This window comes from Kutzneria sp. CA-103260, assembly GCF_018263855.1.
GTDB lineage: Bacteria > Actinomycetota > Actinomycetes > Mycobacteriales > Pseudonocardiaceae > Kutzneria.
This window is the reverse complement of record NZ_CP073318.1, coordinates 1,780,984-1,838,654: the sequence shown is the minus strand read 5'-3', so window position 1 is coordinate 1,838,654 and position 57,671 is coordinate 1,780,984. Positions and strand designations below refer to the sequence as shown.

The window sequence follows — 57,671 nt, the reverse complement described above, 5'->3', positions numbered from 1 at the left end:
CTCCAGATCCTCGGCGGTCAGCTTCGGGTGCGGGCGGAAGTCGGTGATGAAACCCGAACGGGACTGGTAGGTCTTGTCCGGCGCCTTCGGGTCCGGGTCGTAGAAGCTGTGCAGCGGCCACCGGTTCGGCGGCACGTCCACGAACAGCTCCGCCCCCTCGTTCAGCAACGTCCAGAACTCGTCCGGGTTGGACGCCCCCGGCACCGCGATGCCCATGCCGACCACGACCACCGGGTCGGCCCTGTTCTCGGTGGTCGCGGGCTCTCCGGCCGGCGGCGGCGCCGGCTCGGGGTCGGGCGACATCGCCCGGTGCAGCAGCGAAAGCCCGCCGTCGGCCAGCACGACCTGGCCGGTGATCCACCGGGACCGCGGCGACGCCAGCAGCAGCACCACGTCCGCGAGGTCGGCCGGGTCGGCGAGCCGGCCCATCGGGGTCGCGTCGAGGGTGTTGGCGCGGACCGAGTCGAAGCCGGGGAACATCCGCCCCACCGGGTTGTCGATGAGCCCGGCCGACGCGGCGTTGACCCGGGTGCCCTCGGCGGCGAACTCGGCGGCCAGGTATCGGGTCAGTGCCTCCAGCGCCGCCTTGGACACGCCGACCTGCAGGTAGTTGGCGGGGGCATGGCTCGCGCCCATCGAGGAGACGTTCACGACACAGCCCGCGTCCGAGCGGGCCAGCAGCGGCCGGGCGGCGCGGGCGCACCACAGCGCGCCCTTGACGTTGGTGGTGAACGCCTGGTCGAGATGTTCCTCGGTGAGGTCGTCGAAGGCGGCGAACGTGCCGGCGGCGGCGTTGTTGACCAGGATGTCCAGCCGGCCGTGGTCCCGCTCGATCTGGTCCATCATGCGCCGGACCTGGTCGGGCTTGGCCACCGAGGCTCGCAGCACCTCGACCCGGTGGCCGTGGCCGGTCAGCTCGGCGGCGAGCCGCTTGGCGGCGTCGTAGGAGTGGAAGCAGTTGATCAGCACGGTGGCGCCGGCCTCGGCCAGGCCGCGCACGAGGTGCGTGCCGACGCTGCCGGCTCCCCCGGTGACCAGGGCGATCCGGCCGTGCAGTTCGGCGCTCATCGCGCGGCCGGCAGCGACTCGCGGACGAACTGCACGACCCGGCCGAACGTCCGGTACTCGCCGACCCGCATGCCCTCGGGGCGCGGACCGAGCTCGAAGAGCTCCCCCACCCGGGTCATCAGCTCGGTCTGCTTCACCGAGTCGACGCCCAGGTCTGCCTCCAACTCGGCGTCCGCCTCGAAGACCTCCTCGGGGTATTCCAGGGCGGTCGCGTACAAGGCGCGGATCCGGCCCTCGATGTCGCCGTAGTCCGGCGTCGGAGTGACGGCCACGAGCGGTTGCGGGACAACGGGTTCGGCGGTGATCGGCGCGGGGCCCACCCAGGCGGGAGCGGGTGCCTGCGACACCACCGGCACGACCGGTTGCGACGCGACGGGCGAAGCCGGCTGCGGCGCCACCGGCACGATGGGCGCGGCCGCCGAAACAGCGGGAGCAGCCATCGGGACCGTTGAAGTGGCGGGGGCGGAGGGGGCCGCCAGGTCCGTCCGGGCGACGCCACCCAGGAAGATCGCGGCGTCCTCCAGCGGGGAACCCTTGCCGCGCAACGGGGTGAACACCGTCGAACCAGGGTGGGCGGATCGCACCAGGTGGGTGAGCGTGCCGCCGGCACCCATCTCGACCCAGATGCGGGCGCCGGCGTCGTGGGCGCGCTTGATCGAACCGGCGAACGTCACCGGCGTGACCAGATGCGAGGCCAGCAGGTCGGCGAGGTCGTCGCGCTCGCGGTAGTACCGGCCGAGGATCGGGGAGAACACCGGAATACCCATGGCCTGCGCGCGGTGCCCGGCGATGCGTTCGGCGAACGCCCGACGGGCCGGCTCGAGCAGCGCATTGTGGAACGGATGCGGCGACCGCAGCCGGGTGGCGTTGATGCCGATCGCGGCGCTGATCTGCTCGATGCGGCGCAACGCGTCGTCGGTGCCGGAAAGCACCGTCTGGCTCGGCCCATTGTCCACCGCGACTGTGACATCGGCGGCGGCGAGCAGGTTCGTGATCTGCGTGGCCCGGTCGCGATCGCACGCCAGGGCCACCATCGCGCCGCCGCTGGTGTCGAATTCGCGGAGCGCGGCGATCCGGTGCAACACGATTCGCGTGCCCTCGGCCACGGTCAGGGCACCGGAGCAGACCAGCGCGGCGATCTCGCCGAGGCTGTGTCCCATGAGGACCTGCACGATCGCGCCACGGCTGCGCAGTGCCTCGAACACCGCGACCGACGTCGCGAACGTGGCGACCTGCAGCATGTCGGGATCGGCGGCGAACAGCTCGTGCTCGCCGCGGTCGCTGGCCAGGAAGTCGGCCAGCCGCCGGCCCAGCGTCTCGGCCGCGATCTCGTCGACGGTGTCGGTCACCGCCCGCGCCGCCTCGTCGCCGCGCAGACCGGCGAGGCATCCCGACTTGTAACCGCCTTGTCCCGGAAACAGCCCGACAACCGGCTCCATGGGCAATGCCATTTGACGGTCCCCTCAGTTGTTGTGGGTCGCGAGCCGATTCTGCTGTCCCGGCGAATGCGCTACGGGCGGCTCGTTGTGATCGACCAGCTCAGGCTAGGGGGTCGGCACGTGTGATTCTTCCTAGTCCTGAAACCGAGGGTCCGTTCGGTGGAAACCATTCGACCGGCCATGTTCCTGTCACCAGGCCATCGCCTTTTCTGCTACGGAAGCAGTGGTGGCGGGCACTGCTCCGCCGGAGTTCCGGCACGCGCAGCAGCGGGGGCGGCCACCGCACAGTGGCCGCCCCCGCTGTCCGAGGTCAGGCGTTCTGGTTCAGCTGGGTGGCCTTCACGGCCTTCGCCACCTGGGCGCAGTCGTCGGCGGTGGTGCCGGCGACCTTGGTCCGGACGTTGCTGGCGCACGCGGTGTTCAGCGCGTTGCCCAGGTCCTTGAACGTCGCGGTGGACCGCAGCAGGTTCTCCACCTTCCACCACAGGGCGATCGACTTGTCCTCACCGATGCCGCGCACGGTCTGCCCGTTGAAGGTGTCGCCGTCGGTGATCAGGTAGTCGGTCTTGCCGACGACCCCGGCGTCGATGTGCTCGTCGCCGTCCGGGCCGGCCCAGTACTGGCCGTTGACCCGGTCTGGGCTCGGCCCCTCGCCGGAGTTGGCCGGGTTGCGCATGTCCCGCACCTGGCCGAGGGAGGAGCCCGCGCCCAGCAGCCAGCGGTTGGCGCCGGCGGCGTTCGGGTCGTTGGCCTTGATGGCGATGAACTTGCCGAACACGTCGGACATGCCCTCGTTGATCGCCTGCGCGTAGCCGCCGGCCAGCGCGGAGGTGTGCTGGGTGACGCCGTGGGTCAGCTCGTGCCCGGTGATGTCCATGGTGGTGACGCCCTCACCGAAGGCCATCTGCTCGCCGTCCCAGAAGGCGTTGGCCCACGGGCACTGCTGCCGCCGGACGCCGTCCCGCCCGGTGCTGATCTCGCACATGCGCACGGTGCCGCGCAGGGCCTTGCCCTTGCCGTCCCCGTAGTTCGCGCCGATGCTGGCGGTCAGGTCGTAGCCGGCGTACTTGCTGTAGAACGACTGCGCCGCACCGAAGTAGTCGTAGACCTTGTTGACGTCGGTGGTCGCGACGGCGGCCTGGCCCTCGCCCCGGGTCACCCCGAACGCGTGGCCCGCGCCGCAGCGGATGTCGGCCTCGGTGGCGGTGTCCAGGTCCACGACCTTGCGGTTGGCGTCGCACACCACGCGGTTGGCCGCCTGCCGGGTCTCGCCCCAGACGGTCAGGACCTGGTTGGTGTCGGCGCCGACGACCACCGTCCACTTGTCCTCGGGGTCGGCCCCGTGCACCGGCACGAAGTACGCCGGCACGGCGGTGGCCGGCGCGCCGTCGGTGCCCAGGCTCGCGTCGTACCAGTAGTTCTGGGCCGCGTCGGCCCGCAAGGCCTTGGCAGCGCTGTTCTTCGCGGCCACCGCTGCCACCGCTGACTCCCCGGCCTTGGCCCGCGCGGCGGCGTCCTGAGCGGGGAACGCGCCGGCGCTGCGCTGGGTGGTCTTGCCGACCGCGGCGAGCAGTGCGCCGGAGCCGTCCAGGTCCTGCACGACCTGCGCGCCGAACACCGGCACGCCGTTGATCTTCTGCTGGAGCCTGGCCACGCTGCCGCCGGGCACCGGCCGGACGTCGGAGAGCACCAGCTCGCCGACCGACAGCCCGAACTGCTTGGCCAGCCGCGTGACGTTCGCCTGGGCGGCGGTGGCCGCGCTGGCGCCGTGCGGGGCGGCGACCGGGGCGGCCGGCTCGACGGCGATGACCCGGCCGGCACCGTCCGTGCTGAGCTGGTCGGTCGCCGCCGACGTCGTGGTGGCGTCGGCGAGCCCGCCCGCGATCAGCGAGGACGCGGCCAACGCGGCCGCCAGGGCGGCTGTTCTGGAGAGCATGTCGGTGGAACCTTCCGCAGGGAGGTCAACTGGCGTGACCCGTGCGGAAATCGTGAGCGATCAGCGGAAACCGTTTTAGGGCAGAAAGTAGGCCGCGCACCCGCCGAACGGCGGGTTGTCACGGTAGTCCGATGTGCCGGAAAGGCCCCTTCGGTGACCACCGGGGCCGTGCTGTCGGCCGACCTGGCGCCGGCCGCCTTCGACGCCGGGATCTTCAACTTCCAGCTCCCCATGTGAACACGATGTGACGCAGACCGTCGCCAGCGGGCCGCTGCCGGTACGCGGTGTTCACACGGGCGACCCGGTCACGACACGGTGCGACGGTGCACTGATCAGGACCCGCGGCGGCGCGGGGCGCGTCTAGGGTTCCGCCGCGTTGCGGGTCTGGTCCGAGAGACGCAGGCGGTCCGCATCGGAGTCGGGACCGTTCCACGGCGGGAGAAAAGCCCGGGAGGCCAATGGCCCCGGACTGCGCGCGTGGGCGGGGCCCGCACGATCCGGAGGCTGTCGTGAGCATGACATCCATCGACGCGGAGCCCGGCTCCGCCACGGACGCGGGGGACCTGTCCACCTTCGGCTACGGCCAGCAGCTGCGCCGCAAGATCGGCGGCTACGGCTCGTTCGCCGCCGGTTTCTCGTTCGTCTCCATCCTGACCACCGTGTTCCAGCTGTTCTTCTTCGGCTTCGGCTTCGGCGGCCCGGCTTTCTTCTGGACCTGGCCGATCGTGCTGGGTGGCCAGCTGCTGGTCGCGTTGTGCTTCGCGGAGCTGGCCGCCCGGTACCCGATCTCCGGCGCGATCTACCAGTGGGCGACCAGGCTGGGCGGCCGGATCTGGGGCTGGACGGCCGGGTGGCTGATGCTGGTCGCCCAGGTCGTGACGCTGGCGGGCGCGGCCATCGCGCTGCAAGTGGTGCTGCCGCCGGTCTGGTCCGGCTTCCAGCTGGTGCCCGGCGACAGCTCGCTGACCAGCCTGACCGGCGCCGCCAACGCCGTCGTGCTGGGAATGCTGCTGTTATGTGTCACGACGGCGGTGACGGCGACCGGCGTGCGCCTGATGTCCGTGGTGAACAGCGTCGGGGTGGCGTGCGAACTGGTCGGCGTGACGCTGCTGTGTGTGGCGCTGTTCAGCCACGCCGAACGAGGGCCGGGTGTCGTGCTGCAAGCCCAAGGCACCGCCGGACACAGCTACCTGTGGTCGTTCGCGGTGTCGGGCCTGATGGCCGCGTACGTGCTCGTCGGCTTCGACAGCGCGGGCGAGCTGTCCGAGGAGACCCGCGATCCGCGCCGCACCACTCCCCGCACCATCCTCCGGGCGGTGCTGGTGTCCGGTCTCGGCGGTGCACTGATGCTGCTGGCCACGTTGATGGCGGCGGGCAGCGTGACCGACGGCAGCCTCGGCGACCCGGCCCGCGGCCTGCCGTTCGTGCTGACCGACCGGCTCGGTGACACGCTGGGACGGGTGTTCCTGGTCGACGTCGCCATCGCGGTGTCGGTATGCACGCTGGCCATCCAGACCGCCGCCACTCGAATGGTGTTCTCGATGGCGCGGGACGGCGTGCTGCCCTGTTCCGTCGGACTGGCGAGCGTCAACCGCCGCACCGGCACGCCGGTGCGGGCATCGGTCCTGGTCGGGGTGCTGGCGGCGGCGCTGCTGCTGGTGAACGTCGGCAACCCGGCGCTGTTCACCACGCTGGCCAGCGTCTGCATCATGCTGCTGTACTTGGCGTACCTCATGGTGACGCTGCCGTTGCTGGTCCGGCGGCTGCGCGGCGGTCTGCCGCCCCGAGCGGGCGAGTTCAGCCTGGGCCGCTGGGGTGTTGTGGTCAACGTCCTCGCGGTCGCCTGGGGCGCACTGATGGCGGTCAACCTTGGCTGGCCACGGCCGGAGGTGTTCGACCCGGCCGGCGGGCACCTCTATCTCCAGTGGTTCGCACCGCTGTTCTTGCTCGGCTCGCTCGCGGTCGGTGCGCTCGCATACGCGACGCGGACCCGCCGGCCCGCCGTTGCTCTGCTGGCCCTGGACGGTGCCGAATGAGCGAAGTGCTTGTCTCCCATGAGATCCCGGCCGGCGCCGCATGGTCGGTGCTGGTGCGCGCGGGCCGGGAGCTGCGGCTCACCGCACTCGGCCCAGGTGCCAACTGCTCGACGCTGCTGTACGCCGCCCAGCACCCGGTCGACCGGCTGAACGTTCCCGACACGCTGAAAGCGCAGATGTCGGCCGTCATCCGGCCGCCGATGGTGCTGATGTCCGACCGTGGCCTCGCGCTGTGCTCGGTCACCGGGTCCTCACTCCCCTGGCACGACGCGCTGTGCGGCCATTCCACCGACGCGCAGGTGGCCCGCTTCGGGCCATCCAGCTATCAGTGGGACGGCAACGCGTGGCGGCAATCGGCCCGCGCCGGGCTGCTCTCCGAGTTGCGCAAGCATGGCCGGGACACCGCGGACCTGCACGGGTGCGTGAACTTCTTCGCCAAGGCGGCCACGTCCGAGAACATGGCTGGCACGGTGACGTTCCAACCGGACCACGCGACCACCGGTGACTGGGTGGCACTGCGGGCGGAGATCGACGTGCTGGCGGTCATGTCCACGGCACCGCACCCGCTGGACCTGCACTGGAACCCGCAGCCCGTGCGGGCCGAGATCCGGGCCATCGAACCGGCTGGGCCGGATGACCCGTCGCGGATGTTCCGCGCGGAAAGCGAACGGGCCCTGCTGCTGGCCAAGGAGGTCCTGGCGTGACTGCGACCCAACTCGAATTCGACCCCACGACGGCCGTGCTGGACACCGTCGTCGACGCCGGAGACGGGTTCCTGGGCCGGATCCCGGCCGGCGGCACGTTCCGTATCGTCGACCTGCACGGCAATCAGGCCGTGGACACGCTCTTCTACGACGCGAACGACCTGGACAACCGGTACAGCGCCTTCGACACCGTGCGTGAGCAGGGCGCGGTCTATCTGACCACCGGTTCACGCCTGCTGTCGGTGCGGCTGGACGTGTTGGCCACGATCACCGACGACACCTGCGGCCGGCACGACACGCTCGGCGGCGCGTGCGCGCAGGAGTCCAATGTGGTCCGTTACGGCGAGCACACCCGCCACCAGCACGCCTGCCGCGAGACGTTCCTGCGCTACGGTGCGGCGGCGGGCATCGACGCCCGGCGACTCGGCCACAACATCAACTTCTTCATGAACGTCCCGGTGACCGCGGACGGCGGTCTCACCTTCGCCGACGGCGTGTCCGCGCCGGGCAAGCACGTCCAGGTGCGGGCCGAGCGGGACCTGCTGGTACTGATCAGCAACTGCCCCCAGGTCAACAATCCCTGCAACGGCTGGGATCCCACACCGGTGCGACTGCTGGGCTGGTGGTCGTCGTGACCGCTGTCCTGCACACCGCGACCTGTACGGTACTCGCGGCCGGCACCCAGACCACGGTTCAGGATCTGGCCGGCCGCAGCGGCCTGTGGGACGTGGGCGTGCCGCCGTCCGGGGCCTGGGACGATTTCTCCTTCGCCCTGGCCAACACGGCGGTGGGCAACCCTCCATGGGCCGCCGGTCTGGAAGCCGTGGCCACCGGCCCGGTCGTGCGCTTCGACCGGCGGGCCACCGTCTGCGTCACCGGGTCCGCGTACCAGGCCACGGTGGACGGACGCCCGCTGCGGCCCGGGTCCGTCGCGGTCGTCAACGCCGGATCGGTGGTCGACGTTGGCCCCTGCGGCGGTCCCGGGCTCAGGGCCTATCTGGCCATCGGGGGCGGCGTCGCGGTGTCGACGGTGTTCGGCAGCCGCGCGACGTTCCTGCTCGGCGGATTCGGCGGTTTGGACGGCCGGGCTCTGACAGCCGGTGACACGATCGCGTTGGGGCGTGAGGAAAACCTCGCCGCCCCGGTGGACGTGACGGCCGTGCTACCGACGCTGGGTCCGATGTGGACTGTGCGGGTGCTAGCCGGTCCACACGGCGCTCCTGAGCACTTGACCGACGATGGCGCGCTGGCGCTGTTGGCGACGACGTGGACGGTGGATCACCGGGCCGACCGCACCGGTGTCCGGCTGGTCGGGCCGCGGCCGCAGTGGGCCCGGGAGGACGGCGGTGAAGCCGGCCTGCACCCGTCCAACATCCATGACAGCGCCTACCCGATCGGTGGCATCATGCTGTCCGGCGACACCCCGGTCGTGGTCGGGCCGGACGGGCCCAGCCTCGGCGGTTTTGTCGTGCCCTACACCGTGATCCGGGCCGATCGCTGGATGTTCGCCCAAGCCCGGCCGGGCGACACCGTGCGGCTGGTGCTGGTGTCACCGGAGGAGGCCGACGCGGCCAACGCGGAGCGCGAAGCACTGCTGGTCAACCCGATCACGGCCGTGGCCGACGCCTTCGAGCGGTCGCTGGCCGGCATTCCCGCGCCGCGGTCGGCCCCGCCGGTTATCCGCCCCGAACTGTTGCGCGACCACGGATTGCTGCTGTCCCGGCCGGCGACCGCGGACGCCCCGATGGTGGTCGTGCGACGCGCCGGTGATCACCACGTGCTACTGGAGGCCGGTCCCCCGCAACTCGACCTGCGCGTGCGGTTGTGGGTGCATCTGCTGGCCAATGCGCTGCGCGACCGGGCCGTTGGCGGCGTGCGGGAAATCGTCGAGGGCGTGCGGTCGTTGTTGGTGCAGGTCGACCCCCTGGCCTGTTCGTTGCCGCATCTCGCCGACGTGCTGGACGAATTGGCCGGCGGCGTGCCCGATCCGGCCGCCGTCACGCTGGACGTGCGCGAAGTGACTTTGCCGATCGCGTTCGACCATCCGGCCGCGCACGAGGCGATGGCCCGCTACGCCCGGTCGGTTCGCCCGGACGCGCCGTGGTGTCCGGACAACGTCGAGTTCATCCGGCGGGTCAACGCTCTGGCCGAACGGGCCGACGTCTTCGACATCGTGCGGGACGCGACCTATCTGGTGGTCGGCCTGGGCGACGTGTACCTGGGCGCACCGGTGGCCATTCCCATCGATCCCCGACACCGCCTGGTCACCACGAAATACGATCCGGCGCGCACCTGGACGCCGCAGAACGCGGTCGGCATCGGCGGCGTCTACCTCTGCGTCTACGGCATGGAAGGCCCCGGCGGCTATCAGCTGGTCGGGCGCACTGTCCCGGTGTGGCGGCACGTGCCCGGTTCCGAGGAACGACCGTGGCTGCTGCGCCAGTTCGACCGGCTGCGGTTCCGGCCGGTCAGCGTCGAGGAACTGGCCGCCCTTCGAGCCGACATCCTCGCCGGTCGATCCACATTGGACACTCGGCCGGCGACGTTCGGTCTGGCCGAGATCTCCGTCCTGGAAAGGGAGCACGGCGAGGAGATCGCCCAGTTCCGGACCGCACGCGAGGCCGCGTTCACCGCCGAACGAGACCGCTGGCGGGCCTGAATCCCGAGCCGGGCCGCTGGGATCACTCCCGGCGGCCCGGCCGTCGTCATGACCGATGCGCGAGATACGCGGTCCACGACCGGTGGCGAGTGATGTCGACACCCGTGGCGGCGGTCTCCGGATCGCAGTGGAATCCGATGGCCTGGTCTCCGTTGTCCAGCAGCACCGGCCCCAGCGCCATCGGGGCGGGCAGGTGGGCGAGGAAGGTGCCGAGGGCAGCAGCCGACAACGTCCACCGCTCGCCGGCGAGCGCGGCTCCCCGGGCGGAATCCCTTACCACACCGGGCTTTGCCGGCTCGGTGCGCAGCGCGACCATGCGGTACTCCGGCGCGGTGCGCACCTCGCCGGCATAGCGGGCGCCGAGGTCGGTCAGCTGGTGGTTGAGCGGCTGGCCACGCAGGTGGGCACCGAAGACGACGAGATCGATGCCTCCCTTGGGATAGACGGCATCCAAGTGCTCGCCGGTCAGCTGGGCGGCGAGGTCGAGCGCGATCTGGTCGTCGAACGCGCGGGTGATGACACTGACACCGAACGGGCCGCCGTCCGCGCTGCCGGCCGGCGCGGCCACGGCGGCCAGGTCCAGCAGGTTGACGAAGTTGGTGTAGGTGCCCAACCGCGAGTTCACGCCGACCGGGTCGGCCGCCACCTCCGCGAGCGTGGGATGGCCGACGGTGGTCGGCAGCAGCAGAGCGTCGTGCTGAGCGAACACCGCACGGGCACCGGCCCGGTAGTGGTCGAGACGTTCGAGGTCGGCGGCCAGCTTGTGGGCGGGAATTTCCCGGGCGGCCCTGATGATGCCGGCGACAACAGAATCAGCGTCGGTGGGCTCGGTGTCGAGGAAGGCCCCGACGGCCGCGTAGCGCTCGGCGACAAGGGCACCGTCATAGAGCAGGCTCGCCGCTGCCAGCAACGGCGCGATGTCGATGGTGGTGATCACCGCGCCCTCGGCCCGCAGCCGGTCGACGGCAGCGTCGAAGGCAGCGCGTGCGGCCGGAGTCAGCGGGGCCAGCCCAGCCTCGTCTGGCACAGCCAGCCGCACCGGCTGAGCCGCCGCGAATCGGCTGTCCGACGGCCAACTACCGCTGCGGGGGTCAGCCGGGTCGGGCCCGGTCATGACGGTCAGCGCCGACAGGGCAACGGCGAGGGTGCGGGCGAAGACAGTGACGCAGTCGTACGGCCGGGCCGCGGGCACCACCCCGGTGGTGGGGACCAACCCGACCGTGGGCTTGAGACCCACGATGCCGTGCAGGGCGGCGGGAACGCGGCCGGAACCGGCCGTGTCGGTGCCCAGCGCGAAGTCCACGATGTCCAGTGCCACAACGACAGCGGACCCCGAGCTCGACCCGCCGGAAATCCGGTCCGGCAGCTCCGCGTTGCGCACCGTGCCGTACGGGCTGCGGGTCCCGACCAGGCCGGTCGCGAACTGGTCGAGGTTGGTCTTGCCCAGGCACAGCGCGCCGGCGTCCAGCAGCCGCGCCACCGCGGTCGCGTGCCGGTCCGGCGTGTAGGTGTAGGACGGGCAGGCGGCCGTGGTCGGCAGCCCGGCCACGTCGATGTTGTCCTTCACGGCGAACACGGAACCGGCCAGCGGCAGGTCCTCGCCGTCGGCGACCCGCTCGTCGAGGCGCTTGGCCTCGGCCAGCAGCTCCTCCTCCGGGCGCAGCGTGATCCAGGCCTCCGGGCGGTCGGTGTCCTCGAGCCGGCGATAGGCGGCACGGACGCGGTCAACGGCGTTCAAGGTGCTCATGCGGCCTTTCGCTGGGCGGGCACGGCCGAATCGATGATGACACCGCCGGCCGGGCCGTGGGCAGTGATCCTCACCGCCCCCACCGCTCAGGGCGTCACGAGCCGCCGGATCACCGTGATCGGGCCGATGGCGTCGATCGGACTGATCTTGATCGGCTCGCCGAAGGTCGCCGCCTGCACGGCCTGGTTGTGGTCCAGGGCCAGGGCCACGTGCTGGACCGGCTGGTAGAAGTAGATCAGGTCGCCGGCCCGGACGTCGGCCCGCGAGACCGGCTGGCCGACCTGCGCCTGGTCGGCGGCAACCCGGGGCAGCCCGATGCCGGCGGCCCGGTACGCGGCCTGCACCAGCCCCGAGCAGTCGTAGGCCAGCGGGCCGACACCGCCCCATTCGTACGGCTTGCCCAGCTGGGCGAGGGCGAACCGCAGCGCCGTGCCCACCGCGCCGGCCGGCGTCGTGATGTTCGGGGCGCTGATGCCGGTCTGCAGCATGGTGACCTCGTCCGGCGGCAGGGCGTTGAGCGCCGCCCGGACCTGGGAGACCTGCTTGTCCATGTCGGCCCGCTGGGCGGTGACCTGGTTCTCCAGGTCGGTCGCGGCCGTGGCCGCCTTGGTCGCGGCGGCCTGCTGCTGCTCCGCCGCCTCCCGGGCCTTGGACGTCTGGGCCAGGGTCTGGGCGGTGGCCGCCGCGACGGCGTCATCGGCGTCGTGCGCGAGGCCGGCGGCGATCGACGCCGAGGTGAAGTCGTCGGCGCTGGCGCTGTTCAGCACGGCCGCCACGCTGTTGGCCGGCACCAGCGAACGGAGTAACGCCGCCCGCTGCTTGCGGTCGGCCACCAGCTGGTCGGCCTGCCGCACCGCCTGCTTCCAGCTGGCGTCCGCCGCCTGGAACGCCGTGTTGGCCTTGTCCGCCCGCTGCCGCAGGGTCTGGGCCTGCTCCTGGGCCTTGAGCAGCTGCTCGTTGACCTTTTCGGCCTGGTGGCTGAGGTCGACGTAGTGGGCGATCAGGCCGGCCACGGTGGTCGGCGCGTTGTCGGCGTGCGCCGGTCCGACCGGCAGCAACGCCGCCCCCAGCGCCATGGCGCAGGCCACGCACAGCGTTCGCATGATCCCCCTGACGACGGTCCTCCGGCTTCCGACCATAGCCGATTCCGCGGCGTCGGCGGTGGCCTTCGATCCCGTCGTCAGGGCAGCCCCGACTGCCCGGTCAGGCAGCGTGGACCCGGGTGAACAGCTCGTGCCCCGGGGCCACGCCGAGTTCCCGGTCGAGCAGGTCCCGGTACACCTCGTAGCCGCGGCGGGCCTCGATCAGGTTGCCCTCGGCCAGATGGGCCTCGATCAGCGCCCGTTGCGCGCTCTCCCGCAACGGCTCGGCGATCACGGCGGTCATCGCCGCCTCCACGGCCTCGGCGCACCGGCCGACGGCGGTCAGCCGCCGGCTGAGCTCCTCCAACGCGTGCAATGTGCGCTGGCGGAGGCGTTCCCGCGCGGACAGCGCCCAGTCGTCGTACCAGCCGGGCAGCAGGTCCAGGGCGTCCGGCCACCACGGCGACAGCTTGAGGTCCTCGGCGCCGGCGCTGCGGGCGATCAGCCGGGCCGCCCAGTCGCCGACCAGTTCGACGTCGACCAGCACGTCCTCACGCAGCGCCAGGGACCACTTGTCGGCCTCGATCAGGTCGATGCCCGCACCGCGCAGCCGCCAGAGCGTGGAGCGCAGGTTGCCGGCGGCCCGGCCCTCGTCGGTGTCGGGCCAGAGCGCGCCGGCGACGTGCTTGCGCGCCATTCTCTGTCGATGCAGTGCGACGAACATGAGTAGTCGTTTGCTGCCCTCCGGCACTTCGTGACGATGCCCGCCGACCGTGACGTACGGACCCCGGAAGAGGTGCACGGCCGGATGGGCGGCGTTGAACAGTGGACTGAACGTGGTCATCGAGATCTCCCCCGAGATCGCCCCCGTTTTACGACCTATGGCGGAGAGTCTAGGAAGACCACGTCACGTCCTTGTCATCAAGCGGTTCCCGAAGGGGCAGTAGCCGAGACCACCACCACGATCGCCTCGACCGGGCCCAGCACGGCATGGATCTCCGGCATCTGAGGATTCGGCGTGAACGAGGTGCCCAGCAGCGTGGCCCGCGCCGCGGCCAGCGGCAGCCGGTCCTCGCTGCGCGCCACCCCCACCACCGTGATCTCCATGTTCTGGTCGGTCCTCGTGTCCCGGATGATCTGCTGGACACTCTGGTACACACCGGCTTCCGGCGACGCCCACGCGTTGACGGGGAAGCGCGCGGTGCCGATCGGCCGCACCAGGCTGCCGACCACGCCGGTCGCGGCCTGGCTCGGGCTCACCCCGGAACCCGCAGTGGTGTGGTACACCGGAACCACGTCGCCGCCGCTGGACGTGTCGCGGCTGCTGCGTCGGCTGCCCCGCGTGAACGCGACCCAGCCCAGGTCGCCGCCCTCGGGCACGAACACCTCGACCGGAACCGGATCCGGCAACGAGATTCGGTCCCGGTGCTGCGCCCGCTGCACGTGCTCGGCCACGAAATCCGGCGAACAGTAGGTGAAGCCAAGCTCCACAGCGGATTTTCCGAACAGGTTGCGGACCGTCTGCTCCACCCCGGTGTCCGACGCGGTCAGCGGCAGGTAGCCGGCCGGCGGCAGCTCGTTGATTCCCTGATCCACCAACGTCAGCGGCCCGGCGTCGGCCGGCGCGGGCCCGCTGAGCGCGCTGATCGCCGAGGTCAGCAGCTCCACCGGCGCGGTCTCGTCGTGCCGGGTGACGCCGTCCCGGGCCGCGCCCAACCACTGCACGACCTCGGCGATCGACGAGGCCGGCACGGCGGTGGCCACCACCCCGGCCAGCTGGGCCTGGAACTGGCAGATCTGGGCCAGGAACACCGAATCCGGCCGCATGCCCAGCCGGGACTGCCACAGCCGCCGGGCCGGCGCCTCCACCAGTTCCCGCCGGGCGATCCACTGGTCCAGCTGCAAACCGCCGGTGCCCCGCCACACCACCCCCAGCGGCACCACGTTCTGGTCGGTCGGCTGCGGCGTGCCGGTCTGCCACGGGTGGTCGTCCAGGCGTTCGGCCGAGCGCAGCCATGGCCCGCTGCCCGTCCGCTCGGCCTCGAAGTACTGCGAGGCCAGCCAGTTGCGCTGGTCCATGACCAGTTGGCCGTCGAGGCCGCCGAGCACGACCGGCGACAACTGCACCCGGGCCCCCTCGGTGAGGTTGGACCGGATGGTGCCGCCGTTGCAGGCGTCGTCGCACGCCGAGCCGTAGACGTTCTCGTCCCCGCTGGCCACCGCAGTGCCGGGGACCAGCTCGATGCGCCAGTACGTGTTGCCCGCCGGCGACAGGTGCGACAGGTCCAGGGTCCCGACCGCGTCCGACACCAGCGGCATGCCGTTGTGGTCGATTGCCAGGCCTGGCGTGACCTGGAGCGTCGAGGCAGTCAGCGTCAGGTCGTAGCCGTACACCACACCCGGACCGCCGCCCCGCGCCGCCAGGGTGGCCAGCGCCTTGGCGTAGTCCTCCATCTCGTTGAGATGCTGCGCCCGCAGGAACAGCCCGTCCTGGGCGTTGAGCCGCGTGACGCCGCCCGACAGGTCGACAAACGGGTTCGTCATGGCCTGGGCCTCCTCGGGAACATGATCACGGCGTCGCGGCCGTCGTCCTTGCCGGCGGGCGGTCCGCCGGCCACACCGGCCAGCGGCACCGCGGGAGCCACCCCGAACGCCGGCTCAGGGCCGGTGCCCCGCACGATCAGCCGGCCGGTGTCGTTGGCCAGCTGGTCGGCCAGCCGCACCACGACGGTCGTGCCGCCGTCGCGCACTTCGATGGTGTCCACGTCGTCGTCGGCCCACCCACGGTCCGGCGACAGCGAGGTGATCCGCACCGCCCGCCGCAGCGACCGGGCGTTGACCGGGGCCGTCACCCGGAACTCCAGGGTCCGGTCGTCCGTCCAATTCAGACTGTCCGGCAGCACCCTCGGGCCGCCGTAGTCCGGAGTGCCCTCCGTGCCGAACAGGCTCGGCGCCGTGCCGGCCGCGAGCTCCTGGATCACCGAGGTCGGCAGCAGTGTCGTGCGCGCCGACGAGTCGATGGCCACGTCGTCGATCTGGATGGCGCCCGACACCTCGTGCTGCTTGATCACCAGTCGCGCCAGCACCACGCCGGACTTCTCGTCGGTCGCCGGGAACAGCGAGAGCCCTTCGACACCGGCTTCGGCCGCCGGCTTGAGTTCGGCCGCGTCGGCGGCGGCCAGCTGGCGGAACTGGGCCAGCAGCACCTGGGCCCGGTTGCCTTCCGGCGCCGACATGACGGCTTCGATCGCCGCCAGCGCATCCAGGCTCGCCTGGTCGGTTCCGGGTGCGAGCAGCCCGAACAGCACCCGCAGCCGCCGATAGGTCGGCGGTGGTGACGTCCCGTCGTCAGGTCGCAGGCTGAGCCGGACGGTCTCCAGCACGCGCGAGTAGTCGTCGTGCTTGCGCGTGACGTCGCACGGATCGGCCAGCGTCGGCACCAACGATGTTGGCACGCAGGCGAAATCAGCCACCAGGGTCGCCGTGATGGTGTCGCTGGTGGGCTTCTGTGCGGTCACCCAGTCCATCAGGTTCAGGCACAGGCTCGTCTCCGCGAACAGCTCCCGCCCGTGGCCGTCCACGGCCAGGCCCGGCGACACGCTCAGCCCGTACTCGCCGCCCAGCGCCACCTGGTAGCCCCAGGCCACCCCGCTGCCGTGCAGCCACGCCGCGTGCAGCATCTGCTTGCCGCGCGGATTTCCCATCATGGTACGGAAGTCGTCCTCCCCGAGCAGCATGCCGAAGGCAACCCGCAGCGCACTGAACGGGTTCACCGGCAGGTCGGACTCGGAGCACGACTGGCACGGCGCCGCGGTGTCGTCACAGGTCGTCATCTCATCTCCTTCATGGGTTCGCCGGGAAAGGGCCGCCCGGCCTTGGCGTACTCCAGGCGCATCGCCGCGACGATGTGGTGTTGTCGCACGGAGTCGGCAGCCGCGGCCGCGCTGAACGCCGCGGCGATCGCGGCGTTGCGGATCCAGCCGCCGGGCACCGGGTACAGCCGCGCCAGCACGTCGGTGTCCACGTCAGCGCCGGTCACCGCGGCCGGCAGGTGCAGTGCCCACAGCCGGCGCCGGCACGCCTCGTCGGGCTGGGGGAACTCCACCACGAAGTCCATCCGGCGCAGGAACGCCGGGTCGATGTTGTGTCGCAGGTTGGTGGCCAGCGCCACCAGCCCGTCGAAGCGGTCCAACCGCTGCAACAGGTAGGCCGTCTCCAGGTTGGCGTAGCGGTCGTGCGCGTCGCCGACGTCGGTCCTGGTGGCGAACAGCGCGTCGGCCTCGTCGAACAGCAGCACGGCCTGGGTCCGCTCGGCCACGTCGAACACCGCGGCCAGGTTCTTCTCGGTCTCGCCGATCCACTTGGACACCACCCGGGAGACGTCCACGGTGATCAGGTCGGTGCCCACCGCGGCCGCGACCACCTCGGCCGACAGCGTCTTGCCGGTGCCGGGCGGGCCGGCGAACAGCAGCCGCGCGCCCCGGGAAGCCCTGGCGTGGTGGCGGAATCCCCAGTCGTCGAGCACGGTCGGCTCGTGCGCCAACCGGTCGACGGCGGCCCGCAGCTGGTCGGCCGGCTCCGCCGGCAGCACCAGGCGGTCCCAGCCCACCTCAGGCGTCGTGAGCTCGACCCCGGGCGGCAGCGCCACCCCGGCGCGGGTCCTGATCGCCGCCGAGATCTCCCGCACGCCCAGCGCTCGGCCGCCGAGCCGCTGCCGGCTGCGCACGTCCATCGCCGTCTGCGCGGTGAGCGCTGGGTCCAGCGGGTGCCGGGCCGCCAGCGTGGCGGCCCGATCAGCCATGTCCGGCAAGGCATGCCGCCATGCCGCACGGTGTTCCTCGTGCCGTGACCGGCCGATCGGCAGTGCCAGCAACGGTCGGCCGGGTCCGGCGCGGAACGAACCGGGGCCGGCGACGACGATCACCGGGCCCGGTGACGTCAGCTTCAGTTCGGGGGCGGGCTTTCCCTCCATCTGAGCCGTGAGCACGAGCACCGGCACCGCGTCTCTCGCCGCCGCGTGCGCCGCGAGCAGGGCGATGCCGGCGGTGTCCTCGGCCGACAGCCGCCCGGCGATCATGGTGACGTCGGCCTCGGCCGCGAGCGCCGCGCACCGGCCCAGGGACACGATTTCGCTGTCGGCTGTGATCAGCAGGGTTCGGGTTTCGTTGGACCTCAGGGCATTGACCACAAGTTGGACCTCGGACTGCTGTCGCCAGCCGGCCAGACCGGCCGGTGATTCGCCGATCAGCAGCCGGTCCATGCCGGCCGGCCAGGCGTCGTGGCCGTGCAGCGAATCCCACAGGCTCGGCGCGATCACCACGGACCGTTCGAACAGCGTGTCCTCACCGGTCAGGCGCACCAGTCCGTTGCACCCCAGGACACCCTCGTGCACAAGTCGCCGCATCTTCGCCCGGTCGCCGGATATTCCCTCCAGCACCAGGGAAGCCAGCCCGAGGGTCGGCCGTGCCTCGCCGCGGGGATGTAGTGCGCGGAACGTCCCGGCCAGGCCCTCGTGTTCCTCCGGCAGCCCAGCCAGAAGCAGCAGGTCCCGCTCGTCCTCGGTGAGCTGGAATCGTTGCGCCAACAGGTCGAACGGGTGTCCCGGCAGCGTCGGGGCAGCCATTTCCTTGGCCCACGTCCGCAAGAAGTCGACGGCCTCGCCGGCACCCGACTCCGTGCTGCACTGGGCCGCGAGGACATCGGCGATCCGGACCGCCAGCGTCGCGGCCCGGGCCGACAAGTCCCGGCTGATCGGCTCACTCATAGCGGTACCTCACGATCGCCCCGAGCCACGGCAGCCAGCCGGGATCGATGTCCAGGCCGGCGCGGCGCACCTCGATGTCAACCTCGTCCAGCCGCAGGACCACTTCCAACAGGCCTGGCTCGCCCTCGACGACACCGTGCCGCTGGGCCAGTTCCAGCGTTGCCGGCATCTCGTCCTCACGGCCGAGCCTGTGCGCGACAACCTTGGACCAGCGGGCCGCGTGCTCACGCAGGCTGCGCATTTCTTTTTCCGTCGGTGCTTTCTCATCGGGCAACGGCTCGGACGGATGTAGGCCAGCCAGCACGAAGGCGGCCGGGTCGTCCTCGGACAGCGGCACAAGCCGCTGCGCCAGGGCGTGCATGATCCACCTCAGCGGCCGGCCCGCCAGCACGGGATCATCGGCCAGCAACTCCGGAATGCCGGCTTCTTCCGCCATGGCCAGGAAAAACGGCAAGCCTGCCCACGCCGTTGACCAGACCGTGGCCGGCTCGTCGAGCGATACCGGCTCGTCGGTCGCAGCCGAGGTGCCCAGCAACCCTGCGACCTGCGCCACGATCCGTGACGCGTCGGCTCGGGCCAGTGCAGCCGGATCCCGCTCGGCGACGCTCAAAACTGCCAGCGCCACCAGCGTTTCCCGGTTTGGGCGCAGGCGGCTGGCGTTCAGCTGTGCCGCGAACGTCGAGTGGCGGTGCAACATCATCACAAGCGCCTGATCAGCGGTGACGGCTTCGACTACCGCTGCGGGCCCAGGCCGCGTGGACGCATTGGTGTCAGTGAAGACCGACGGCGTGAAACTGCCGATTGATTCCCATACCAATGTCGCCAGGGCGGTCCAGCCTTGGGTGCCGAGGGCCCTGGTCAGCGGGGCCAGCCCTACTTCCCTTACGGCGCGGGACAATGCTGCCACCAGGTGCTGCGGGAAACGGCGGGCCGCGGCGATGATCGCCGCGGTCGGCGAGTGGGCCGGATCGGGATCACCCGAGCTCAACAGGCCCACCTGCCGCCACGCCCACGCGTGACGCAACCGGCCGAGACCGACGCTGGCGATCAAATCGGCCAGGGCCCGCAGCTCGCTGGCGAAGTGCACGACCGTGACCGGGGCGCGGTTGTCCGCCAAGCGACTCTGTCCGGCCGACCCCGGCCCGACGCGGACCTGCCGGATCAAGGCGTTCGCGGTGTCGGCGCTGATCACCGCCTCGCTGCCCAGCGCGGACCGCAGCACCTCGACGACGGCCGCCGCCCAGGTGTCGGCCAACTCACCGTCGGGACGGCTGAAGTCCAGCGCCACCACCACGGTCAGCCGTTCGACACACCACAGTCCCGCTGGCAGGCCGGCGGCGTCCAGCGCCGTGTCCAGTCGACGCTCGGCGACCTCGGTCAGCAGCTGCTCAGTCCGGCGCGCGATCTGGTCGTCACCGCCGAGTGTGGTGCTGGACAGGCGGTCGATCGTCAGCGTGGTCATCCGACCCTCACCTTGCCCGCGACCGTGGTGTCGCCCACGGTCGAGCCGATCGCCGGCACACCGACCACGCCGTCGCCGCCGACCAGGGTGTATCCGACGACCGCCGGCGTGAACTGGGCCCCCGGGCCGACGAACGCGGTGAGCCGGACCAGCGCCTGCCGGCCGATCCGCATGCCGTTGCCGAGCTCGCACAGCTCGTAGCGGGTGTGCGCGGGCCGGTGATCGTCGAGAATTCCCTTGACCACCGCGAGTTGTTCGGACGTCAACGTGTTCGGGATCAGCACGGTGAACTGGTGCGCCGTCTGCACGAACGTGTCCTCGGTCGGCTCGGCACCGCCGACGCCCAGCGTGAACTCGCCGAGCGCCGGTGGTGCGCCACCGACCGCCGGCGCGGGCCGGCTGCCCGGGCGGTCGCCCAGCACCGCGCCGCCGGGGCCGCGCAGCTGCCAGCGCTCCACGATCGCCGGCTCGTATCCCAGGTATATCGACAAGATCCTGGTCAGCGCGGCCTTCGTGCCGCGCCGGCTGAACAGCGGGTACGCCTCCGCGATCAGCTGTCGTCGAGCCGTCTCCGGCCAGCGGCGGTCCAGCACCAGCCCGGCGAAGCCGGCCAGCCAGGACAGCGCCTCCTGCGGTGTCGCGGCCGGGTCCAGCAGGATCGCCCGCTGGGCGGCCCGCATGTCCATCTCGTGCAGCAGCCCCTCGGCCGGGTCGAGGAAACGCTGGAGGAAGTCGGCGTCACCCTCGTCCCGGGAGAAGATCCGCGGCAGCTGGGTGAGCAACTGATGGCCCGGCCGTTCCACCCGCATCGCCCGAACAGTGGGGCTCACGCGGTGGGTTCCGCTGAAGGTCAACCCGATCCACAGGTAGCGGCCGGGCGGCGCGGACACCGGAGCCTCATATGTCTCGAAGGTGTCGTCCGCCGCGATCTGCGCCCACGGCGTCTCACGGCCGGTGGGCCGACGGAACAACGGCATCGGTTGCGCCGACCAGAGCTGCTCCGGATCCGGTGCGTTGTCGTCGTCGCTGGTCAGGAACTGCACGCCCAGGCCGGCGCCGGTCGGGATGCACCCGTCCAGGAACAGCCGGCCCCACCGGTTTCGGTAGACGCCGCTGTCCAGCCGGTAGGTGATCAGCGCGCCATCGGTGTCGTGGACGGCGGTCGAGCCCGTCGTCCAACCGATGCCGTCCGGTGTCGTGAAAGCGATCCGCCCGGTCGGCGCCACGGCGATGGCCGCGCCGTCATAGTCCGGCGCCCCCAGCGGTTCCAGTTCCAGCCAGTCCTTACCGACCGGCGAGAACCGGCGCAGGGACTGGCCGGTCTGACGGGCGACGACGATCGTGCCGTCAGCGGTGACGTCGAGGTCGGTGGCGTCCGGCACCTCCAGGAGGATCTTCCCCTCCACTGTGGACACGACTGCGCGTGACGTCCACGGATGACGCCACAGCACCAGCAGCCCCTGCTTGGACATGGCAATCCGCTGCGGCACCAGGCCTTTGGTGCAGTCCGGCGCGACGAGCTCGGGTCCGGGCTTCGGTCCGCGGCGGCCTTCCAGCACCACCAACCCGATCGGGTTGTGCAGCAGCACGATCACTCCGCAGCACTTCGCCGCGATGTCAACGGGCTGCTGGCATTGCAGCGGGACCTTGCGCAGCAGTCGCCGGGCCACCAGGTCGACCACGTGCACCGTGTTCGCCACCGATTCGGCAATGTACAGCCGTTGCGCGTCGTCGATGGCAACGCCGAGCGGTCGACGCAGGACGCCCGGCCCCGGACTTGGCGAGGTGTTGTACCCGCTGGGGATCACCTGGACCAGGCCCTGGTCCGGCCGCGACCGGTAGGCCCGGCACCAGCGGTCGAACGCCAGACCGGCCGGCGTGTAGCCGCGCGGGCCGACCGGCTTCGGCGTGTCGTCCGTCCACTGCAGAGTGACGCCCTCGTTCGGGACCAGGACGGTGTGGTCGAACTGGCAGCGCAGCCACTGCTCCGGCTGCACCACCTGGCTGTAACCGCGGTCGCCGTCCATCAGCACACCTCGGGCGGCACCGGCACGACCACCGAGGTCGGCGGCGGTGGCGTGTACGCCTGGCCCGGGTCGAGCGGCTGGCCCTCGACCACCGTGATGTCGACGATCTGCGGGACTTCCCACGGCTGCAACGCGACCGTGCCCGAAGGCGGAACGACGAAGTCGCCGTTGTCCTGCTGGGTGGCGAGGATCAGGTTCTCCAGGTAGTCCACGCCGTCGACCTGCACCGCGACCGCCTGGAGCTCGGCCGCGCGGATCGTGCGGCCCAGCGGCCAGCCGTTGCCGTCGGGGCCGTAGGGCGGCACCGGGGCGAGGAACTGCCGCACGATCAGCTCGGCCCAGCGGCGGACCGCGTCCACCTGGAAGCCGTCGTGGACGTGCACGCCGATGGAGACCGCGATCTTGACGTAGGTCGGCGGGATCACGTAGAGCTCGGTGGTGAGCAGCCGGCGGGCGTCGAGGTAGGCCGCTACCCGGCTCAGCAGGCCCTTGTCCGGCAGCGGCGCGTCCGGCGCCCGCAGGTCCTCGGTCGGGAAGATCACCATGCTGACCACGCCCGCCGCCGGCACCTGTGGGTTGTCCGGGTGCAGCAGCGGCAGCGCCTCGGCCCGGGCCACGCCGGTGACTTCCCCGGCCAGCTCACGGAAATCCTCGGCGACGACGGCGCGGTCCCGGCGGTGCACCTGGCCCGGCACGCTGTCCATCGCCTCGGTCAGCGTGGCCGCGTCCGCGCCGCCCATCGCCGGCAGCGGGTTGCTCGCCTTGACCCCGCCCACCGCGGTGATCGACTTCGCCGGCACGTTGCCGGCCACGCCGCCGCCGTAGCGATAGCTCAGCACCCGGATCCGTTGCCCCTGCTGAGGAAGGCGCGGTCCGTTGAACGTCACCGTGCCGGCCGTCAGGTCCACTGTGAACGGTCGGTCGTCCGGGGTGCTGGCGATGAAGTCCTCGACCTCGGTCCAGTCGTGCCAGCCGTCGGCCTCCTCCACCTGGAGCTGGACCGTGTCGGCCAGCACCGGTCGCTGAGTGAGCCGGTACTGCTGGCCGGGATCGCCCGTGCCGGTGCCCAGCAGTTCCGGCGTCGCCGTCCGGGCCTGCACCGCCGACACCGCGTTCAGGCCGACCCAGCGCACCCGGCCGATGCCGTCCGCCGCCGTCGCCGGGCGGCTGACTCGCAGCCAGGCCACCACCAGCGCCGCCTGCTTCTCGTCATTGAGCGGGGGCGGGCTGTCCGCGTCCCCCTTGCCCTGACTGCCAGGGGTGAGCACCGGCATCGGCTTGGGCAGCTCCAGCTTGACCACGCCGTCCTCGACCAGGCCGGCCGTCGTGTCGCCCAGCACGCGCAGGTTCGTGAACGACGCTTTCCCTTGCGGTGTGGGCGGATTCCACAGCTGCCAGATCATCGGCGGCGGGGCCGTGTTCCGCTCGCCAAGCTGGAAGTCCTTGGGCTGGAGTGGCGACAGGGTGAACGACGTGATCGCCTGATCGAAGGCCACGCCAACAAAGAGAGTATGACCGGCCAACTGCTGGAGATCCGTGGTCTTCCGTCCCAGCAACGCAATCCACAGCGAGCCGTCCACTGTGGAGCTTACTTCCAATGACACCGCGTCCGGTGCCAGCGGATCCGCCGGCACCGCTACCGTCTCGTAGAACGTCGCGCCTGCGGCTTCCGCGAACGGAATCCTCGCCCTCGCCAACGCATCCGCCCGGCGCTCCCGCTCCGCCGCCGTCGCCGCCTGGGTGATCGGGGCCTTGCCCACCGCCACCGAGTCCAGCGGCCAGGCGTACACCTCGTCCTGCGTCTCGAACGACAGCGCGCCCGCCTTCGCCTCCGTGGCCTTGAGCACCTGCACCCCCGCCGCCACGTCCGTGTCCGCCGCCAGCAGGACCGTCGCCGACCGGGCCGTGCGGGGCTGCACGCCCAGCATGCGCAGGAACTCGATCCTCGTCGTGTCCGGGATCTGGTTGAAGCGGAAGAGCAGGGCCTCCCCCAGGTACGCGAACAGCTCCAGCAGCGCGATGCCCGGGTCGCTCTCGTTGTGGTTGGTCCACTCCGGGGCGTAGACCGGGATGCGCTTGACCAGCTCGTCGCGCAGCTGCTGGTACGAGCGGTCGTCCAGAATGGGACCGTTCAACGCCATTGTGCCCTCCGCCCGGCTGTTACCGCAGGTAGAACGGGTAGACCAGATTGTCCGGCCGCAGGTCGGCCAGCAGCGTGTAGGCGATCTCGATCCACACCAGCTCAGCCTCCTCCCCCGGCGTCACCGCAACGTTCGTCACCGAGATCCGCGGCTCCCACCGCCCCAGCGCGTTCCCGATGTCCTGCGCCATCGCCGCCCTCGTCGCCGGCGTGTTCGGCGCCATCAGGTACCGCCGCAGCCCGCACCCGAACCCCGGCGCCATCACCCGCTCCCCCGGCTCCGTCTCCAGAATCGTGCCGATCGCCTGCCGCACCAGCCCGATCCCGTCCACCATCCCGATCGCCCCGCCCCCGCCCGGCCGTACCGGAAACGGCAGCCCCCGCCCCAACCACGCATCCACCGTCATGCGGCCATCCTCAGCCCCCACCGTCACCACCCCGTCGCCTCAACGTTGTGGTGACGGTCCGGAGACACGATGCGGCCCATGCGCGAGTACAAGATTCAGCGGTGCGGCCTGGGGTCGTCGTGCGACTGCGACGACCATGACAAGGCCGCCGGCGTGCAGCGCGACATTCACCGCATCACCTCGTCCGGCGGGCAGCCACTGCCGCAGGCGACCCGCCGTCACATGGAAGGCGCGTTGGCGGCGGACTTCTCCGGTGTCCGCGTCCACACTGGTCCCGATGCCCAGCAGGCGGCCTCCGCCCTGCGCGCCCGAGCCTTCACGTCCGGGAACAGCATCATGTTCGCCGCCAACACCTATCAGCCCGGCACGCACGAAGGCGACCGTCTGCTCGCGCACGAGCTCGCTCACGTCGTCCAGCAGTCGTCAGGTGTACAGCTCGCGTCGATCGACGGCGGCGCCACCGACCCTCTGGAGGTAGCCGCTGACAAGGCCGCCGCGGCCGCCGTCAAGGTCAACTCACCCGAGCAGTCCACATCGAGCGATCTGCTCCGCCAACTGGAGATCTACGTCGCGTGGCACTACTTCGGCGGCAAGATCCCCGAGGCGATCGCCTGGCCCGTGCGCTGCGTGCTGCGTCTCGCCGTCACCGGCGGCGTCCCGTTCCTTGTGGTGTACCGGCTGGTCCAGGTGGTGTACGACCTCTACCGCCTGTACCAGAACAGTGTGCCCGGTGACGTCGATGCCAAGTACAAGCCCGACGCACAGGGCCGTCGCCCCTTCAGCGACCTCCTGCTCGAGACCGTGTCGCTCGGCGTGTTCGACCTGGTCAGCGACTGTCTGACGCCCCTCATCGCTTATGCCGCCCTCGCCTACATGAGGCAGCTGAACCGTCCGCACGCCGCCCAGTCCCTGTCCCACTACCTGGATGGTTCCGGCGCCGATCTGCGGTACGACGCCGAGCAGATGATGGCCGACCAGAAGTTCGCCGACGCCGTGCGATCCGTGTCCCGCGACCGCCAGCCCACCCCTCTCCGCCTCACCGACCACTCCTGGGCCGCCGACGACTGGTTGGACACCTTCGGCGAGGTCGACTTCGCCCAGGTCACCCTCCTCGACGACAGCGATCCCACCCGGGCCAAGGTCCACGTGGTCATCGCCGACCCCTACCAGTGGCACGCCGACGAGCTCCGCTCGATCCCGCTGGTCCACACCGTCATGGAGAACATGAAGATGAGCGGCGCCAAGGAATTCATCCAACGCGTCGACCAGATCGTCGAGGTGGACCTCACGCACTGACCTTCGGCCAACGGCCGGCTGTGCAGTCCGGTACCGACAGTGGCGTCCCGTGGCCTTCTTCACGCGGGCCAGCATCCAAGGACGCGGTCCCATTGGCCTGGGCGCCCGGCCCTCCCCGGTGCCGGACCTGTGCGACGGGCGCTACTTGTCCAACTGGTGGCCGGAGAGCTTGATCGTGCCGAAACTCCCGTCCAGCTGGCTGTAGTGAGCCGAGAACTGCACCACACCCCTGTCAGTCGCGATGAGCGCATATATCCTCTTTTGGGCCTGGTAGTTCTTCCCCAGCCCACCCGCGACGTCAGGATTCCCCTTCCTCGAATCCCTGCCCCACCACCACTTGACCACCGTCCAGTCGGCCGCACGTGACTGATCCCGCTGGTTCTCCTTGATGGCGGTCAGGATTTTTGTCTTCATGTCCGCCAGTTGGAGTGCCTGCACCGAGTCATCCTCTTTCTGAGCTTCCTCCCGTTCGGCCTCCTCCTGGTCCTGCCGGTCCTTCTTGGCGACCGCTTCCTCCATCTGAGCCCATTTTTCGTCCTCGGTGAGCTCCTTCCCGTCGCCCGCACCGGCCCGAGGCCGGTTCTCGTCGAGGCCGCCGGGAATGACCCGCAGCGCGGGCGATGGAGGTGTGGCGGTGTCGACGGCGGCATCGTCGGTGCCGGTCGCCTTCATGGCCTGGGGTTCGGTCGGCAACTCGCCATTGTCGTTCGCGGCGGGAGCCCTGGTGAAGGGCGGCAGGCCGTTGTCGTTGGCCGGGAGCTCCGGCGGCACGTCCTGTTCTGCCGCGGCTTCCTTGGGCTTGTCCAGGGCGTGCTGCAGGATTTGCCCCAGCGCGAGCGCAACCGCCTTCACGATCTTGTAGAGGTCGCGGTGCAGGATCTCGTCGCGGTCGGGTCCGTTCGCGGTCTTCAGGTCGTGGACGAACGTGACTACCTCGGGGGTCACCGTGAGAGCGCCGCTGAGCACGTCGACGCCGTAGATGAGCAGCTTGTTTCCGACGGACCCCGCTTTGAGGCCGGCCAGGTACAGCCCGGCGCCGACCACGGCGATCCAGAACTCGCGGCTGCGGACGTATCCCTCGGGATTCTTCTTGGCCGCCAGGATGATGGCCTTCGCGGCGTCGACGCCGCCGACGACCTTCAACAGCAGGTTCACCTCCTCGCCGCCGACCAAGGCCAACGCGGCCTGAGTGGCCACGATGCCGCCGATCTGGTGGAGTTCGCGGGTGCTCAGGGTCAGCGTCGAGCCCGGCAGAGGCGTGCCGGCTCCCTGCACGCCCGGTTTGCGGCCGGTGACATAGGCTTCCGCCGCGTCGCCGGCCTTGGTGATGAAGCCAGCCGCCGTCGGCAGTCCGCTGACCTTGTCGATCGCACCGGCTTTCTCGGCTTTCGCCCGAACAGCCTTCAGCACTGGTGCGCCGTCGACGGCCACGAAGTGGGCCGCGGCCCGCAGGGCCTCCTGGTGAGCCGGGGTGAGCCCGGCCGCGGCGGCGGTCTTGTCAACGATCTTGTCGACCACCCAGACCTCGGCGTACTGCACGGAGGCGATGGATTCGACGACACTGTCCAGCGCGGTCGCGACACCTTCACTGTTTCCGATGGTGGCCTCGGCGGTGTCCACCGCCGCTGCCTTGATCTTGTCCAGCAGTCCGTCGGTCCAGCTCTTTCCGGTTCCCGAGCAGGCGATTGCCACCGGTGTACTCGACTGGACCGCTGCCGGACCGCCGGTCACCGCGTTGATCGCCGCGCGGTCGGCGTCGGCTTCGGCAGCGCGATCCTGGCTGACGGACGACGAGCTGGGCGCACCGCCGCGCTGCTGGACGACATGGGCCAACTCGTGGGCGATGAGCGCCTGCCCGGGCACGGTCGCGGGTGCGTATGCGCCAGAACCGAACACGATACGACGGCCGACCGTGTACGCTCGCGCTCCCAACCTGTCCGCGGAGGCGGCCGCCGCCGGATCGGTGTGCACCTCGACATCGGCCAGTGACTGGCCGAAGGCGCGTTCCATCGGCGCCAGGACCGACCGATCGAGGGCCTTGTGCGCGCCCGGTTCCTTGCCCGACTGGGCGGCCGCTGACTGTCGGGCGTCGAAGCCGTAGTGGCTCATGGAACGGCAGACCTCCGATCGAGTTGGCTTTGACCCACACGGCGCGTCCAGCAGGTCATCTCAACGTCACGGGCCGGGACACAGCGGATCCGGCACGTACGGCTCGGGGACCGGTGGGGCGGGTGGGGTCTTTGGCTGGGGGTCGGCGTAGCCGGCGAAGTCGGCTACGGCGCGGGGGTTCTGTTGCAGGGTGGGGGCCTGCTGGAGTTCGTGGGCGATGGAGGGGCCCAGGCCCATGATGGTGTCCAGGCCGTCGGAGGCGGCCTGGCGAGCGGCTTCCTTGGCTTTTTCCTCGGGGGTGGTGGTCGGGAGCGGGGTGGCCAGGGTGTTGAGGTCGTGCGCGGTGTCGGCGAAGTAGGTGCGCAGGGCGTCGAAGGAGCCGGTGGGTAGCGGGGTGCAGAACCGCAGGGCGAGCATCCACCAGAGCTGGAACATGAGCACGACGATGGGCAGGAAGAGGTTGAAGACGAACATCGCGACGATCATGAAGAGCTCGATGGCGAAGGTGCAGGTGGTCGCGAACTGGTTGAGGGTGCCCTTGCCGGCCTTGAGGTTGGAAAGGTCGGAGTAGAAGGACATGCCGGAGCCGGCGGGTGAGGTGATGCGGACGCCGCTGGGTTGGATGCCGGAGGTGGCCTGGGCCTCCAGGGCCCGGAGGTCGGGCATGGTGATCGACACGGTGTGGTTCTTAGTGCCCTGGGGGTCGTAGAAGGAGGCCAGGCGGAAGGGCACCGTCGGGCGGCTCCAGTAAACAAGAGGAGGGCAGGAGCCGCGGTGCTGGCGGACGAAGCAGACGATGCGGTAGCTGGACTGGTCGTCGAGCTTGGGCAGGCCGTCGAGACCGTGCACGGGTGAGGAAGTGGGCAGGGTGCCGTACCAGAGGGAGCGGGTCTGCCCGGCGGCGCAGCGGCTGCCGGAAGGGGGCAGGCGCCACATGGGGATGGTGCACTCGCCGGCGGGGTGCTCGTCGGCGGTGACGTTCTGCCAGTGGCCGTCGATCCACGCCTGCTCGACGCAGGTGGACTCGACCTGGGCCAGGTCAGCGGCATGGTCCTCGGCGAACTGCTGGCGCTGGGCCTCGTCGGCCCACCACAGGGTGCGAATGTCCATTGCGGACTCACCGACGACCTCGCCGGGGGCCTGCTCGGCGGCCATGCGCAGCATGAGGTCCCGGGCCAGGCGGCGGATGGGGCGGCGGTCGCCGGCGACGTTGGTGACGATGCGGCGCATGACCATGCCGACCTCGATGTCACGGTGCGAGCCGGCCCGAGGGAGGCCGGCCTCGTCGCAGAAGACCTCGATGCCGACGGCGTAGAACCGGTCATGGCTGGGCTGGTACAGCTTGCGCAGCTCGGTGCACAGCATCCGGTGCCGGATGGCTCTGCCGGCGCCGGGAAGGCCGAGCGGAGCGGGATAGGACCACTTGTCCTCCTTGTCCCACTTGAGGTACGCGCTGGGGTCGGCCAGCAGCTGCCGGACGAAGTCGTGCCGGTCGTACTTCTGGATCACCGGCCGCAGCGCGCGGCAGTCGCTCAACGACAGGTGGTGCCGCTCCCGGTAGTACCAGGGCGCACGGAGCGCGAACGGGTGATCCATCGCTTACCTCACCAGATGTTTCCGGCGCCCGGGGTGTACGCGGGCGAGCTGACCAGGGTGGTGGCGACGAGCGTGTCGCACTCGACGATGCCGTCGAACACGGCCAGCGGCGCGTGCACCTCGACCATCGGCGTGGTCACGGTGACCGACACCGGCGCGGTGATGGAGATGCTGCCGGCGGCGTCGAAGGTGATGGTGCTGCCGTTGGCGTGCTCGATGGTGATCTGCTGGGTTCCGTCGTCCAGCACCACCTTGTGCCCGGCGGCCATGGTGATGCTGACCTTCTCGGCGCCGGCGGTGTCGTCGAACTCCAACTCGCTGTGGGTGCGGGACCGCAGCACCCGGATGTTGTTGGCGGACTCGGGAGTTCGGGGCAGCGACTCGCGGCCGTTCCACGCCGCGCCAAGGACATACGGCCGCCGCAGGTTGCCGGCTTCGAAGGCGACCACAACCTGGCTGCCCACCTCGGGCATGATCTGCAGGCCCTGGTCGTCGTCGGCGTACGGCGAGCACAGGGTGGCCCACGCCCGCACGGCCTGGTCGCCATCGCTGCCCAGCCAGGGAAACCGCACCTCGACCCGGCCGAGGTGCTTGTCGTCCAGGATGTTCGTGACGATCGCCGGGTACACCCCGAAGTAACCGGGCGCCGAGCCGTCGGCCGGGGTGGGCAGCATCAGGCCACCTCGTTCAGGGTCGCGCGCTCGGCCTCGAAATGGGTACGCAGCCCGTGCACGTTCTCGAAGACGTGCCGGACCCGCGTCACGTAGTAGCCGTCGCCCTCGAACGGCGCGCCGACCAGACGCAGCGTGAGCCGGCTTCCCACGGTCATGTCCGGGGTGCCCCGGGTCATGCCCTGCACGGTCACGAACCGCCGACCTCGTTGCAGCATCTCGGCTTTCGCCCACGCGCCGGCCTCGGCGGAGGTCAGCGCGGCCTCCCGCACGCGCAGCGTCACGGAGTCGCCGAGCACCTTGGTCACCAGCCGCGCGCCGCTGAGGCCGCCGGTGGTCTCCGCCTCGACGGCCTCGGGGCCGACGCGTTCGTCGATGACGTCCTTGGCGTCGGCGTTGTAGCCGGTGACGACCACGGAGCCGCGCTGGTGGGCGAGATCGGCGCACAGCCGGATGGCCAGAATCTCCTTGCCCTGCGTCAGACTCAGCGCAGGTGCCTGCCGGTGCGGGCGGGACTGCATGTGCAAGGTCTGCCCAGTGCACCAGAGCTCGGCCCTCATCAGGCGGGCCCGCTCGCGCAGGAAGGCCAGGTCGCTCTGATTGGCCTGCTGCACAACGTCATAGGTCGGTCCGTCGACGGCGACGTCGGTGTGCAGGCCGTGCTCGGCGGCGATCCGCTCGGTCAGGTCGGCGTCGCTGACGTTCTGGTACGTCCGCGACCGCCGGGTCATCCGCAGCTTCATCAACGCGTCCTCGGCGTGCACCACGACCACTGGCGGTTCGGTGTCCGCGTAGACGGCCTCGATCGCGGAGATGACGCCATCGAAGGCGTAGCGCTGATCGGTGCTCGGCCCGACGGTGACCGTGACGGTCCGGCCGAAGTCCAGGGTTTTCCCGTCCAGATACAGCATCCGACCCTCCGGGCCGGTCGCTCCCGGCCCGGCCGCGAGGAAGTGGGCGTGCAGCGTGCGCAGGCCCTCGACGCCTTCCTCGACCTCCAGCCGGATGCAGTCCCGGGCCAGCTCGCCGACCAGCGAACCGTCCACAGTGAACACCGGCCCGTCGAACGCGACCGCGGGGTCAGTCATCGTAGCCCTCCGACGCCGTGCGGCCGGCCAGCCGCGCGGCGTCGCACCGCAGCCCCTGCCACGACTCCAACTCCGATCCCCACACCTTCTGCGCCCCGCCACCGCCACTGCTCGCGGTCGACGCCGGCCCGCCGGTGGGAACCACGTCGCTGTGCAACTCGGCGACATGCACGCTCATCGGCACTCACCTCCCGGTCTCCACCTCATGGTCGTGGGCCGGGCGTCACGGGTGCGTTGCGTGCTGTCGGCGACCGGGTTCGACGGCGGCAACTGCTGCCAGGGCGGCATGCTCGGGCTGGACGCCACCGGCACCTCGCCGGCCCGGGCACGGGCGGTCACCCCGAGCTGGCCGCCGGCCTGCATCTGGGCCGTGGTCTCGGCATCGGCCCTGGCCCGCAACGGAATCGACGACCCATAAGTCAGGGACCGGGCATCCACCGTGGACTCGGTCTGGCCGACAGGTACCGCGAACGACGAGCGGGCGGCGACCTCGGCCGAGCCCGTCTGCGATGCCAGCACGGTCTGCTGCGCCTGTGCGACCCCGCCGCCGGCTGCGAGCGCGAACCCAGCGGCAGTCGGATCCGCCTGCACGCCGGCGAGTGCGCCGGACAATTCAGCCGTCACGCCGACCTGGGCTCCCGCGGCGAACCCGGCCGACGCGCCGATTCCCGTGCTCGCCGAGACGTCCGCGCCCAGCTGCACCTGGGTGCCGGCGGCCAGCGCGATCGGGCTCTGCAGGCCGTTCATGGCCGACCGCCACCCGGCCGGGTCCAGGTTGAGCCGGCTCAGCATCTGCTGCACGCTCTCGCCGGCCTGCGCGGCCACGACCCGGATCGGATTGAGGGTGCCGCTGGTGCCCAGCGCCCCGGCCGCCGCGGCGCCGAGCTGCTTCGCGGGATTGTCGTCCCGCACCGGCGGACCCTCCAGCTGGGCCGGCAGGGCCTCGCCGAAGGTCAGGCTCAGCTTGGCGTGCAGCGCCACCCCTGCGGCCGAGAAGTAGTCCAGCTCCTCGGTGATCTGTGTGAGGATCCCGTCGAAGGTCAGCGCCCCCCAGGTGAACCGCACGTTCGGCGGGGCCTTGGCCCGGTCGTTCTTGGGCGGCTGGATGAACTGGCGCACCCCCAGCGTCTTGACGCGAACGTCGGTGCCCTGCTCGGCGGTGTCGAAGATCAGGTCGAGGCTGAGCGTGGCGTACTCGACCGAGGAGACGGTGCGGACCGCGGTCTTGGTCCCCTTGCCGTTGTCGTTGACGTTGTTGCGCCGCTCGATGCGCAGCGACGTCGGGTTGAACTGGACCACGACCACGTCGCCGACCGGCTTCGGTTCGCCGGCGGTCGCCGGGTACTGCAAGGCTTGCAGGGTCGCCCGCTGGATGCCGTCGTCGACCATCACTTCACCTCCATCCGCAGACCCTCGTGCACGATCTGGAGTTCCTCGATGGCGATTTCGCCGGTGCGGGCGTTGAGCGTGGGGCCGGCCAGTTTGGCCGGCAGCCCGCGGGAGAACGACCATCTCGCGTAGGTGGTCGCGCCGGTTCGGTCGAGCACGTCGATGTGCCCGTCGTAACGGACCACCGGCAGCCGCCCACTGAGCATGTCGAACATCCACGTCCACAGCGTCGGATCGGCCCGGGTCTGGCCGACCAGCATGCCCCGCTTGAGCACCAGCGGCTGGAGCTTGACCCGGCCGACCATCCGCCGCACGGCGTTGTTGTTGCCGCCCTCGTTGTGCTCGCGGATGTCGGCCGCCAGCTCAAGCCCGCCGCACTCGGCGAAGCCGCCGTCGCCGATCAGGTTGGCCTCGCTGCCGCCGGTCTGGTAGAGCGACACCGAGAAGTTGAACGCCGGCAACAGGTTATGGGGTTCAGGCACGGTTGGCCTCCACTTGGACGGCGCCATCCGCGTCCTGGGTGATACGCAGCACCAGGTACTCCAGCGGGGTGGACGGCGCCACACCCACCTCGGCCACGAGCTGGCCCAACTGTTGGGACTGCGGCGGGTTGACGCTGTCCCCGGTCAGCACGAAGAAGCACTGCTGCTCGGTGTCGCCGGAGAACGCACCCTGGGCCTTCAGTCCGCGCAGCAGCTGTGTGATCATCTGCCCGAGCAGGTCCCGCAGCCCCGGCGTGTTCGGCTCGAACACCAGGAACTGGGCCTGCCGGGCCAGTGTGACGGCCAGCATGGTCATCAGCCGACGCACGCTGAGTTGCCGGTAGTCCGGGTCGCTGGACAGCGTCCGGGCCGCGGTCAGCCGGAACCCGTCCCGCTCAGCCCGGTACACGTTGACGCCGGCCAGGTGCAGCCGGTCATGCTCGGCGTCGCTGACCTGATCGCTGGCCTGCACCGCCCCGACGGCCAACTCGTTGGCCGGTCCCCACGGCAGCCCGTGTTTGATCTCCCGAGCGGCGATGATGCCGGCGGCGTAAGCGGAAGGCGGCACCTGGACGGCCAGCGTGTCCGGCCCGACAGCCACCAGCCACGGGAAGTAGGCGGCGGCGTAACTGGTGTCGAAGTTCGACCGCCAGCGGATCACCTCCCCCACCGGCAGCCCGAACGGCGCGTCCAGCAGTGCCACGAAACGTCGCCGCAGCACGGCGACGTCCACGACTCGTTGTTGCCGCAGCAGGATTTCCGCCAGGTCACCGGGATCACGGCCGTCGAGCAGCCGGTCCACCTGCGGCGGCGCGGTGTAGGTGATCGGCACCGAATCCGGGGCGCACGGCCGGAAACAACCGCAGGCCGGTGGCTTGTCCGGAGCTTCGGTGACCTGCGGCCCGGCGTCCCAACTCCAGTACAGATCGGGGACGACGAGCAGCCCGATCTCCGCGTTGCGGCCGGCGACGTCGATGCCGCGGTGCGGCTGCTCGCACAGCGGATCGTCCGCGGCGGCACCACTGAAGAAGCTGTCCCGGCCGATCTCCGACCAGCGGTCCTTGCCGTTGTGCGCCAACGACGACGTGACCGGCGACATTCCCGCGCCCGGTACCGGCAGCGGCTCTTCACAACCACCGGTCGGCCGCACGAGCCGGGAGTCGTCGGCCAGCCGCCGCAACAAGAACTGCGGGTGCTCGGGATGAAGCCCCAGCCCGGCAAAGCTTTCCTGCCGGACGAAGGTCGGGTCACCGTCCAGGACCGAGACGTCGGCCGTGATCACGGAGACTCCCCCGGCCCGCACCGGAAGATCCGTCACGGCGACCACCACACCGCCGTTGGCCACCACCGAGGTCACCCAGCGGAACTCGCCGGAGTCGGTCAGCAGCAACGACCCCGGCACAACCGTAGCCCCGCCGGGCAGCCGCAGTCCGTTGGCCACCGGTGTGGTCGTGATGTGCTGGGCCGCGGTGAACTCGATCGTCACGGCAAGGAGGTCGCCCCAGGAGCCTTCGTCCCGTGCCGCCAACGTGATCCCGTTGCTCAGCAGGTGTTTCGCCGTGGCACCGTCCGAGTCGCCGCCGACCGGGGCCACCCGGACGATCTGGGCCTTCGCCCCGCCCTGCGCGAAGAACGCCTGCACCGCGTACGGCAGCCGGCCCCGGCCCTGGAACGCCCCGAACCGCTGCTGGTAGTCCGACCAGCTGGACACCGCCACGGTCTCGTTCACCGGGCCGCGCGGCGCGACCCCGACGAAGGCGGTCACGTCCAGCCGCGTCGGCGTGAAGGAGGGCTCGACGCGTTGCGGGGACTGGTAGATCCCCGGCGCGCCGAGCCGGAGCCCGGCTGTCATTGCACCGTGGAGGTGAAGTCGATCTGCTCGGCGACCAGGTGCAGTTCCTCCATGGCCACCTCGCCACCGCCCTTAGCGGCCATCGTCGGACCGACCCACTTCTTGGGCTGGGCGTTGGTCAGCGTCCACTTGCACACCGTGTCCCGCTTCTCGTCCAGCAGCGAGATGATCACGGTGCGCGGGTCGAAGACTCCGGTCCGGGTCGAGGTCAGCCAGGCGAACAGGGACAGGTCGCCGACCACCCCGCGCTTGAGCGTCACGTCGTCGGTGGTGTTCACGTTCGCGATCTTGCGCACGTGGTTGACCTTCTCGTTGCCGTTGCGGTACTCGGAGAACTTCACCTCGTTGCCCAGCCCGCTGACGTCGGAGAAGCCGGCCACCACGCTGCTGGTGTCGGCGGTGGTGCCCAGCGCGACGGTGAAGTTGAACGCGCCGTAGGGATTCTCCCTCGACAAAGCCATCTCTGCCTCCTGCTCAGCTGTTCTGCGCGTCGGCGGTGAACTGGCCGATGCGGAAGATCACGAACTCGGCCGGGTAGGTCGGCGCCACCCCGATCAGGCAGATCAGCCGGCCGTTGTCCAGGTCGTTCTGGGACATCGTGGTGCGGTCGCAGCGCACGAAGTAGGCCTCCTCCGGCTTGCTGCCCATCAGCGCGCCGGACTTCCAGGTGACCAGCAGGAAGTCCTCGATGGACTGCCGGATGTTGGCCCACAGGCTCTCGTTGTTGGGCTCGAACACCGCCCACTGGGTGGCCTTGTCGATCGAGTGCTCCAGGTAGGCGAACAGCCGGCGCACGTTGACGTACTTCCACTCCGGGTCCGAGCTCATCGTGCGCGCGCCCCAGACCCGGTTGCTGCGGCCCTCGAAGAAGCGCAAGGCGTTGACGCCCTCCGGGTTGAGCACGGCCTGCCGCTGAGCCGTCACGTTGGCGCCGAAGCCGCTGATGCCGCTGATCACCTCGTTGGCCGGGGCCTTGAACACGCCGCGTTCGATGTCGCTGCGGGCGTAGATGCCGGCCACCGAACCCGACGGCGGCAGGTCGATGATCGGCGTGGGGGCGCTGGGATCGGGCGACGCGGTCGGGTCGACCACCTTGAGCCACGGGTAGTAGAGCGCCGCGTAGGAGCTGTCGAACTGGGCCCGGAAGTCCCGCACGCCCGACATCGAGCTGTCGGCCGGCGGGTCGATGACCGCCACCCGGTACTTCTGGACCTCGCAGTGGTGGATCAGGTTCTGCACGGCGGTCTGCTGCGAGGCCGAGTCCAGCCGGACGCTGTCCGGGGTGGCCACGATCGCGATGTCGTCGACCTCGTCGAGCGCGTAGATGCCGGTCGCGACGGCGGTCGCGCTGTCCGGGTCGGCGGCGTTGCCCTCGATCAGCGCTGCGGTGACCGCGCCGTCGGTGCCGCCGGCCAGGAACTGGAACGGCGCCGGGGACACGGTGCCGATCAGGCCGAGGAAGAGCTTGGCCAGGGTCGGGGGCGTCTTTACCGCAGTGTCCAGCCAGATCTGGGCCAGGTCGTCGGTCGGGTGCACCGGGTGCAAAACCTTGGTTATCGACCGCGGGTGGTTGTCGCCGACCTCCAGACCGTTGTAGGCGTCCACCCGGCCGTCGTCGTTCTTCACGGTCACGTTGAGCGTCAGGTGGAACACGGCCGTGCCGGCGGTGACCGGCTCGAAGCCGTTGGGGCCGGCGTAGCCCCACTGTCCGTTGTTGAGGGCCACGATCCTGATGGTGGCCTCGGCCGGCAGCTGCCCGTCCGGCGGCTTCGTGCCGCCGGCGACGACCTCCACGGCCGCGCCCGGGGCGACGCCGTTCAGCTTGGTGCCGACCAGGATGTTCTTGCTGCGCTGCCATTCCACCCGGACCTGGAGCTCGCTGCCGGCGAGCCCGGGCCAGCGGGCACGCCAGACCGCGATCGGCGAGCCGCCGCCGATCGGCAGGGACGCGAAGTCGGCCAGCGCCGGGGCGCCCTGGGGGCCGCTGAACTCGAACACCCGGGCCACGTAGAGCCGCTGGCCGCCGTTGGCGAAGAACGCCCGCGCCGCGTAGGCCAGGTAGTTGCGGGTGTTCTCGCCCGAGCCGTTGCCCGAGCCGGCGTCGCCGAGGCCGCCGAAGGCCCGCTCGAACTCGGTGAAGTTGGTGACCAGGTAGGGCTTGGGCACCAGCGCCAGCTCGCTGCTGTCGGGCAGCGTGAGCACGTAGGGCACCGGGCCGTACCTGGTCACGCCGGCCATGCCGAACGTCGAGGTGGGGACGCCTTCGATCGACCGCGACCGGAAGCTCGTCTCCTCGACGTAGACACCGGGAGTCAGATACTCAGCCATAACGTGTTGACCTCCTCGGTCACGGATCAGGACGTGAAGACCACGTCTGGGGCGACGGCGAGCACCTCGCCGACGGGAACGGTCAGCTGCGGGCGGGGCGCGGTCGAGGTGCGGTAGCCGGGCGGAACCGCCAGCCCCCGCACCAGGTCATTGTCCAAATCGGACGGTTTTGGCGGCACCGACGACCGGGTCACCTCCTCGGCCACCAGGTCGGCGAGCCGGTCGGCCGGATCGGGTGTGGTCGCCGTCGCCGGTGCCGTGACCACGAGGGTGACGTCCAGGGTGTCGGGCGCGGGCGGCGGCAGCGCACCGGCGGTGCCGAGCAGCAGGAGGAATTCGCCGCGGTCGTCGCAGTGGGTCCAGCCGAGCAGCTCTCCCTTGGCCCCCAGGCCGTTGACCCGGGCCCAGCGCGCCGGCTGCCCGTCGTCGCGGACGACCCGGCCCCGCAGCGCGGTGGTGCCCCTGGTCGCACGGTAGGCGGATCCGGGCAGCAACCACGGACGCAGCAGTCGTGACGCGACCGGGATGTACGGGCCGGTGGGCGGATCCTGGTCGACCGGCAACACTTCGGCGAGTGTCCACAGTGGAACCGTGAACCGCCTCGGCACGAAGCGTCGGCTGGGGTCGTCGAGGCGCAGCACCACGCTGGCCCCGACACCGGGACCGTGGCGGAGCTTGAACCGGCCGTTGTCATCGGAGTCCAGCGCGAATTGTCCACGCGGAGTCTCCCGCACGGCCGTGAGTCCGGGACCGGCCAACGTGCGGGTGGTCGCGTCCAGCGCCTCGATGCCCAGCGCCAGCCGGTGGCGGACGGCGATCGGCCCGCTCACGAGTTCACCTCCACGGTGGCCACCGGCTCCGCGGTCGACTCCGGGGCCCCGTCGATCCGCACCACCCGGGCCAGATAGGGCAGGGAAAGCCGGTACTGCGTGGTCAGCGCCTCGAACGCCTCGCTCATCGAGTCCACCGGCAGCTCGTCGGTGACCACCTCGACCGAGTCGCCGGGCCCCCACTCGCCGCTGGGATGCAGCAGCGGGCCGGCCAGAATGCTGTCCCGTTCCAACACCTTGACCGCCAGCCCCAGCCACTCCAGTTCGCTCTCCACGTGCGTGTCCCAGGCCGCGATCAGCAGGTGCATCCGCAGCGGGATGCGCGGGATGCCGTCGCGGGCGGCCACTCCCGACCACGCCGCCCGCATCGTCGGGTCCACCGAGACCCGGTAGCAGTAGACGGAGACCGCCGGATACCTGATCACCGACGTCGGGCTGGAGTTGACCTGGTCGAAGTCGTAGGTGCCGGCCAGCACCGCGGTCGGCCGCGGGCCGGTCGGCAGCTGCTGCTCGAACCGTCGGTTCAGCAGATCGACGATGCTGCGGCCCGTCGCGGCCAGCGCCCGATGTCCTGCCATGGCACCAGATCGTCGGGGCCCCGCGTCACCGGACCGTCGCGCCGCCCGCGACGGTCCGGTGACACCGGCCGCCGAACCTGGGGTCCGCGCGTTCAATGGAAGGGAGTCCCATGAGTACCGAGCAGAGCGAGTGCACCGACTGCGATCCGGAGATCGTCGACTGCTTGCAGTGCAAGGCCGACGGCGTCGACGCCCAGGCCAAGTACAACGACGCGAACCTGCCCGACCTGCGGGCCGCTCGCACCCAGTACGACACCACCCGGGGCGACTACCGCACCGCCCGGCACTCGGTCGCCCTCGAGGTGCAGGAACTGCGCCACCAGGCCAAGCTGCTGGTGGAACGGGTGCGCTGCCTGATCAAGCAGGAGCACGTGGTGCACCGGCTGGACGAGGCGTACGGGATCGTCGAGGAGCAGCTGCGCGAATGCGGCTGCGACCAGGGCTGCTGCGTGCACGACAGCGGCGACTTCGACACCAACACCCACGGCCTCGACGACAAGGGGCTGGCCGACCGGATCGCCGACTACCAGCGCCGGGTCGACGCGGCCAAGGCGTGCTTCACCGACCTGGTCAAGGAGCCGGCGGCGCTGGTGGCCCGGGTGGCCGACATCAAGACCGAGCTGTCGGGCATCCAGGCCGACCTGTCCGGCGACCCGGCCAAGACGGACCTGAAGGAGCTGTACGCACGGGCCCGGGTCGCGGCCCAGCACGTGCACGTGGTGTGGCGGGGTTTCAAGCAGACCAACGACTTCGTGGACTGCCTGTGCCGGGCGCTGACCGTGTGGAGCAAAGGGGTCGCGGCCATCGCCATCCTGCTCGGCGAGCAGGCGGTGCGGAAGTGCCACGCGGACGCCCGCAAGGCGCGCTGCGTCTACCTGCGCACCAACACCGTCAAGGAGGTCCTGGCCGTCTACGACCGCCTGGTCTCCCACCACGGCTGCGAGGACGACGACCTGGCCCCCGAGGAGTCCTGAACCCCCGCGAGTCCCGCGCTCGGGCAACTGAATGTCGAGTTCCGGAACTCGACATATGGCTGCTTGAGAGCGGGACTCGCCCGAAAGGGCGGGGGACGCGCCCGTTCGGCCGCGGTAATACAGCGGCGGGGTGCGGCATCTGGAGTACATACTGGGCCCGTGGACAGTCTCTCGCTGCTCGGCTGCTTCGGGCTCCGGCGTGGCGCCCGCGAGGTGCGGGTGTCCGGGCCCGGGCAGCGGGTGCTGGCCTATCTCGCGGTGCACGGCCCCACCGCCCGCACGGTCGTGGCCGGCACGCTGTGGCCGGACGTGCGGCAGGAACGGGCCGACGGCAGCCTGCGCACGACTGTCTGGCGGTTGAGCCAGGATGCCGCGCTGAAGTGCCGGAACGACGTGCTCGAACTCCCGGCCGAACTGGCGGTCGACACCGCCGCGCTGCGGTCGCGGGCGCTGGAGTTGTTGGCCGGCGACACTCCCCCGGTCGGTGAGAGCCACGGCCTCGCGTGCGGCGAACTGCTGCCGGGCTGGGGCGAGGATTGGGTCCGCATCGAGCGGGAACGGCTGCACCAGCTTCGCCTGCACGCCTTGGAGTCGTTGGTGGACAACATGATCACCGGTCGCCGCCACGCCGAGGCAATGGCCGCGGCGTCGCTGGCCACCGGTATGGCGCCACTGCGAGAAAGCGCTCATCGCGCGGTGATCGCCGTGCACCTGGCCCAGGGCGACCTGGCCCACGCGGTGCTGCACTTCCGGGATTTCGAGGCCACGCTTCGGCACGAGTGCGGGCTGGTTCCGTCGACACGAATCCGAGCCATGCTCGCCGGACACATCTGAGGTGCTCATGCGGCTGCGACTGCTCGACGGTTTCCTTTTGTCCCAACAGAATCGGGAACTGGACGTCGGCCGGACCCAGCAGCGACTGCTGGCCTACGTCGCGCTGTGCGGGCCGACCGCTCGTGACAAGATCGCCGCGGAGCTGTGGCCGGACGCCGGTGCGGACAGGGCGATGGGCCGGCTGCGCACCGCACTGTGGCGGCTCAACCAACTCGGACTGCCGCTGCTCATCGCCGACGGCGAGACGCTGGCTCTCAGTCCCGCCGTCCACGTCGACCTCGCCGTCACCGATCGCGCTCGCGAACTGCTGCCCGGCTGGTACGAGGACTGGGTACTCCCGCAACGGGACCGAATTCGCCAGCTGCTCCTGGAACAGCTGGAGCAGCTGGCCGAGGATCGGTTGCGGGACAAGCGTTACGGCGAGGCGCTGGAGTTCGCACTCGCCGCCATGCGGGCCGCGCCGCTGCGCGAGACCCCGCACCTCCTGCTCGTCCGCGTGCACATGGAGGAGGGCAACCACTGCGAGGCGTTGGCCGCGTACCTGGCCTACCGCAGCCTGCTCGGCGCCGAGCCCTCGCCTCGAATGCGGCAGCGGGTGGACAGCATCGCCACACTGTCCACCCGCACCGTCGGTCAGCTCTTGGCGTCCGGCTGAGGCGCGGCAGCCGGCGCCGGCACCGGCAGCGCGGCGTCCAGCTTGGCCGCCAACGCCTGCACCTGAGCCGTCAGAGCGTCCAGTTTGGACTGCACCTGCTGGCGGTCCTGCTTCTCGGCGGCGTACTGGTCGCCGTCGTAGTTCTGGCCGGCCACCCCCTCGCTCATGCTCAGGATGCGGTCGAAGATCCGGTCCTGCTTCCACTGGTCCAGCGCCATCAGGAATCCCCCTCCTACGAAGTCGTCCGGGTCGAAGTACACCTTGTCGATATCGATCTTGAAGCCGTTCGGGCGGGTCACGGGATGGTTGTTCATCTGGTAGAGATGGATCCCGTCCCGCACACCGTTCTCCGCGCCGCACAGCCAGAACCAACTGGCCAGCTTTTGGTCCTGCGCGGCGTAGACGAAGTCCTTGAAGCCGTAGACCCCGGTGCGCCCGACACTGAGCACCGAGGCCGCGCCCTTCAGGTACGCCATCGCCGTCGGCACGCTGATGCCCTGGTCGGCCAGCCAGTTGTCGGCCGACATGAAGATCGGCAGCTCCTCGGGGTAGCCGATGCTCCGCGCGTCGTTGAGCGCCGTCTTCGCGTCCCGCACGCCCGCGTCCCAGCCGCCGGCCGGGTCGCCGTGGTCGATCTCGTGCACCAGCAGCACCAGCCGCCCCGAGCCGGTCAAATCCTGGTACGCGCCCGGGTAATGGCTGATGCACTTGGAGTTGGACGGGTAGCCGATGTAGCGGATGAGGACGCGGATGTCTTCGCCACCCGAGGCACGGAAAGCGTCCAGCTGGCCGGGCGCGAACTCGCCACCCGAGTAGTCCGCGCCGTAGGCATAGAAAGTTGGCACTGGTCACCTCGCTCCGGATCGTGGCCCTCTCGTCGCCCCACTCTGCCGACCCGGCGTCACCTGCCCGTCACTCGAACACGAGGCCCTCATGGAGGTGTCGGTGCTGCCTCCTATCATTGCCAGCGCGGGTCCGAAGACCGAGGGGGCAGCGGTGGCGACGTACGTTCTTGTGCCGGGCGGCTGGCACGGCGGGTGGTATTTCGAGCCGCTGGCACGGCGCCTGCGGGAGCACGGCCATCAGGCGTTTCCTGTGACCCTGACCGGTGTCGGGGATCGTCACCACCTGCTGACCGGGGCGGTGAACCTCGACACGCACATCCAGGACGTCATGGCCGTGTTGGAGTCCGAGCGGATCGAGGATGCCGTGCTGTGCGGCCACAGCTACGCCGGGATGGTGATCAGCGGCGTCGCCGATCGGATGCCGGAACGCGTGGACTCGCTGGTGTACTGCGATGCTTACGTCCCCGACGACGGCGATTCCTGCTGGACGCTGACCTCCGAGCCGTACCGCGAGCTGTTCCTCGCGGGCAGCGCCCGAACCGGCTACGCGGTCGATCCGCCCGAACGCCTCGGGCCCCGGGCGACCTCACATCCGCTGGCGTCGTTCGTGCAGTCGATCCGGCTCACCGGCTCGCTGGACCGCTTCCGGCGTCGTGACTACGTCTACCTGTCCGACTGGACGGGCAGTCCGTTCACCGCGTTGTACGAGCGGCTGTCCCAAGATTCGGCCTGGCGGGTGCACGACATTCCGGTGGGACACAACGTGATGGCCTCGGCGGCTGACGAGCTGGCGGCGATTCTGCTCGACGCCGCCGACTGAGGAACAGGTGGCTGAGGCGGAGTGACTCCTGGGACTTGCCACCCCCTGGCTGATGACGCGCTTCACTCCCCGGAGTTGAGCGATTACTTCTCATCAATTTTGACTAGCCCGTTCGTGCGGTGTTCCGAGGGACTATCAGCGCGATACGCGTAACCGGTAACGAGTCAGACCATACCCGCGACTAGGCCCGTCAGATGGGACGGTTTTCACCAAACGCGGGGTACTGGTGTCGTGAATGACGATGATGGTTCACCGAAGTGGACAACACGATGGCGAGATCGACTCGGGCTGACGGCTGACGTATTGCAGTTGGCGACCTGGATTGGTTTGCCGACGGTCGCGGGGCTGGTGGCCGTGGTGGTCAGCGGCGGCGGTCAGTCGGACCAGTCGGCCCCGCCACCGGCCAGCACGACGATCCCGGCCAGCACGACCCGGGCCACCACGAGCACCGGCACGGCGACCACGTCGAGCAGCGCCACGGTGTCGACGGCGCTGCTGTCCGACCTGCCCAGGGCCGGCGAACCGTCCTCCGACCTGCGGTTCCAGGACGTCGACATCGACGGCCAGCACTACGAGAACAGCCTGCGCTACTCGTGCGAACTGTTCTGCAACGGCCCGTCGCCGGCCGCCTACGACGTCGATCTCGGTCGCCGGTTCAGCCGGTTCACCGCGGTCGCCGGCGTGGTGGACACCGCCGCGAGCGGGTCGGCGGACAAGTTCGAGATCGACGTGGACGGCGTGTTGAAGAGTTGGACGGCGTCGATCGGGCACCCGCAGAACATCGACATCGACGTCCGGAACGCGCTGCGGCTGACTATCCGGATCTATCCGCCCGCGACGCTGAAGTCGCCGCTGCAAGCCGGGGCCGACGCGGCCGGCGGCGTGCAGAGTGCGCTCCCGGATGCCGCGCTCGGGCACCCCGTGCTTATTCCGTGACCAGTTGTCCCCCATTTCGTTTTGTTCCCGCACGGCACATTGAGCCACAACGATCGGTCTGGTCCGCGCCTGCTGATCGGGAAGGAGGTTCGCGGTGAGTGAGGAATTCGGCGAGGTCGTCGAGAAAAGGCCGCCCGTGACGCTGCTCGTGCTGGCCGGGATGGCCGTCGCGGCCTCCGTCGCGCTGGTCGGGGCGTCGGAGCTGCCCGCGCACATCGTCGGCTACGTGCTGGGCTCGGTGGTGTGCGCGGGCCTGCTCGCGGCGTTCGCCCGGGTCGACGCCGCCCGGCGGCACGCCCTGGACGCGGTGTACCTGGAGGTGCGGGCGCTGCGCGGGGCCTGGTCGGCGGTGCTCGTGCTGGGCATCGCCGCATGTGCCTGGCACGCCTGGAACATCGCCTCGGAACTGGCGGTCCGGTGATGAGACGAGCGCGTGGACTCATCATCTCGGCGCTGCTCGCGCTGACGGTCACCGTCGGGCCGCTCCCGACGGTGAACCTGGCCACCGCCGCGGCCCAGAGCACCGGAACCGCCGCACTGGACCAGGTCGCCTCCTGCCTCAACGACCGGGGACGCCTGAACGTTCTCGCCCTGGTCGACGAGTCCAGCAGCCTCCAGTCCAGTGACCGCACGGCCCGGCGGGTCGACGCGCTGGTGGGCATGCTCCGGTCGCTCGGCCGTTACGGCACCGAGGGCCAGCGGACGGTCCAGGTCCAGTTGGCCGGGTTCGGCACCGGCTTCAACGCCGGCTCGTGGGTGAGGCTGGACCAGCAGAGCACCGCCGACCTGGAGAACCAGGCGCGGGCGTTCGCGGGCCGGAACAAGGACAACGACACCGACTTCGTGTCCGCCCTGCTCGGCGCGCAGCAGCAGTTCGCGGCCGCGGACGCGGCGGTCGCACAGGGCGACCAGCCGCCGTGCCGGCTGCTGGTGCTGTTCACCGACGGCGTCTACGACCTCGGCACGACGTCGATCAACCGGCCGTACGCGCCGGGCATCCCACCCGACGACGTGAACGCGATCATGGCGCAGGGGCGGCACTTCCTCTGCGACCCGGGCAATCTGGTCGACCAGCTGCGCTCGGCCGGGACGACGATCGTCGCGGTCGGCCTCGTGCCGCCGGGCGCGAGCGCGGCGGATCAGGGCTTCCTGCAGTCGATCGCGGAACGGGACGCGCCGGGGCAACGCTGCGGCGCCCAGGGTTCGCCGCCCGGCAAGTACTACCCGGTGACCAGTCTGGAGCAGCTGCTCCAGGCGTTCGACGCCCTGGTGCAGGCCAGCGTGGGCGGGACGTCGGGCCCCGGTCCGCAGCCGGTGCCCGTGTGCACCCCGGGTGCGGCGTCGGACGCACGGTGCACGGAGACGTTCGACCTCGACCAGTCGTTGCGCGAGTTCCACCTGCTGCTCGGCTTGGGCGCGCCGGGAATCGTGGCCTACCTCCAGCCGCCATCGGGCAGTCAGTCGCAGCTCAAGGCCGGCACCTTCCAGTTGGCCGGCACGACCTTGACCGTGTCCTCGCTGACCGACCTCGACCTGGTCGTCGACGGCACGCTGCCGCCGGACTCCTCGGCCTGGGTCGGCCGGTGGACGGTGCGGTTCGTCGACACCACCGGACAGAACGCCGGGGCGCTGGCGCAGACGCAGATCACCGTGTTCGGCAGCCTCGTGCCGGTGGTCCGGCCGGCGCCTGCGGCGTTTCCGGTGGCCGAGCGGACCCCGTTCACCATCAAGATCACCGATGCGGCCGGCTCGCCCCGCACGCCTGCCGACTTCGTCCGCTCCGCGACGATCAGCGCCGTCGTCACCGATCCGGGCGGCGGGCAGCACACCGTCCACATCGGACCTGCCCAGCCGGATGGCAGCTACCGGGCCGAGTATGAGGTTCCCACCACCGACACCGAGTCCTATGTAGACCTCAAGGTGACACTCGACGTGGTGACCAGCGGCGGCCTGAGCCTGCGGCCGCGGTCGACGACCTACCGCGTGCCGGTGCTCCAGCCCTCGTCCTTCCCCAAGGTCAGCCCGGTCGAGCTCCGCCTGAAGACGATCACGGACAGCGGCGCCGCCACCGGCACGATGACGCTGACCGGCGGAGTCGGCGCGAGCGGCTGCGTGTGGTTCGCCGGCACCAACTTCGGGCAGGTCCCGCCGAACGTCGGCCGCGTGACGACCACCTTCACCCCGAACGCGACGAATGCCCAGCAGTGCCTGCACCTCTCCCCCGGCCAGCGCCAGGACGTGGCCGTCGCGGCGGCTCCCGAGCAGGTGCGCAGCGGGATCGCCAAGGGGCAGATCGCCGTGATGGTGACCGCCGACAACGGAACGCCGCGCCGCATCGACGTTCCGGTCAGCTTCGAGATGCAGCGGCCGCTCAACACGTCCGAGCGGGACGGCCTGTTCCTGCTGATCCTGTTGGGCGGCATCCTGCTCCCGTTGCTGTTGCTCTGGCTGGTGAGCTGGTGGACGGCCAAGTTCCGCGAGCCGGGCCAGCTGCGCCACGCCGAGCTCGACGTCGTGGTCACGCCGAACGGAGTTCGTTGCGGTGACACGGGATCGCCGCTCTGTTTGGTGCTCGACGCCCAGTCGTTCCGGGACATGCCGGCCGAGGTGCCACCGGTGGACTGCCGACGGTTCGACTGCGGGGCCCTGTCGCTGCACCGGCGGATCTCGCTGGCGCCGTGGCTGCTGCCCTACGGCCTGGCGCGCCAGCACGGCCGGCAGGTGCTGACCGCGGCGGGTTCCCTGTCCCGGGCCCGGGTCGGGTTCGAGCTGGCCGACACCTGGGTGTTCGTGATCGACAGCGAGACCTCGGTGGTCGAGGAGGACGGCTTCCGCGTCGCCGGCCGGCTGCACCTGTTCCTGTCCGACTTCGAGTTGCCCAGCAAGGTGACCCGTCTCGTGGAGCAGGTGGAACGGACGCTGCCGGCCCGGGTGCGCGCCGTGGCCGACCGCATCGGGCCGCCCAGCGACCCGGAAGCCGTCGTCGAGGACGAGATCTACCACCCGCCGGCCTGACCAGCGGACGAATCCAGGGAGAGCACAGTGCTACAGAAGTTCCTCTTTGTCGGTGTCGGCGGATCCGGCGGCGTCACCCTCCGCGCGTTGCGGGCGCTGCTGGCCGACTACCTGTCCGAGCACGGCTACGACGACGGCATTCCCGACGCCTGGCAGTTCGTGCACATCGACGTGCCGCTGGAGCAGGGGGCCAAACCCGAGCGGATACCGTTGCTACCGAAGAACAACTACGTGGGGCTGGCCGTCGAGGGCCTGCGCTACCGGGACATCGACGAGATGATGTGCGGCCAGGGCGACTCCGTGGTCCGGCACACCGCCGTGTGGCGGCCCGATCCCACACTGGTGAAGGTCGAGCCGGTGAACGGCGGCGGCCGGTTCCGCGCGATCGGCCGGGTGGTGCTGGGCGCCCGGATGTCGATCGCCCACGAGCGGCTGTCGGTCGCCGTGCGGGCCATGTCCGGCGAGGCGGCCAACGAGGAGTTCAGCCGGGTTTGCCTGCGGCTGACGGGAAACGGGACGCCGAGCACCTTGGACACGCAGGTGCTGGTGATCAGCTCGCTGGCCGGCGGGTCGGGTGCCGGCCTGCTCGGCGACGTCTGCGACATGCTCGGCCAGCTGCTGCCCGCGGCGCAGGGCCAGCTGGTGTCCATCCTGTACACACCCGAGGTGTTCAACGAGATCAGCCCGGCCGACCGGGTCGGCGTCAACCCCAACGCGCTGGCCGCCCTGAGCGAGCTGCTGAACTCGCGGTGGAACAACTCGCCCGAGGCGCCCGACGAGTTCGCCCTGCTGCGGGCCGGCGGCGCCTCGATGGCCCCGGTGCAGGCCCGCGGTCCGCGCATCCCGTACATGATCGGCAAGTCCAACGGCAAGGTCAGCTACGCCGACCAGTACGACGTCTACGAGGCCGTCGGCCGCGGGCTCGCGGTCTGGGTGACCAGCAACGAGATCCAGGACCGGTTCTCCGCCCACGAGATCGGGAACTGGGCCGACCGGGCGCTGCCGCGCAACGACAACGCGCCCGCCGTCGGCGCCATGACCGAGCTGCCGCTGAGCTCGTTCGGCTGCGCGTCGGTCGGCATCGGCCTCAACCGGTTCGCCCGCTACACCGCCGACCGGCTCATCCGGGAAGCCGCCGAGCACCTGCTGTCCGGCCACTGGCGGCGCGGTGACGAGAAGGAGCGCAACGAGGAGCAGGCCCGACAGTCCCATGTGGACGTTGCGCGGGTCCCGTTCATCGAGGCCTGCGGGCTGCACGAGAAGGCGATCGCCAACCGGCACCAGATCACTGACGCCATCCGGGGCGATGTGGCCGAGGCCGACGCGAAAACCGCTGTTGTCGGCCACGTCGGCCCGCGGCTGCTCGACGACGTGACCCCGCAGTGGCCCACCAATGCCCGGGCCGACCAGGTCGGCAAGCGGGTCATCGAGCGGATGGATGCCCGCTGGGGCGGCGACTTCCGCGGCTACGAGGACGTGTACGTCGCCAACGCCGCGGCCTGGGCGGCGCGGCTGCAGAACGTCGTGCAGGCCCGCATGGCCGACCTGATCGCGGCGGAGGGGGTGCGCGTGGCGGTGGACGTGCTCCGGTCGGTGATCACCGAACTCACCGACACCGTCGTGCCGGAACTGCTCGCCTCCCGCGACGCCCACAACCGGCTGGTCCAGGACATGCGAGGCCGGGTGCGGAAGGTGCTCGCGCAGACCACGACCACGATGCCGGCCAACCATCCCCGGGTCCGGCAGGCCGTGGACGCCGCGGCCGAATGCCTGCACGCCCACACCGAGGCGCTGGTGGACCAACTGGCCGTCGACCTCGTCCAGGATCTGTGCGAGAACTTGTTGGCACCACTGCGTTACGCCCTCACGTCGGCCCGGGAACGGCTGGAGATCGACTACACCGGCACCGCCGAGCGGCCCTCGCCGGTGCGGGACTGGCCGACCGACAACGGCGTCGTGCCCGAGTCCTACTACCCGGCCCGCAACGAGCTGCTGCTGGAGAAGGTCACCGACTATCCCACGGTCTTCGAGACGCAGATCCGCCGGCAGGTGGACAGGAAGGAGTTCGGCGACGCGATCATCGTGGCCCGGCGCGAGGTGATCACCGGCAGCCGCGAGCGCGACGACCTGGCCCAGTGCCTGGTCCAGACCAGGACAACCTGGACGCCGCGGCACGCCCGGCTCAGCGGCGGCCAGACACCCGCCGGCGCGGTGTTCACCACGAGCTTCGACGTGGCCGCACTCCGGGACCGGGCCAAGCGGTGGATCCGCCGGCCGGACACGTCGCTGTCCCGCCACCTCGCCCAGACGCTGGGCACCTACCTGGACGACGGCGGCCGCGGCGGCCAGCAGGAAGCCGAGAAGCGCGAACGGTTCCGCAGCCTGCTCGCCCAGACGGTCCTGATGTCCCGGCCGCTCGTCGACATCGACGCGCCGACCCTGTCCCGGGTGCACGGCGGCCGCCAGATCGGCTACCGCGAAGTGATGACGCCGCTGCCGTTCCCGCCCGGGCACCCGGGCCGCGAGGCCGCCCACCGGGTGTTCGCCAACCGCACCGACACCGAGTTCGAGCAGCTGTTCGGCGGCGAGGACACGGAGCGGATCGACATCTTCACCTTCCTGGACGCGCCGGTGCTGCCGGCGGTCATGTCCTCGCTGGCCCAGCCGATCCGCACCCAGTGGGAGCAGGACGGCGTGCGCAACGCGCTGGGGTCCTTCTGGACCTGGCGGCGGGCCCGGCAGCTGCCGTGGTTCGTGCCCTGCCCGCCGGAGGTCCGGGCGGCGGTGGTGCGCGGCTGGTTCGTCGCCCGGTTCCTGAACCAGGTGCGGTGCCGCAACAGCAACCTGCGCGGCGCGCCGACCGAGATCTGGACGCCCGGCGGCTACCGGCAGTTCCCGTATCCGCTGCTCGGTCCGACCATCCGCAAGCACGACGAGTGGCTGCCGGCCGTGCTGGAGTCGATGGCGCTGACCATCGTCGGCTCCCCGACTGATCCCTACGACCGGTTGGTCCACTTGGGACAGTCGGTGGGCGAGCGGGACGAGCTGGCCGACCCCGGCGAGCTGTCGACCTGGATCGAGACCGGCCGGACCGCCCCGGGCGCCCCGACGCCGAACCCGAAGCTGGCCGGCGCGGCCGGCGACCAGCCGGCGATCCGGTCCAGGATCGTGAACGAGACCATCGACGAGTACCGGAAGCACTACGAGGAATACCGCGAGGCCCAGCTCACGCCCCAGACCGGCCTGCGCGTCTCCCGGGCGTGGGAACTGCGCGAGGACATCCTGCACGCGCTCGATGTCATCCAGGACTCCGTCGACGCCGGCGGCGACATCATCGACATGTTCGGGGTGGGCTGAGGCCGTGTCCGACATCGTCATCGCCATCACGGCGCCGGGCAACGCCGACGGGGTACGCGCCGTGATCGAGAAGTGGACCACCGCCGGCTTCCTGCGACCGTTCCTGTGGCTCCAGGACGGCGACACCGAGCGGCTGCGGGCCGAGTGGAGCGACGGCTCCGGCGAGATTCCGCTGCTGGAGGCGGTGGCGGCCCAGCCCTACGGGCAGATCCGGCTCGTCTGCCTGCTGCTGGCCCCGGCCGGCGGCTCGCCGCTGACCGACGAGCTGCCGGACCGGTCGCAGGCGGTCCGGGAGGCCATCGCCCGCCGCCTGGCCGCCGACCAGCAGCTGACGGTCGTCGGCCTGGTCGCGCCGGCCAACGGGCGGGCCGAGGTGCCCGACTCCGTGCTGGCCACACAGTGGGACGTCAACGCCGTGGTGGTGGACGAGGACCGGCTGGATCCACGCCACGCCAGCCGCGACATCACCACCGCCGCCGACCTGGAGGCCCACGCCGCGCTCGCGCTCGCCTGCGCGGGCGGGCTGTGGACCGGGATGGTCACCACGCCGTTCGACCTCGACGGCAACGGGGCCGGCGACCAGGAACCTCGCGTGACGCTGATGCGGTCCTACGCCCGGGCCGCCCGCCACCACGGCCTGCACGACGAGATCACCCGGAAAGTGGTGACACTCAAGGAGAATCCGCATTGGTCGGCGGACATGGCGGAAGCCGAACCGGTCGACGACGCCGAGCACGCCGTCGACCGGGCCGCCGTCGAATTCCTCAACGGGCCGGGGATTCGGCTGCGGCGCACCCCGCACGTCCCCAAGCCGCGCCGACTGTTCCGGATGACGCCACGGCAGGCGTTGCGACTGCTGTGGCTGTTCATCCGCGGCCGGGTCGGGGAGATCCAGGACGAACTCCAGGTTCGGGCGGCCGACGCGGTGCGGGACCAGGTCGAGGCGCTGACCCAGCGGGTCACCTTCGGCGACGGCACCGATGTTGTCGTCCGGTTCGACGGCCGCCCGCTGCCCACCGACGTGACCGGCGATCCCGAGACCGCCGACCTGGCCCAGGCCCTGGTCGACGCCGTGCGGCGGCCGTCGGGACGCCGGACGTTCCCGGACGAGTGGCACGACCTGCGCGGGCTGGCCTTCGGCCTCGTCGACGCCGGCGACCTGCCCGAGGGCTGCACCACCCCCGCGTCCGGGGTCCACCGCCAGGTCCTCCCACCAGAGGCGGTGAGCCCCGCCTTGGCGGACTTTGTCGAGCCCACAACGGATTGGCTCGCCACCGAGCCCGACTCGCTGCTGTCCCGGATCGGCCGGCGAGTGGCGTCCGACACCGCCGACGCCCGCGCCGCGTTCCTGGACGCCTTGAGCCGCGTGAAGAAAGGCGTGCCGAAGCTTGAGGCCTTCGTCGACCGCCGGCTCTGGTACGCGTGGCTGCTGTGCGGTCTGCTGGCGGTCGTCGGCCTCGGCGTCACGGTCGCGCTGCACGCCACGAACGTGCTGACCATCCGGAACTCGCTCCTGGTCGGCGGGGCCGTCGTGCTGTGCTTCCTGCTCGCCTCAGCCGTCATCGGATTCCTGCACCTGCGCAAGCAGTTCCAGGCCGCGCACCGATCCAACCTCGCCTGGGCCGCCTACGAGAACGCCAGGGCAGCCGCCGAGCACGAAGCCGAAGAACTCGTCCGCCTGTCCGCCGCTGTGGGCGAGTTCTCAGACTGGGCGGCCGTGATCGGCTGGATCGTGCACCAGGGGCCCGTCAGTGACGATCAGTTACCCCCTGACCCCGTCGACCTGGCCACAATGACCCGGCCGTGGGCCTTTGGCGTCGCCGAAGCCGTCGTCGACGACCAGCGCCTCGGTCACCTCGCCGCCCGCGTCGGCCGCCGCTGCCTGCGCCCCGGCTGGCTTTCCGCCCTCTACACCCGGACCAGCTCCCAAGTCATGACCCAGGTTGCCTTCGACCGCGGCCTCGGGCCCGAAGCCCCCGACCCCGTGCCCGAAGTCGACTCCACCGCACGACGCCGCCTCTGTGCCGAACTGGTCGACGGCCTCGCCCTCCGGTCGTTCACGGCTGAGATCCAGGCGGTCACTGTTGATCAGACGGCTGGGATGGCGTTGTCGGACCTCTTCTCCGGCGTACAGCCGCCCGCTGCGTCGTCCATACCCATCGCCGACTTCCTCGACGCCGTCGGCGGTGGGGGCGAGTCGTCGTTCAACCGGCGGCTGTGGACTGCGGAGTCGGGGTTTCCGGACGTGCCGGTGGTGCCGGTGACCTGGACATCCGCGCTGGCGGATCCGCGAGCCGACGAGGGTGGGCCGGTGTGGTTGTGCCCGGACGAGAAGACGATCACTGCGCTGGCGGTGCGGGTGGAGGTGTCGGCGCCGGTTCGGTGGTCGGAGTTGGCGGTGTTTCGGCAGGAGAAGGCGGATGTCGAGGTTGAGCCGTTCGATCCTGACGGGGGGATTGGTTGACGGTTGTCCCACTGGTTCGCGTCGCCCGTCCAGGCGCTGGCCCGGCACAGCTCGAACCCAAGGGCCAAATTGTTGGCCTCTTTCCCGGACGTCATGCCGTCGACAAGCTTTGTGGCAGGGTCTACCTGGTTTCACGCGCTTTCTGCGCCGCGCGGCGCAGAAAGCAGAAAATCGACCCGGAGCCCTGTGGTAGATGCACATCGCTCGGGAGGGTCATTCGCGGTGGTGATCGCCGCCCTGCCGGAGTGCGCGCACCCCTCCCCGGCACAACGAAGCCTTCACCACTATTCCGAGAAGGAGACAACACCGATGAGGCGTTCCTTCACGGCCCTCGTCACAGCGGGCATCTCGGCTCTCTCGCTGGTCACCGGCGCCACCGTCGCGTCCGCGGCGCCGCAGTCGACGGCGCCGGCACAGCTGTCCTGCACCGTCGTGATCGACCAGTTCGCCACCCACGGCCCCCTCGGCCAGAATGACCAGTACGTCCAGGTCAAGAACATCAGCCAGGTCCAGCAGGACCTGAGCAACTTCGCGATCGATGCCTCGATCGGCCAGTCCCGAGTTCTCACCCTGGCCACGATCCCGTGGGGCACGGTCCTGCAACCCGGCGGGGTCTACCTGGTCGCCAACGCGCAGTACAGCGGGCCGGCCCCCGACCAGTACTGGAGCGGCATCACGCTGCCCGACCAGGTCGGCGTCGGCCTGATGCGCCCGCCCACCGCGCCGGTCGACGGGGCCGCCACCTACGCGAATTCACCGTTCGTGGAGGGGACCCCGGCCGCCCCGCAGCCTCCCGGCCTCCAGCCGCTCGCCCTCATGCGGCTCACCAACAGCGGCGACAACGCGGTCGACTTCCAGCTCAGGGACCGGACCCCGGGCAGGCCCGGCCCGGTGCCGCCGTGCGGATCCACCCAACTGCTGACTCGATGACCTAGGAACTCACCGATCGAGGACGAGCTGTCACGAACACGCTGGGGCCTACCGGGACTCGATGTCCCGGTAGGCCCCGACGCCGTCGTGAGTCGCCGCTGGCCAACTCAGGGGCCAGTCGCATGGCCTTCTATGCATGTATACGAACTGGTGTCCTACTTCTCCTGAGGTCCGGCAGGGTCGCCGGAATATTTCACCGACAGGAGGGTTGGCGATGGCGCAGGTCAATTGGCGATGGTGTAACAAATGCCAGGGGCTGTTCTTCGGTGGCAACCCCACTACCGGCGTCTGCCCCACAGGGGGCGGTCATAACCACGCCGGAAGCGCAAACTACACTTTGCAGTTTGCGCCAGCTCCAGGACAGCGCGATTGGCGATGGTGCAACAAATGCCAAGGATTGTTCTTCGGCGGCAACCCCACTGAAGGCGTCTGCCCGGCCGGGGGCGCTCATGACGACACCGGAAGCGGGGACTACGCTTTGCAGTTTGCGCCAGCTCCAGGACAGCGCGATTGGCGATGGTGCAACAAATGCCAGGGGCTGTTCTTCGGCGGCAACCCCACTACCGGCGCTTGTCCGGCCGGAGGCGGTCACGACGACACCGGAAGCGGGGACTACACCCTGCAGTATGTTCCTGATTAGAGGGTCGCCACAGGGCGCCATCCAGCCACGCCAATACTGACGGGGTGCTAGGCGTCGGGGTGGCGGGGCGGCATGAGATAGGTGAGCTTCACCCGATTCCGGCCGGCTTCCTTCACGGCGTAGAGGGCGGCGTCGGCGGCGCGGATGGCTTCGTCGAGGGTGTCGGCGCTGTCGTGGGGAATGAGGGTGGCACCGATGGAAATGGTCAGGTCGGTGATGGTGCGAGGCGGGGAGTCGCCGGCAGGTTCGAGGATGACCTTGAGGGAGTGGACGCGTTCACGGATACGTTCGGCGATGGCCCTGGTTTGACGCTCGTCGACGTCGAGGAGGAGCACGACGAACTCCTCGCCGCCCCACCGGCCGACGATGTCGTAATCCCGAACCTCGGTGCGCAAGGCGCGGGCGACGGCCTCCAGGGCACGGTCGCCGCCGACATGGCCGTAGGTGTCGTTGACCTGCTTGAAATGGTCCAGGTCGGCGATCAGGACGGCAAGGCCGGAGCCATGCACCCTGGCCCGATCGAGGGCCTGGCGAGCGGCCTGGAACCACCACTCCAGAGTGTGGAAGCCGGTCTTCGAGTCGGTACGGGAAGCAGTGCGGAACTGGTGCAGCAGCAGGCCCCGGTGCACGGCGACGACACCGACGACTACGGCGAGCAGTAGCGGCGGATTGGTGACGGCCAGGGCGGCGGCCAGCAGGCCGAAGGCGTAAGCGCCGATCTCCTGGGACTGCTCGTGGAAGTTCTCCAGCACCTTCGCCAGGCGAGTGTTCGGCGAGGAGACGAGAATGGCGGCGACGACCAGACCGTAGTTGAGCAGCCACCGCAGGCCGAAGGCGGCGGCGATGACGGCGAGGTCGGCGAAGCCGGCCCAGGTCGGCCGGGGCAGGCCGGGATAGGTCGGCAGGCCCAGGGCCAGCACGGCGATGGCGGCCTGGGTGCCGAGCAGGATGGTGGCGGCGGAGAACACCCACCGGAACAGGTCGAGCGGACGCTGCCGGCGCGGCCAGATGCGTAGCCAGGCGATCGTGTACGTCACGACGACGACGGCCGACGCCAGCAGCGGCGGCAGGATCAGGGCGGCGGCCACCGACCACACGGCCTTGGTGTCCAGGTACGGCCCGGCCCCGGCGCCGCGTTCCCGTTGGCGCTCGGTCGGACGGACCCCCTCGATGTGCAGCCACGCCCCAGCGCAGAGCATGCCGGCGTAGATGAGGTCGGTGCCGCGGATCTGCATCAGGCCGGCGGTGCCCACGGTGGTGGCGACGGCGATCACCTCGACCGCGAGCACGTAGGCGACGACGTGCCGGGGCGCCTGCCACAAGGCCCAGGACCGGGCCCACCGCCAGGGCGCCGCGATCAGGGTGCGCACCACGCCTCACCTGCTGAAACGACCGGGGCCGCCAGGGTACGGCCAGGGTCTCCACCGTAACCAAACTGGCACCACGGGTAGCCGGATCCACACGAGAAGATGAAGCCGCGGGCGGAAAACCGCCCACTCGGCCGAACTCGTTAGGCCCTCCGAGGAGGTGGATCACGGTGCGCGACAACAACTGGCGGGACAACAACTGGCGCTGAATCGCCTGGTCAGCACGCAAATTCGAACGAGCTGGAGAGGCGGTGCGCGGCGATGTCGGACAACAACTGGCGCGACAACAACTGGCGTTGATCCCCGGATCGCCAACCGGGGTCACACCCCGTGAAGACAGGCTTCGGCGAGCAGAGGAGGTGGCCGGCGTGAACGACAACAACTGGGCCGAATGAGACAGCCCGAATCCGCTGAACGGAGGCCGGTTCAGGGAGCGTCGGCGGGACGTGCCGCACGGGCTCGCGCCCAGGCCGCGGCAGCCGCCACCCCGGCGACGGTTCCCAGTCCACCGGCCAGACCGATCACCCACGAGGTCGGCATCAGCTGGGCGAGCAGCCCGGCGACGGCGATGCCGACGCCTTGCGCTGCCCGCAGACTGGCGACCGCCAGGCCCACCGCCTGGCCGCGAACGCTGTTCGGCACGGCGACGGTGAACACGGCGTTGGTGACCACGTCGTGCGCGGTCGCCACGCCGCTGAGCAGCCACAACACCACCGTGACGGCGAGGCCCGGCGCCAGCGCGGTCGGTAGGAGCAGGGCGCTGCTGGCCACAGCCAGCGGACCCAGCCAGCGGAGTTTGGCGTCCGGGCTCAGCCTGTTCACGACCAGCACCCCGAGCACGGTGCCGGCGGGGTTGGCCACCAACAGCCAGCCCAACCCACCCGAGCCGACCCCGATCTGGGACGCGTAGGCGACGGCCAAGCCCTCCGGGATCACGTAGAAGCCACACAGGCAGGCGATGCCCAGCAACACCCGCGCCTGGGGGCGGGTGGCGATGGCCTCGATCCCGCCCCGCAGCGACGACCACCACACAGCCCGGCGCACCGGCTGCGCCCCCACCGGCCGGTGAGCCGACACACCGACGGCGATCAGCGCGGCGGACAGCGCGAACGTGCCGGCGTCGACCACCAGGGCCGCCTGCGACCCGATCGCCGTCACGACCGCGGCCCCGCCGCCGAAGCCCACCACCAAAGCGAGCTGGTAGGTGCCGCCGAACAGGCCGGCCCCGACCGTGTAGCGATCCCCGTCAAGGATCTCCGGCAACACCGCGCTGCGGGCCGCCGTGAACGGGCCGGCCAACAGCTGCACGACGAACAGCGCGCCGATCTGCACCGCCAGCGGCAGCCCCGGCAGCGCCAGCTCGGCCACCACACCCGCTCTGACCAGGTCGGCAGCCACCATGACCAGCCGCCGCGAGTAGCGATCGGCCACGCCCGCGAGCACGGAGCCACCGAGCAGATCGGGCAGGAACGTCACGGCATAGGCCGCGGCAGACAGCGCCGGCGAGTGCGTGCGATCCCACACCAGGACGCTGACCGCTACGCGGGCCAGCTGGTCGCCGACGACCGAGGCGATGTGGGCCAGCCACAACGCCCGGAACTCCCCGACGGCGAACACGTCCCGGTAGCGGGCCGCCGAATTCCCCATCGCACCCCCGTCCATCACAGAGCGCACATGGCGTAACACGCACTGTTGCCTAGGACGGCAGATAGTAGTCCGGTCGGCAGGCCACCGTCACCGCTTCAGTCCAGCACGGCCACCGCACGGGCCCAGCCGGCGCCGGCACCGACGATCTTCACCGGGAAGCACGACAGGGTGAAGCCGTGGGCCCTCGGCAGGGCGTCGAGGTTGGCCAGCCGCTCGATCTGGCAGAACTCGCGCTCACGGCCGGCGAAGTGGGCCGGCCACAGCACGCCGGGATCACCGGTCTTCTGGTACTGCTCGATGATGTACGTGAACGGCGCGTCGAGGCTGAACGCGTCGGTGCCGATGACCCGGACACCCTGGTCCAGCAGCAGGTCCACACCGGAGCGGTCCAGGCCGACGAACTCGGTGAAGTACTTGGACGTGCCGACCAGGCGGGCCGCGCCGGTGTTGAGCAGCACGATGTCCAGCGGCGAGAGCGTGTAGCCGACCTCGTCCAG

At 70.5% G+C, this 57,671-nt stretch carries 44 protein-coding genes and 1 riboswitch (2 of these 45 only partly in view); of the genes, 15 read left to right on the top strand and 29 right to left on the bottom strand.

Going from position 1 to position 57,671, the window contains the following annotated elements; genetic code table 11:
* From JJ691_RS08090 to JJ691_RS08080, 3 genes are all read right to left on the bottom strand, one after another.
* On the bottom strand, positions 1-1,068 hold the 5' end (the start) of the coding sequence (locus JJ691_RS08090; protein ID WP_211768163.1) for an SDR family oxidoreductase. The gene continues 1,863 nt to the left of window position 1, outside the view; the window shows 1,068 of its 2,931 coding nt (coding positions 1-1,068); the start codon lies at positions 1,066-1,068; the stop codon falls past the left edge of the window.
* Positions 1,065-2,519 (bottom strand): acyltransferase domain-containing protein, encoded by a 1,455-nt coding sequence (locus JJ691_RS08085; protein ID WP_211768162.1) that lies wholly within the window; start codon positions 2,517-2,519, stop codon positions 1,065-1,067. Before JJ691_RS08085 ends, JJ691_RS08090 begins: the two co-directional genes overlap by 4 nt.
* Before the next feature lie 298 nt (positions 2,520-2,817).
* Positions 2,818-4,443, bottom strand: coding sequence for a M4 family metallopeptidase (locus JJ691_RS08080; RefSeq protein WP_211768161.1), 1,626 nt, complete (start codon positions 4,441-4,443; stop codon positions 2,818-2,820).
* Positions 4,444-4,792: 349 nt separating this feature from the next.
* A riboswitch (guanidine-I (ykkC/yxkD leader) is annotated at positions 4,793-4,899 on the top strand.
* A 59-nt stretch (positions 4,900-4,958) separates the two neighbouring features.
* Here JJ691_RS08080 and JJ691_RS08075 point away from each other — a divergent pair.
* The 4 genes from JJ691_RS08075 to JJ691_RS08060 are packed head-to-tail and all read left to right on the top strand — an operon-like array spanning position 4,959 to position 9,842.
* On the top strand, positions 4,959-6,479 hold the full coding sequence (locus JJ691_RS08075; RefSeq protein ID WP_211771347.1) for an amino acid permease: 1,521 nt from the start codon (positions 4,959-4,961) through the stop codon (positions 6,477-6,479).
* Positions 6,476-7,183, top strand: coding sequence for a DUF1989 domain-containing protein (locus tag JJ691_RS08070; RefSeq protein ID WP_211768160.1), 708 nt, complete (start codon positions 6,476-6,478; stop codon positions 7,181-7,183). The genes JJ691_RS08075 and JJ691_RS08070 overlap by 4 nt, the downstream gene beginning before the upstream one ends.
* A gap of 35 nt (positions 7,184-7,218) precedes the next feature.
* Positions 7,219-7,818, top strand: a complete 600-nt coding sequence (locus tag JJ691_RS08065) for an urea amidolyase associated protein UAAP2 (protein ID WP_211771346.1) — start codon at positions 7,219-7,221, stop codon at positions 7,816-7,818.
* Positions 7,815-9,842 (top strand): 5-oxoprolinase/urea amidolyase family protein, encoded by a 2,028-nt coding sequence (locus tag JJ691_RS08060; RefSeq protein WP_249227765.1) that lies wholly within the window; start codon positions 7,815-7,817, stop codon positions 9,840-9,842. Before JJ691_RS08065 ends, JJ691_RS08060 begins: the two co-directional genes overlap by 4 nt.
* Before the next feature lie 46 nt (positions 9,843-9,888).
* On the opposite strand, the gene atzF is transcribed toward JJ691_RS08060, so the two are convergent.
* The 10 genes from atzF to JJ691_RS08010 form a co-directional block, all read right to left on the bottom strand.
* The gene (gene atzF / locus JJ691_RS08055) at positions 9,889-11,589 is read right to left on the bottom strand and encodes an allophanate hydrolase (RefSeq protein WP_211768159.1); all 1,701 of its coding nucleotides are present in this window, start codon (positions 11,587-11,589) and stop codon (positions 9,889-9,891) included.
* Between the two features lie 86 nt (positions 11,590-11,675).
* The gene (locus tag JJ691_RS08050) at positions 11,676-12,692 is read right to left on the bottom strand and encodes an NlpC/P60 family protein (protein ID WP_211768158.1); all 1,017 of its coding nucleotides are present in this window, start codon (positions 12,690-12,692) and stop codon (positions 11,676-11,678) included.
* Positions 12,693-12,792: 100 nt separating this feature from the next.
* Positions 12,793-13,515 (bottom strand): AfsR/SARP family transcriptional regulator, encoded by a 723-nt coding sequence (locus JJ691_RS08045; RefSeq protein ID WP_211768157.1) that lies wholly within the window; start codon positions 13,513-13,515, stop codon positions 12,793-12,795.
* A gap of 77 nt (positions 13,516-13,592) precedes the next feature.
* Positions 13,593-15,215 (bottom strand): hypothetical protein, encoded by a 1,623-nt coding sequence (locus JJ691_RS08040; protein ID WP_211768156.1) that lies wholly within the window; start codon positions 15,213-15,215, stop codon positions 13,593-13,595.
* Positions 15,212-16,504, bottom strand: a complete 1,293-nt coding sequence (locus tag JJ691_RS08035) for a hypothetical protein (RefSeq protein ID WP_211768155.1) — start codon at positions 16,502-16,504, stop codon at positions 15,212-15,214. The genes JJ691_RS08040 and JJ691_RS08035 overlap by 4 nt, the downstream gene beginning before the upstream one ends.
* Positions 16,501-18,435 (bottom strand): ATP-binding protein, encoded by a 1,935-nt coding sequence (locus JJ691_RS08030; RefSeq protein WP_211768154.1) that lies wholly within the window; start codon positions 18,433-18,435, stop codon positions 16,501-16,503. The genes JJ691_RS08035 and JJ691_RS08030 overlap by 4 nt, the downstream gene beginning before the upstream one ends.
* Entirely contained in the window at positions 18,428-19,897 is a 1,470-nt protein-coding gene (locus JJ691_RS08025) for a hypothetical protein (RefSeq protein WP_211768153.1), read from the bottom strand. Before JJ691_RS08025 ends, JJ691_RS08030 begins: the two co-directional genes overlap by 8 nt.
* Positions 19,894-21,924 carry a phage tail protein gene (locus tag JJ691_RS08020; RefSeq protein ID WP_211768152.1) on the bottom strand — a complete coding sequence of 677 codons (2,031 nt, stop codon included), beginning with the start codon at positions 21,922-21,924 and terminating at the stop codon, positions 19,894-19,896. The genes JJ691_RS08025 and JJ691_RS08020 overlap by 4 nt, the downstream gene beginning before the upstream one ends.
* On the bottom strand, positions 21,924-24,065 hold the full coding sequence (locus JJ691_RS08015) for a putative baseplate assembly protein (protein ID WP_211768151.1): 2,142 nt from the start codon (positions 24,063-24,065) through the stop codon (positions 21,924-21,926). The genes JJ691_RS08020 and JJ691_RS08015 overlap by 1 nt, the downstream gene beginning before the upstream one ends.
* Before the next feature lie 19 nt (positions 24,066-24,084).
* A complete protein-coding gene (locus tag JJ691_RS08010) occupies positions 24,085-24,471 on the bottom strand; it encodes a GPW/gp25 family protein (RefSeq protein ID WP_211768150.1) in 387 nt (128 codons plus the stop codon).
* A 78-nt stretch (positions 24,472-24,549) separates the two neighbouring features.
* On the opposite strand from JJ691_RS08010, the gene JJ691_RS08005 reads away from it, so the two are divergent.
* Positions 24,550-25,767 (top strand): eCIS core domain-containing protein, encoded by a 1,218-nt coding sequence (locus JJ691_RS08005; RefSeq protein ID WP_211768149.1) that lies wholly within the window; start codon positions 24,550-24,552, stop codon positions 25,765-25,767.
* A gap of 141 nt (positions 25,768-25,908) precedes the next feature.
* Here the strand turns inward: JJ691_RS08005 and JJ691_RS08000 are convergent, their stop codons facing one another.
* From JJ691_RS08000 to JJ691_RS07945, 12 genes are all read right to left on the bottom strand, one after another.
* Complete coding sequence (locus JJ691_RS08000) at positions 25,909-27,876, bottom strand: eCIS core domain-containing protein (protein WP_211768148.1); 1,968 nt, start codon at positions 27,874-27,876, stop codon at positions 25,909-25,911.
* Between the two features lie 66 nt (positions 27,877-27,942).
* Positions 27,943-29,472, bottom strand: coding sequence for a hypothetical protein (locus JJ691_RS07995; RefSeq protein WP_211768147.1), 1,530 nt, complete (start codon positions 29,470-29,472; stop codon positions 27,943-27,945).
* 8 nt (positions 29,473-29,480) lie between these two features.
* The gene (locus JJ691_RS07990) at positions 29,481-30,146 is read right to left on the bottom strand and encodes a phage baseplate assembly protein V (RefSeq protein WP_211768146.1); all 666 of its coding nucleotides are present in this window, start codon (positions 30,144-30,146) and stop codon (positions 29,481-29,483) included.
* The gene (locus tag JJ691_RS07985) at positions 30,146-31,231 is read right to left on the bottom strand and encodes a phage late control D family protein (protein WP_211768145.1); all 1,086 of its coding nucleotides are present in this window, start codon (positions 31,229-31,231) and stop codon (positions 30,146-30,148) included. The genes JJ691_RS07990 and JJ691_RS07985 overlap by 1 nt, the downstream gene beginning before the upstream one ends.
* Positions 31,224-31,409 carry a hypothetical protein gene (locus JJ691_RS07980; protein WP_211768144.1) on the bottom strand — a complete coding sequence of 62 codons (186 nt, stop codon included), beginning with the start codon at positions 31,407-31,409 and terminating at the stop codon, positions 31,224-31,226. The genes JJ691_RS07985 and JJ691_RS07980 overlap by 8 nt, the downstream gene beginning before the upstream one ends.
* On the bottom strand, positions 31,406-32,620 hold the full coding sequence (locus JJ691_RS07975; protein WP_211768143.1) for a CIS tube protein: 1,215 nt from the start codon (positions 32,618-32,620) through the stop codon (positions 31,406-31,408). Before JJ691_RS07975 ends, JJ691_RS07980 begins: the two co-directional genes overlap by 4 nt.
* Positions 32,620-33,102, bottom strand: coding sequence for a phage tail protein (locus tag JJ691_RS07970; protein ID WP_211768142.1), 483 nt, complete (start codon positions 33,100-33,102; stop codon positions 32,620-32,622). The genes JJ691_RS07975 and JJ691_RS07970 overlap by 1 nt, the downstream gene beginning before the upstream one ends.
* Entirely contained in the window at positions 33,095-34,954 is a 1,860-nt protein-coding gene (locus JJ691_RS07965) for a phage tail sheath family protein (protein WP_211768141.1), read from the bottom strand. The genes JJ691_RS07970 and JJ691_RS07965 overlap by 8 nt, the downstream gene beginning before the upstream one ends.
* Positions 34,951-35,415, bottom strand: a complete 465-nt coding sequence (locus JJ691_RS07960; RefSeq protein WP_211768140.1) for a phage tail protein — start codon at positions 35,413-35,415, stop codon at positions 34,951-34,953. Before JJ691_RS07960 ends, JJ691_RS07965 begins: the two co-directional genes overlap by 4 nt.
* A 13-nt stretch (positions 35,416-35,428) precedes the next feature.
* The gene (locus JJ691_RS07955) at positions 35,429-37,282 is read right to left on the bottom strand and encodes a phage tail sheath family protein (protein WP_211768139.1); all 1,854 of its coding nucleotides are present in this window, start codon (positions 37,280-37,282) and stop codon (positions 35,429-35,431) included.
* A 26-nt stretch (positions 37,283-37,308) separates the two neighbouring features.
* Positions 37,309-38,112: a hypothetical protein gene (locus JJ691_RS07950; protein ID WP_211768138.1), complete on the bottom strand. Its 804-nt coding sequence runs from the start codon at positions 38,110-38,112 to the stop codon at positions 37,309-37,311.
* Positions 38,109-38,690 carry a DUF4255 domain-containing protein gene (locus JJ691_RS07945; protein ID WP_211768137.1) on the bottom strand — a complete coding sequence of 194 codons (582 nt, stop codon included), beginning with the start codon at positions 38,688-38,690 and terminating at the stop codon, positions 38,109-38,111. The genes JJ691_RS07950 and JJ691_RS07945 overlap by 4 nt, the downstream gene beginning before the upstream one ends.
* Before the next feature lie 110 nt (positions 38,691-38,800).
* Here JJ691_RS07945 and JJ691_RS07940 point away from each other — a divergent pair, with 110 nt between their 5' ends.
* From JJ691_RS07940 to JJ691_RS07930, 3 genes are all read left to right on the top strand, one after another.
* Positions 38,801-39,664, top strand: coding sequence for a hypothetical protein (locus JJ691_RS07940; protein WP_211768136.1), 864 nt, complete (start codon positions 38,801-38,803; stop codon positions 39,662-39,664).
* A 159-nt stretch (positions 39,665-39,823) separates the two neighbouring features.
* Positions 39,824-40,498, top strand: a complete 675-nt coding sequence (locus tag JJ691_RS07935) for an AfsR/SARP family transcriptional regulator (RefSeq protein WP_211768135.1) — start codon at positions 39,824-39,826, stop codon at positions 40,496-40,498.
* A 7-nt stretch (positions 40,499-40,505) separates the two neighbouring features.
* Positions 40,506-41,153 carry an AfsR/SARP family transcriptional regulator gene (locus JJ691_RS07930; RefSeq protein WP_211768134.1) on the top strand — a complete coding sequence of 216 codons (648 nt, stop codon included), beginning with the start codon at positions 40,506-40,508 and terminating at the stop codon, positions 41,151-41,153.
* Here JJ691_RS07930 and JJ691_RS07925 read toward each other — a convergent pair.
* Complete coding sequence (locus tag JJ691_RS07925; protein WP_211768133.1) at positions 41,132-41,998, bottom strand: glycoside hydrolase domain-containing protein; 867 nt, start codon at positions 41,996-41,998, stop codon at positions 41,132-41,134. The genes JJ691_RS07930 and JJ691_RS07925 overlap by 22 nt on opposite strands.
* A gap of 151 nt (positions 41,999-42,149) precedes the next feature.
* Here JJ691_RS07925 and JJ691_RS07920 point away from each other — a divergent pair, with 151 nt between their 5' ends.
* From JJ691_RS07920 to JJ691_RS07890, 7 genes are all read left to right on the top strand, one after another.
* A complete protein-coding gene (locus JJ691_RS07920) occupies positions 42,150-42,818 on the top strand; it encodes an alpha/beta fold hydrolase (RefSeq protein WP_211768132.1) in 669 nt (222 codons plus the stop codon).
* 480 nt (positions 42,819-43,298) lie between these two features.
* Entirely contained in the window at positions 43,299-43,754 is a 456-nt protein-coding gene (locus tag JJ691_RS07915) for an NPCBM/NEW2 domain-containing protein (RefSeq protein ID WP_211768131.1), read from the top strand.
* Positions 43,755-43,848: 94 nt separating this feature from the next.
* Entirely contained in the window at positions 43,849-44,175 is a 327-nt protein-coding gene (locus tag JJ691_RS07910) for a hypothetical protein (protein ID WP_211768130.1), read from the top strand.
* Positions 44,175-46,769 carry a VWA domain-containing protein gene (locus JJ691_RS07905; RefSeq protein ID WP_211768129.1) on the top strand — a complete coding sequence of 865 codons (2,595 nt, stop codon included), beginning with the start codon at positions 44,175-44,177 and terminating at the stop codon, positions 46,767-46,769. The genes JJ691_RS07910 and JJ691_RS07905 overlap by 1 nt, the downstream gene beginning before the upstream one ends.
* A 27-nt stretch (positions 46,770-46,796) precedes the next feature.
* A complete protein-coding gene (locus JJ691_RS07900; RefSeq protein ID WP_211768128.1) occupies positions 46,797-50,126 on the top strand; it encodes a tubulin-like doman-containing protein in 3,330 nt (1,109 codons plus the stop codon).
* Between the two features lie 4 nt (positions 50,127-50,130).
* Positions 50,131-52,590: a hypothetical protein gene (locus JJ691_RS07895; RefSeq protein ID WP_211768127.1), complete on the top strand. Its 2,460-nt coding sequence runs from the start codon at positions 50,131-50,133 to the stop codon at positions 52,588-52,590.
* Between the two features lie 309 nt (positions 52,591-52,899).
* Positions 52,900-53,520, top strand: a complete 621-nt coding sequence (locus JJ691_RS07890; RefSeq protein ID WP_211768126.1) for a lamin tail domain-containing protein — start codon at positions 52,900-52,902, stop codon at positions 53,518-53,520.
* Positions 53,521-54,207: 687 nt separating this feature from the next.
* Here JJ691_RS07890 and JJ691_RS07885 read toward each other — a convergent pair.
* The 3 genes from JJ691_RS07885 to JJ691_RS07875 form a co-directional block, all read right to left on the bottom strand.
* Positions 54,208-55,530: a GGDEF domain-containing protein gene (locus tag JJ691_RS07885; protein ID WP_249227764.1), complete on the bottom strand. Its 1,323-nt coding sequence runs from the start codon at positions 55,528-55,530 to the stop codon at positions 54,208-54,210.
* 423 nt (positions 55,531-55,953) lie between these two features.
* Positions 55,954-57,174 carry an MFS transporter gene (locus JJ691_RS07880; protein ID WP_249227763.1) on the bottom strand — a complete coding sequence of 407 codons (1,221 nt, stop codon included), beginning with the start codon at positions 57,172-57,174 and terminating at the stop codon, positions 55,954-55,956.
* A gap of 95 nt (positions 57,175-57,269) precedes the next feature.
* Positions 57,270-57,671, bottom strand: the 3' portion of a protein-coding gene (locus JJ691_RS07875) for a cyclase family protein (protein WP_211768124.1). 372 nt of this gene lie beyond the right edge of the window; the window shows 402 of its 774 coding nt (coding positions 373-774); the start codon falls outside the window, past its right edge; it ends in the stop codon at positions 57,270-57,272.

Excerpts from the sequence above, each read along its gene's own strand:
- JJ691_RS08085 (WP_211768162.1), bottom strand. The coding sequence starts at position 2,519 with ATGGCATTGCCCATGGAGCCGGTTGTCGGGCTGTTTCCGGGACAAGGC.
- JJ691_RS08080 (WP_211768161.1), bottom strand. The coding sequence starts at position 4,443 with ATGCTCTCCAGAACAGCCGCCCTGGCGGCCGCGTTGGCCGCGTCCTCG.
- JJ691_RS08075 (WP_211771347.1), top strand. The coding sequence starts at position 4,959 with ATGACATCCATCGACGCGGAGCCCGGCTCCGCCACGGACGCGGGGGAC.
- JJ691_RS08070 (WP_211768160.1), top strand. The coding sequence starts at position 6,476 with ATGAGCGAAGTGCTTGTCTCCCATGAGATCCCGGCCGGCGCCGCATGG.
- atzF (WP_211768159.1), bottom strand. The coding sequence starts at position 11,589 with ATGAGCACCTTGAACGCCGTTGACCGCGTCCGTGCCGCCTATCGCCGG.
- JJ691_RS08050 (WP_211768158.1), bottom strand. The coding sequence starts at position 12,692 with ATGCGAACGCTGTGCGTGGCCTGCGCCATGGCGCTGGGGGCGGCGTTG.
- JJ691_RS08045 (WP_211768157.1), bottom strand. The coding sequence starts at position 13,515 with ATGACCACGTTCAGTCCACTGTTCAACGCCGCCCATCCGGCCGTGCAC.
- JJ691_RS08040 (WP_211768156.1), bottom strand. The coding sequence starts at position 15,215 with ATGACGAACCCGTTTGTCGACCTGTCGGGCGGCGTCACGCGGCTCAAC.
- JJ691_RS08035 (WP_211768155.1), bottom strand. The coding sequence starts at position 16,504 with ATGACGACCTGTGACGACACCGCGGCGCCGTGCCAGTCGTGCTCCGAG.
- JJ691_RS08030 (WP_211768154.1), bottom strand. The coding sequence starts at position 18,435 with ATGAGTGAGCCGATCAGCCGGGACTTGTCGGCCCGGGCCGCGACGCTG.
- JJ691_RS08025 (WP_211768153.1), bottom strand. The coding sequence starts at position 19,897 with ATGACCACGCTGACGATCGACCGCCTGTCCAGCACCACACTCGGCGGT.
- JJ691_RS08020 (WP_211768152.1), bottom strand. The coding sequence starts at position 21,924 with ATGGACGGCGACCGCGGTTACAGCCAGGTGGTGCAGCCGGAGCAGTGG.
- JJ691_RS08015 (WP_211768151.1), bottom strand. The coding sequence starts at position 24,065 with ATGGCGTTGAACGGTCCCATTCTGGACGACCGCTCGTACCAGCAGCTG.
- JJ691_RS08010 (WP_211768150.1), bottom strand. The coding sequence starts at position 24,471 with ATGACGGTGGATGCGTGGTTGGGGCGGGGGCTGCCGTTTCCGGTACGG.
- JJ691_RS08005 (WP_211768149.1), top strand. The coding sequence starts at position 24,550 with ATGCGCGAGTACAAGATTCAGCGGTGCGGCCTGGGGTCGTCGTGCGAC.
- JJ691_RS08000 (WP_211768148.1), bottom strand. The coding sequence starts at position 27,876 with ATGAGCCACTACGGCTTCGACGCCCGACAGTCAGCGGCCGCCCAGTCG.
- JJ691_RS07995 (WP_211768147.1), bottom strand. The coding sequence starts at position 29,472 with ATGGATCACCCGTTCGCGCTCCGTGCGCCCTGGTACTACCGGGAGCGG.
- JJ691_RS07990 (WP_211768146.1), bottom strand. The coding sequence starts at position 30,146 with ATGCTGCCCACCCCGGCCGACGGCTCGGCGCCCGGTTACTTCGGGGTG.
- JJ691_RS07985 (WP_211768145.1), bottom strand. The coding sequence starts at position 31,231 with ATGACTGACCCCGCGGTCGCGTTCGACGGGCCGGTGTTCACTGTGGAC.
- JJ691_RS07980 (WP_211768144.1), bottom strand. The coding sequence starts at position 31,409 with ATGAGCGTGCATGTCGCCGAGTTGCACAGCGACGTGGTTCCCACCGGC.
- JJ691_RS07975 (WP_211768143.1), bottom strand. The coding sequence starts at position 32,620 with ATGGTCGACGACGGCATCCAGCGGGCGACCCTGCAAGCCTTGCAGTAC.
- JJ691_RS07965 (WP_211768141.1), bottom strand. The coding sequence starts at position 34,954 with ATGACAGCCGGGCTCCGGCTCGGCGCGCCGGGGATCTACCAGTCCCCG.
- JJ691_RS07960 (WP_211768140.1), bottom strand. The coding sequence starts at position 35,415 with ATGGCTTTGTCGAGGGAGAATCCCTACGGCGCGTTCAACTTCACCGTC.
- JJ691_RS07955 (WP_211768139.1), bottom strand. The coding sequence starts at position 37,282 with ATGGCTGAGTATCTGACTCCCGGTGTCTACGTCGAGGAGACGAGCTTC.
- JJ691_RS07945 (WP_211768137.1), bottom strand. The coding sequence starts at position 38,690 with ATGGCAGGACATCGGGCGCTGGCCGCGACGGGCCGCAGCATCGTCGAT.
- JJ691_RS07940 (WP_211768136.1), top strand. The coding sequence starts at position 38,801 with ATGAGTACCGAGCAGAGCGAGTGCACCGACTGCGATCCGGAGATCGTC.
- JJ691_RS07930 (WP_211768134.1), top strand. The coding sequence starts at position 40,506 with ATGCGGCTGCGACTGCTCGACGGTTTCCTTTTGTCCCAACAGAATCGG.
- JJ691_RS07905 (WP_211768129.1), top strand. The coding sequence starts at position 44,175 with ATGAGACGAGCGCGTGGACTCATCATCTCGGCGCTGCTCGCGCTGACG.
- JJ691_RS07890 (WP_211768126.1), top strand. The coding sequence starts at position 52,900 with ATGAGGCGTTCCTTCACGGCCCTCGTCACAGCGGGCATCTCGGCTCTC.
- JJ691_RS07880 (WP_249227763.1), bottom strand. The coding sequence starts at position 57,174 with ATGGGGAATTCGGCGGCCCGCTACCGGGACGTGTTCGCCGTCGGGGAG.